Source organism: Kiloniellales bacterium, assembly GCA_030066685.1.
Lineage (GTDB): Bacteria > Pseudomonadota > Alphaproteobacteria > Kiloniellales > JAKSBE01 > JAKSBE01.
In genome coordinates this window covers 112,495-168,185 of record JASJBF010000051.1, presented here as the reverse complement: position 1 = coordinate 168,185, position 55,691 = coordinate 112,495, and the positions used below count along the sequence as shown (strand labels likewise).

The window sequence follows — 55,691 nt, the reverse complement described above, 5'->3', positions numbered from 1 at the left end:
GCGATTGCGACCACTGTCATTCCAGCTCCGGACCTGCGGTGACGGTCCGCCCCACGGCAAGGTGTGACCCAAAGGCGACAATCGGGCCCGATAGACTCACCCTTTGTTCCGCAAAGGTGTTCTTCCACTGGGGTGCGTCACGCCTCACTCAGTGGTCGACCACCGCCGCACCCGCAAATGGCATGTTGGTGCACGCCGCAACAGGGATCTAGGCCACTCGCGGCCTCCGCCCCAACGCCTTTTCTAGCGCCAGGATCGCACGGGTGGTCGGGACCACCGTATCGGGCGTCAGGCTGATGGAGTCGATTCCGGCACGGACCAGGAACTCGGCGATCTCGGGGTAGTCGGACGGCGCCTGACCACATATTCCTGAATGTCGTCCGTTGCGCCGCGCGCCCTCGACCGCCAGCTTGATCATCTCGAGCACACCAGGGTCGCGCTCGTCGTAGTCGAAGGCGACGACCTCCGAATCACGGTCTACGCCGAGCACGAGCTGGGTCAAGTCGTTGGAGCCGATCGAGAAACCGTCGAATATCTCCGAGAAGGCGTCGATCGAAACCACGTTGTTGGGAATCTCGCACATCACGTAGATCTCGAGCTCGTCCTCACCGCGCCTGAGACCATGCTCCGCCATGCGATCGAGCACGCGGCGGCCCTCGTCGACGCGGCGGCAGAAGGGGATCATCAGCTTGACGTTCTTGAGCCCCATCTCGGCACGCACGCGGCGCATCGCCGCGCATTCTAGTGCGAAGCCCGCCTCGTACTTGGGATGGGTGTACCGCGCGGCGCCCCTGAAGCCAATCATCGGGTTGGGTTCTTTCTCTTCGAAGGGCGCGCCTCCGAGCAGGCTCCGGTACTCGTTGGTCTTGAAGTCGGACATCCGCACAATCACCGGCTTCGGCCAGAACGCGGCGGCGATGGTCCCGACCCCCTCCGACAGCTTTTCGACGAAGTAATCGGCGCCGCTTGCATAGCCGCGGGTCAGGGTTTCGATCTCCTTGCGCACGGCGGCGTCCTCGATGCGTTCGGGCTGCAGAAGCGCCAACGGGTGGGCCCGAATCGACTCCGAGATAATGAACTCGAGCCGCGCGAGGCCGACTCCATCGTTGGGTATGAAGCGCGTCTGAAAGGCGATCTCCGGGTTGCCGAGGTTGATCATGACATGGGTTGCCGGGCGTTCCAGTGACTTGAGGTCGAGCTCTTCGACCGCGAAGGCGCATTCGCCGTCGAAGACCAGTCCCTCGTCGCCCTCGGCACAAGAGACGGTGACGCTGCGCCCATCGGGAAGCCGCTCAGTCGCGTCTTCGGCGCCAACCACCGCCGGAATGCCGAGCTCCCGGGCGACGATGGCGGCGTGGCAGGTGCGGCCGCCACGGTTGGTGACGATCGCCGTGGCCGTCTTCATGACCGGCTCCCAGTCGGGCGTCGTGTTGTCGGCGACCAGCACGTCGCCCGGCGCCACCGTCTCGAGTTCGGCGACACTTCGGACAATGCGCACAGCGCCAGCACCAATGCGTGCGCCAACCGCGCGGCCGCGCGCCAATACTGGGCCGCGCTCCTTCAGGACATAGGATTGGTAAACGTCGTGCCCGCGCTGCGATATCACGGTCTCGGGGCGGGCCTGGATGATATAGAGGGCGCCGGTCTGCCCGTCCTTGGCCCACTCGATGTCCATGGGCCTGTCCGCCGCAGCCACCTCGGAGTAGTGCCGCTCGATCTTGATCGCGGCATCGGTGAGCTCGAGAACCTCGTCGTCGCTGAGGCAGAAGCGCGCGGCCTCGGCGTCCGAGGTGGGTACGTTGCGTACCGCCTGGCGGCTCCTGCCCTCGGCATAGACCATCTTGAGCTGCTTCGCCCCAAGCACGCGCCGCAAGACGCAACGGTGGCCGGCCTCGAATGTCGGCTTGTGGACGTAGAACTCGTCGGGATCGATAGTGCCCTGGACGACGTTCTCGCCAAGACCATAGGCGGCCGTGAGGAAGACGACATCGCGGAACCCGGATTCGGTATCGAGCGTGAAGATCACGCCCGAGGACGCGAGGTCGGCGCGCACCATCTTCTGGATTCCGACCGACAGCGCGACCTTGAGATGGGGGAAGCCCTGATCGATCCGGTAGCTGATCGCGCGGTCGGTGAACAGCGAGGCGAAGCAGCGCTTGACCGCATCGAGCAGCTGGCCGGCCGAATGAATGTTGAGGAAGGTGTCGTGCTGGCCGGCGAAGGAGGCGCTCGGCAGGTCCTCGGCGGTCGCGGAGGAGCGCACAGCGACATCGGTATGCGCCCCGTATTCGTCCTCAAGCCTGGCGTAGGCCTCGCGGATTTCGGCTGCGAGGTCGTCCGGCAGCGGCGCGGCGTAGACGGTCTCGCGGAGCGCGCGACCGCGCCGAGCGAAGTCGTCGAGATCTCCCTTGTCGATGCCGGCCAGCAAGTTCTCGAGCTTTGGGCGCAGCCCAGCGCCGTCGATGAACGCCCGGAATCCGTCGGCCGTGATCGCGAAGCCGTCGGGCACGCGCACGCCGAGGGGCTCGAGTTCGCGCACCATCTCGCCGAGCGAGGCGTTCTTGCCGCCGACCAGCGCCACGTCGTTGATCCCGATTTCACCGAAGGTCTTGAGGTAGCGGAAGTCGTCGGTACTGTGCGCCATTAGCAATCAATCCGTAGCCGTTGCCTCGTGGGTCTCTGGCGGTCCGAGCTCGCTGAACTTGAACAGCGAAAACGCCCGCGCGCCGTTGTGGTCGAGCACGCGCAGATCGTCGGTCTCATCGAGGTCGTGTTCGACAACGAAGAAATGGCCTCCGTAGCGTTCGCGAGCGAGCTCCAGAGGGATCTGGTAGGCAACGAACTTGGTGATACCCTTGGCCTCGAACTTGCGCAGCAACTCCGGCGCAGCGACCGAGTCGTAGGACGTGATGATCACGAGCGGCCCGCTGGCCGTTAGCAGCATGAAGGTCTTCACCAGCTTCGCCCTCCAGAGCGCACCACCTCCGCTTTAAGTATCGGCCTGAACGATCGCGGCAATGATGCAAATCAAGCCCGGGCGAGACCAAGGCGCCGGCGAGTTAAGGCCCAAAAGCGGACGTCACGGCCGGTTTCGTCCGATACACACCTGCTTCCGGACATCGCTCGGGCTAGCGGCGGAAGGCCGGCTCTGACCCAAGGCTGAAAGGGTGACGCTCTTGTCCTGATGACCCTCGTCCCAGGAAACCTGGATTCAGGCTCACATTTGCCCTGGCGGCCACGACGTTCCAGTTCAAGAATAGGGAGAACCGACAAAGCAATCGGGACGAAACCATGCGCCCAGTAGGGACCATCGCCGTTACGATTGTGCTGTGCCTCACAGTCGGACTCGGCGTCGGACCGACCTCTCCTGCCAGGTCCGAGATCACGATTGCCATCTCCTGTTCCTCGCTTGGTCAGGAGCAGGAACTCTGCAGGAGCGGCGCCGAGACTTGGGCACGGCAGACCGGCAATCGGGTGAAGCTGGTCTCGACGCCCGCCGACGCCAACGAGCGGCTCGCGCTCTATCAGACCCTGCTCGCCGCCGGGTCGCCGGATATCGATGTCTTCCAGATCGATGTCGTCTGGCCGGGCAGCCTCGCCAGCCACTTTGTTGACTTGAGCGAATACATCCCCGTGGGGACGCTGGAGGATCATTTCGACCAGCTGCTCACCAACAACACGGTGGCGGATGAGTTGGTGGCGGTGCCATGGTTCGTCGACGCCGGCCTCCTCTACTACCGCAAGGACCTCCTGGAAAAGCACGGCCGGGCAGTGCCAAAGACCTGGAAGGAGTTGACCGAAACCGCCAAGGCTATCGTCGAGGCGGAACGGGCGGGCGGCAACCGCGAGCTCCAGGGCTTCGTCTGGCAGGGCCGGGCCTACGAGGGCCTCACCTGCAACGCGCTGGAATGGATCGCCAGCCAGGGCGGCGGCACGATTGTCGACGCCGATGGTAAGGTGACGGTCGACAATAGCCAGGCCATTGCCGCGCTCGAGTTGGCGCGGAGCTGGGTCGGCACAATCTCGCCGCGCGGCGTTCTCAACTACGCCGAGGAGGACGCGCGCGGTGCCTTTCAGTCTGGCCGCGCCCTCTTCATGCGCAACTGGCCCTATGCCTGGGCGCTCGCCAATACCGACGACAGCCCGGTCAAGGGTAAAGTCGGCGTGACGGCGCTGCCGGCGGGCGAAGCCGGCGAGGGCCGACGGGCCTCGACCTTGGGTGGCCAACAGCTCGCCGTCTCTCGCTACTCGGCGTACCCTGAGGAAGCGGCCGACATGGTGCGCTACCTCACCGGCTACGAGGAGCAGAAGCGGCGTGCGCTTGAGGGCTCCTTCAATCCGACGCGGCGCAGCCTCTACGAAGACGAGAAGCTCCTGGCGGCCAATCCCTTCTACGGCAGGTTTCTAGAGATCCTTGACAACGCTGTGGCCAGGCCGTCGACCGTCGTTGGTCGACGCTACAACCAGCTGTCGAGCGCGTTCGTGCGCGCCGTGCACGCGACCCTCAGCGGTAACGGCTCGGCCGCGGGGAACCTCGCGGAACTTGGCCCTGCGCTGGAGCGGCTGAGACGTGGCGGACGCTGGTAGCGCCGAAGCCGCGCCTTCATCGACGCCCCGGGCAAAGCAAACTTCCCTCGCTGCCCGACGCCGCCGGACCGCCTGGTTGTTCCTGGCGCCAATGCTGCTGGCGCTCACAGCCGTCGCGGCTTGGCCGCTGCTGCGGACCGTCGCCTTCAGTTTTACCGACGCCTATCTCTCCGACCTTGCGGGTTGGCAGTTCGTGGGGGTCGCCAACTACCTGGTCCTGGCACAGGACCCGCTGTGGTGGCGCGCGGTAGGCAACACGGTGGTCTTCACAGTCGTCTCGGTCGGCCTCGAAACTCTGATCGGCCTCGGTATCGCGCTAACGCTGAACGCTCACCTGCCGGGCCGCGGCCTGCTGCGCGCCGCGGTGCTGATCCCCTGGGCGATTCCGACGGTGGTTTCGGCGAAGATGTGGGCCTGGATGCTGAATGATCTCTACGGCGTGGTAAACGCCGTGCTGCTCACCCTGGGACTCATTGCAGAGCCCTGGGCTTGGCTGGGCGACCCCGTGCTATCGATGACGGCGATCATCGCCGTCGACGTGTGGAAGACGACGCCCTTCGTCGCCCTGCTGACGCTGGCGGCCCTTCAGATCCTGCCTCGGGAGCTTTACGAGGCCGCCCGCATCGACGGCGCCGGAGCGGTCAGAATCTTCTTCAGCATCACCCTGCCGTTGATCCGCCCGGCCATCCTCGTCGTCATCATCTTCCGCGGCTTGGACGCGCTGCGTGTCTTTGACGTCATCTACGTGCTCACCGGCAACAGCGCCGCCACCGCCTCCATGTCGATCTACGCCCGCCAGCAACTGGTCGAGTTCCAAGACGTCGGCTACGGCTCGGCTGCAGCGACCTGCCTCTTCCTCGTTGTCGCGTTGGCCACCGCTTTGCTGATTACCGCTGGTCGGGTGAACCTGGGGGAGCAGAGCGCGACACGATGAATGCAGGGCGGCATAGGATTAGACGGATCGCCGGCCGCTTCGCCTTCTACCTCCTTGTCGCGGCGATCCTCGTCTACACGGTCTTTCCCTTCTACTGGGCCATCGTCTCCTCCCTGAAAAGTGGCAGCGCTCTTTTCGAGGCCGAACTGCTCCCCTGGAACCCGACCTTCGAGAACTACGCTGCGGTCTTCCGCGACCAGCCCTTCGCCCGCATTATCGTAAACTCGCTTTTCGTGGCGACGCTGGCGACATCGATTTCGTTGATTTTGGCGGTCCTGGCCGCCTTCGCCTTGGGCCGCATCCGCTTCCGCGGCCGTTCCACGGTCTTGCTTGCTATCCTAAGCGTCTCCATGTTCCCGCAGATCGCCGTGCTCTCGGGCATGTTCGAGTTGGTGCGCGGGCTCGGCCTCTACGACAACCTCCTCGGATTGGTGATGTCCTACCTGATTTTGACGCTGCCCTTCACCACCTGGGTGTTGACCGCGTTTATGCGTGAGATGCCGAGGGAACTGGAGGAAGCGGCGATCGTGGACGGCGCACCACCCTGGCGTATCCTGGCCGATATCTTCCTGCCAATCATGGGGCCCGCGCTGGCCGCTACAGGTCTGCTCGCCTTCATTCTCGCTTGGAACGAGTTTCTCTTCGCTCTGACCTTCACCTTGTCGCCGGAGCAGCGCACCGTGCCCGTCGCCATCGCATTGATCAGTGGCGCGAGCGCGTACGAGCTGCCCTGGGGCCGGGTCATGGCGGCCTCGGTCATTGTGACGCTGCCCCTTATCGCCCTGGTTCTCCTATGCCAAAGGCGCATCGTTTCCGGCCTCACAGCCGGCGCATTCAGGGGCTAATACCAAGGAGCGTTGATAATGACTCATTTGACCGGGTTTGCTTGCCCGCCCGTCAGGCGCGCTTCGCGCAGCGGTGCGATGTACCGTAAGCGGAGCGCAACGCAGCGGGCGGTCAAGCAAACCCGGCCTGCGGTGGCGCACGGCAGCCCGCCGGGTGCGTTGCGACCCTTGCCCGTTGCGGGTGCATCGCGCCGCGGGCCGCGCCTGCCCGGCGGGCTGCCGTGCGCCATCAAATGGGTCATTATCAACGCCCCTTGGTGTGAGACCGCCACCGCAAGCAGATGGGAGACACAGCGATGTCCGACTGGAGCCCCGATCAGCCGATCATCTCGATCAAGGCGGTGCACAAGTCCTTCGGCCCGCTCGAGGTGCTGAAGGGCGTGACGCTCGACGTCATGAAGGGCGAGGTGATCTGCATCATCGGCCCCTCGGGATCGGGCAAATCGACGCTGATCCGCTGCATCAACGCGCTCAACGACATCCAGTCCGGCTCGATCCTGGTCGAGGGGCAGGAGGTCCACGCCCCAGACCTCGACAAGCTCGAGCTGCGCAAGAAGATCGGCATGGTGTTCCAGCAGTACAACCTCTTCCCGCACAAGACGGCACTGGAGAACATCATGATGGCGCCGCTCAAGGTCCTGAAGGAACCCAAGGCCGAGGTCGAGCAACGCGCCCGCGCGCTGATGGCCAAGGTCCGCCTCCAGGGCAAGGAGGACAGCTATCCGGGCGAGCTCTCCGGCGGCCAGCAGCAGCGGGTCGCGATCGCCAGGTCCCTCGCCATGCGGCCCGACGTGATGCTGTTCGACGAGGTGACCGCCGCGCTCGACCCCGAGACCGTCAAGGAGGTCCTGATCACCATCAAGGATCTGGCCCAAGAGGGCATGACCTGCATCCTGGTGACCCACGAAATGGGTTTCGCCCGCGAGGTGGCGGACCACATCTACTTCACCGACCGCGGCGTGATCGTCGAGCACGGTCCCCCGGAGACCTTCTTCAAGGAGGCCAAGGATCCGCGCACCAAGGAGTTCCTGAGCCAGATCCTCTAGCGATCGACGTCTGGCGCCTCCGAAGGCCGGCCGGTATAGGATGCCTGCATGGCAAGACGACCCGAAGGGCCGCTGAAGCGCGGCTGGACCACCGGGGCCTGCGCCACGGCGGCGACCCGAGCGGCCTACACGGCGCTGCTGACCGGCGCGTTTCCCGACCCGGTGACCATCCGCCTGCCGCGCGGCGAGGCGCCCGCCTTTCCGTTGGCCCGCGAGGAGCTGGGTTCCGACTTCGCGCGGGCCGGGATCGTCAAGGACGCCGGCGACGACCCGGACGTGACCCACGGCGCCCTGGTCCTGGCGACCCTGCACCGCGGCGCCGCGGGCAGCGGCGTGGCCTTCCGCGCCGGGCCGGGGATCGGGACCGTCACCAAGCCCGGGCTGCCGCTGCCGGTGGGCGAGCCGGCGATCAACCCCAAGCCGCGGGAGATGATGCGCAGGGTGGTCGCCGAGCTCGCCGCCGAACACCGCGAGGCCGGCGACGTCGAGATCGAGATCGCGATCCCCGGCGGCGCCGAGCTGGCGAAGAAGACCTGGAATCCGCGCCTGGGCATCGAGGGCGGCCTCTCGGTCCTGGGGACCACGGGCGTGGTGGTGCCCTTCTCCTGCGCGGCCTGGATCCACTCGATCCACCGGGGCATCGACGTCGCCCGGGCCAACGGCCTGGCGCACGTCGCCGCCTGCACCGGCTCGACCTCCGAGGCCGCGGTGCAGGCGCTCTACGGCCTGCCGGAGATCGCGCTGCTGGACATGGGCGACTTCGCCGGCGGCCTGCTGAAGTACCTGCGCCGGCATCCCCTGCCCCGGCTCAGCCTGGGCGGCGGCTTCGCCAAGCTCGCCAAGCTGGCCGCCGGGCACCTCGACCTGCACTCCGGTCGCAGCCAGGTGGACTTCGACTATCTGGCGGGGATGCTGGCCGAGCTGGGCGCCGACGCCGACCTCGTGGTTCGGGCGCGCGAAGCCAACACCGCAAGCGAGATCCTCGGCCTGGCCGAGTCCGCCGGGCTGCCACTGGCCGACGCCGTGGCGACGCGGGCCCGGGCGACGGCGCTGGAGGTGCTGGCGGGCGAGACGGCGGTCGAGGTCCTGGTCGTCGACCGCCGGGGCCGGCTGGTCGGGCGCGCCCATGGCTGAGGCCCGGCGCGTCCTGATCCTGGGCGGGACCGCCGAGGCGCGCGCGCTGGCGCGGCGCCTGGCGGACCGGCCGGGCCTGGAGGTCGTCACCTCTCTGGCCGGGGTTACCCGCAACCCGGAGCTGCCGCCGGGTAAGCTGCGCCGCGGCGGCTTCGGCGGCGCGGCGGGCCTGGCGGCCTATCTGCGGGACCAGGCCGTCGCCTGCCTGGTCGACGCCACCCATCCCTATGCCGAGCGGATCTCGGCCAACGCCGCCGCAGCCGCGTCGGCGGCCGGGGTGCCGCGCCTGCAGCTCTTGCGGCCGCCCTGGCCCGAAGAACCGGGCGACCGCTGGATCCGGGTCGCCGACAGCGAAGTGGCGGCGCGGCGGCTGCCGGAGCTGGGCCGGCGGGTCTTCATCAGCTCGGGCCGCCAGGGAATCGGCGCCTTCCGGGACCTGACCGGACACTGGTTCCTGATCCGCCTGATTGACCCGCCCGCGGCGCCGCTGCCCCTGCCCGCCTACGAGGTCACGCCGGGGCGCGCGCCCTTCACCGTCGAGGAGGAGGTCGAGTTGCTACGGCGCCACGGCATCGAGGTGCTGGTCAGCAAGAACAGCGGCGGGGCCATGACCTACGCCAAGATCGCCGCGGCCCGCCGGCTCGGGCTGCCGGTGGTGATGCTGGCCCGCCCCGCGCCGGCAGGCGGCCCGACGGTGCCGGAGCCGGCGGCGGCAGACGACTGGCTGCGCCGGCAGCTGACCGGGGCTGCGCGATAAATCCGGACCCACGGCCTTGCCCGAGCGGCCCCGGCGGATCAGATTGAGGCTTCAGACGAGCCGCGGCCCGCAGGCGCTCGCCGTGCCTGGCAAGCGGGCCTCGCGGGTTTCCGAGAGAACAGGAATCGAGGGAGCGGCCCCTGGACCGGGCCGGGTGAAGACAGAGATGGCAAAACAGCAGATGCTTCCGGCCTTCGCGACGCCGATCTGGTCGTGCCTTTGGGAAGACTCGGGCGAGCTCAACGCGGGCCTGAAGCGCATGATCCTGGAGCGCGCGCCCGAAGAGGCGCAGAGCCACCGCAGCAACATCGGCGGCTGGCATTCGGCGCAGGACCTGCTCAGGTGGCAGGAGCCCGAGGTTCCCGAGCTGGTGGAACGGATCAAGACTGGGATCAACGCCGTGACCCAGGCGACCAACGGCATGGAAGAGGCGGCGAGCGGCGGCTTCATGATGGTCGCCTGGGCCAACCTGCTGCACCAGGGCGGCTACAACCAGGTCCACGACCACAACAGATATGCCTGGTCCGGGGTCTACTACGTCGACATCGGCGAGGACGCGCCGGGGGACGATCTGAGCGGCCGCATCGAGTTCATCGATCCCAGGGTCGGCGTCGGCTGGCCGAAGGTGCCGGGCGACCCCTTCAAGCAGAAGGTCAGCTTCAAGCCCGAATCCGGCCGCATGTTCATGTTCCCCGGCTGGCTCCGGCACTATGTCCATCCCTACAAGGGCGAGACGCCGCGGATCTCGATCGCTTTCAACGTGGCCTTCAACGAGCCGGAGGAGATCGACGCCCGGACGGCCTGAGCGGCGAGCGGCCCCGCGCGCCGGGGCCGACCCGGATGGCTTGTACACCCGGCCGGAGGGGATCACACTGATTCGGCGGACCGCCGGAGTCCCGAGGTCCGGCCACGCTAGCCGTGAGACTCGTGGGAGACGGCAATGCAGCTAAGCAGCGCCCAGACAGGCGGAAGGCCGGGAGAGCCGAAGCCGCAGATGACCATGATCCAGGGGTTCGTCACCCCGGTCCTGAAATGCGCCTTCCCGGACTGCGAACAGCTCAACGACGGCTTGAGGGCTCTCATCCTGGGGATGGCGAATCCGGAACCCTCCAGCCATCGCAGCAACGTCGGCGGCTGGCACTCGCCGAACGACTTCCTGAAGTCCGGCGACCCCCATGTCCGGCGGCTCCTCGACTGGATCACCACCGCGGTCACCGGGATGACCCAGGCGACCGGCGGCGGCGAGATCGCCACCAGGGGCAACTTCACGGTCCTCGGCTGGGCCAACGTGCTCTATCCCGGCGGCTACAACAAGGCGCACACCCATAACGCCTTTGCCTGGTCGGGGGTCTACTACGTCGACATCGGCGACGACGACCCGGCCGACGACCTCTCGGGCCTGATCGAATTCATCGACCCGCGCGCCGGGGTCGGCTCGCCGCTGGTGCCCGGGGATCCCTTCGACCAGCCGCTGTTCTTCAGGCCCGAGGCCGGGCAGCTCTTCATGTTCCCCGGCTGGCTGCGGCACTACGTCCACCCCTACCGGGGCCGGCGGCCGCGCATCTCCGTCGCCTTCAACGTCCGCTGGGACTGGCGCGACGCCCAGCCGGACTGACGCGCAGCCCTTTCGGCCGCGTCACGCGCCGCGATCCTTCGAAGAAAGAACGGGGGCTGCCGAAGCAGCCCCCGCCGTCGCCCCCGGCGAGGCGGGGTCGCGAGTAACGCCTAATCGTCGTCGTCATCGTCGTCGTCGAAGAACTTGCCCAAACCGCGGCGGCCGAGCGGTCCCTGGTCCCAGGGTCCGGTGATCGCGAAGGTGACGCCCGGGGTCTGGATGTTGACGAAGAGCCATTCGCCGTCCCGGGTGAAGGTCGCCCCCGCCCATTCCCTGCGGCGCTGATCGCCGGTCTGCCCGCCCAAGGTCTGACCCTCGGGGATGACGATGTTGTTCTCGGCGAAGGGGAAGAGGTCGCCTTCGGTCGACAGGCCGACCAGCTGCTCGCCGCGGATGATGTTGCCGTCCTCGTCGCGGATGCCGCCGCCGTCCTCGCAGAGCAGAATGCCGCCGCCGCGGGCCACGGTGATGTTGTCCGGGTTGTTGAGGGCGAAGGCGTCGACCGACTCGAAGATCAGGGTCAGGCGCTTCCGCCTGATGTCGTATTCCCAGACCTGGCCCTGGCGCGCCTCGCCGCCGTCGGTGGAGGTGAAGAACACCGAGCCGCGGCTGTACCAGGCGCCCTCGCCGCGGGTGAAGAAGGCAGCCCCCTCGGCCAGCCCCTGAGCGACCACCGGCGCGTCTTCGGGCCCCGGGTCGGGAACGGGGATGTCGACCCAGTCGACCTCGAAGCTGGCGCCGACCTCGATCGGCCCGCCTTCCGGCAGACCGTTGTCCACCGCAAGCTCGTTGCGGCTGGGATTGCCGCCGTTCAGGTTGACCGGGCCGTCGGAGCCCTTGACGCGCAGCATCTGAAGGCGCCCGCCGCGCTCCAGGTCCCAGCGGCGGTGAGGGATAAAGCGGTAGAACCCGGAGATGCCGGAGTCCTCGGTCTCGTAGACCTGGCCGGTGAAGGGGTCGACGGCGACGGCCTCGTGGGAGAAGCGCCCGGCGTCGCGGATCGGCACGGCCGAGACACGGCCGCTGGCCGGGACTTCGAAGATGTAGCCGTGGCCCTCGGTCGTGGTCTCCTCGCAGGTGATCCAGGAGCGCGCGAGCGGATTGGGGCCGCCGGCGCAGTTGCGCACCGTGCCGGTCAGGCTGGCCCAGTCCTCGACCAGCTTCGTCCGGCGCCGGTCGAAGACCAGGTTGGTCGTGCCGCCCGCGGCGTCGGGCGCGAAGGTCGGAGTCTTTTCGGAGCCGAAGGGCGTCCCGCTGCCCAGCTCGTGGTTGCGCACCAGAACGACCCGGCGGCCGATCTCCCGCGCGACCGCCATGCCGTCGTGGCCGCCGGGGGTCAGGGAGCCGTCGGCCATGGTCTCGCCGGTGATGCCGAAGGAGACGTACTGGAATCCGGGGGGCAGCTTCAGCAGCGGCAGGCCGGTGTTGGGATCGACGACTTCGACCAGCGCGCCGTAGTCGGGGCTGATCCGCCGGCCGCGGGCCTGCGCCGGCTTGGCCAGGAAGGCTTGGAAGGCCGCCGCCGGCGCGGAGAGGCCGGCGACAGCGACCGCGCTGCCCTTGAGCAGGGAGCGCCTGGAGAGGCGGGCTTCGCTGGATGAGTCCACGGCCGCCGGCGCGCCGGCGGAGTCTTCGGGTAACGACATAGGTGATCCCTCCCGGGGATGAACAGGTTGCAGCCATTTCGGAGTTAAATCCCCCGTGCCGCCGGGGGCTTGAGCGCAACCTAGGGTGGGGCCGTGACGTTAACCTTTCCCGTCGATTAAGCTTTGGTTGATCTGCCGTGACAGGGCCGTGACCGGCCGGTTACGGCAGGCCTCCTTGCCGCGCGGGACCGGCGGCTTCACTTTTTCATGACACGGGCGCAACGCGCGGTTCAGGACCGGCGGACGTGGCGGCAGACGTGAACGTGCTCGGGATCGTAGAGCTTGGAGTCGGCGAAGCCGCTCTCGTCCAGAACCCGGCCGACCAGGATCAGCGCGGTGCGGGTGATCTTGGCGGCACGGACCTTGTCGCGGATCTCGTCCAGACGGCCCAGTATCACCTGCTGGTCGGGCCAGGAGGCGCGGTAGACCACCGCCACCGGGCAATCGGCGCCGTAGTGCGGGGTCAGGTCCGCGACCACCTGGCGCAGGTTGCGCACCGAGAGGTGGATGGCGAGGGTCGCGCCGCTGCGCCCGAGCTCCGCCAGGTCCTCGCCCTGCGGCATGGCCGAGGCCTTCATGGCCGTGCGGGTCAGGATCACGGTCTGGCTGATGCCCGGTAGGGTCAGCTCCTTGCCCAGGGCCGCGGCCGCGGCGGCGTAGGCCGGCACGCCGGGCGTGATGTCGTAAGGGATGCCGAGGGACTCCAGGCGCCGGATCTGCTCGGCGATGGCGCCGTAGAGCGAGGGGTCGCCGGAGTGCACACGGGCGACGTTCTGCCCGGCGGCCTGCGCGGCGCGGATCTCGGCGAGGATCTCGTCCAGGGTCAGCGGCGCCGTGTCGACGACCCGCGCGCCGGGCCTCGCGAAGCCGAGAATCTCGCGCGGCACCAGGGAGCCGGCGTAGAGCACGAGGTCGGCCTCTTCGATCAGACGCTTGCCGCGCAGTGTCAGCAGGTCAGGCGCGCCCGGACCGGCGCCGATGAAGTGCACGGTCATCTCGGCCGGCCCTCGCCTGCGGCGACCTCATGCTTCAGCGCGAAGCGCGGCGCGTACGCGCAGCTCAGCATGAGGAGGTTTCCTCGGCCTCGTCCTGAGCCGCGCGTACGCGCCGCGCTTCGCGCTGAAGGGCGAGGCCCGCACCGTAGCCGCGCGGGGTGTAGACCCAGAGCCCGCCGTCGCGGCGCGGCACGCGGCGGGTGGCCGAAGATCCGATCAGCACCAGGGTCAGCATGTCGACCTGCTCCGGGGTCAGCGCCGCGAGGTCGACGACCGTGACTTCCTCGCCCGCGCGGCCGAGACGTTGTGCCAACACCACCGGGGTGTCGGGCGGGCGGTGCTCCAGCAGGATGTCGCGCGCCCGTTCGAGCTGCTGCCGCCGGCGCCGGGAGACCGGGTTGTAGAGCGCGACCACGAAGTCGCCCTCGGCCGCCGCCCGCAAGCGCTTCTCGATGGCCGGCCAGGGGGTCATCAGGTCGGAGAGCGAAACCGTGCAGAAGTCGTGCCCGATGGGCGCGCCGATCCGCGCCGCCGCGGCCTGCAGCGCCGAGATGCCCGGCGCGACCTCGACCCGGACCCGCCGCCAGTCCGGCCGCTCGCAGGCCTCCAGCACCTCGAAGACCAGGCTCGCCATGGCGTAGATCCCGGGATCGCCGGAGGAGACCAGGGCCACCGTGCGGCCCTCGGCGGCCAGGGCCAGGGCGTGGCGGACCCGCGCCTCCTCCTCCCCCAGCTCGAAGTCGTGGCGCGCCTTGCCCGCCGCCGCGGGGCCGAGCAGGTCGAGGTAGAGCCGGTAGCCGACAAGGTCGCTCGCGGCGGCAACCGCGGCCTGGGTCTCGGGCGTGCGCCAGGCCTGGGCGCCCGGGCCGGTGCCGATGACGAGGAGCCGGCCCTGCGGGGCGCCGAGGGACTCCGCATCCAAGGGCGACGGCGCCCGGCCAAGGGCGCAGGTCGCGCGGGCGGACTTGGCCTTGGGCAGGATCAAGACCCCGGCTTCGCCCACGGCGGCCAGGGCCGCGCCCTCGGCGACGCCGTGCACGCCGACCTCGCGGAAGACCGCCTCGGAGGGCGTGGCCAGGCGCGGGGTCTCGGCCTGCAGGACCGCGGCGTCGAAGAAGCGGGCCGGCAGGTCCAGGTCTTCGGCCAGGGCGTGGACCGCGGGCTCGTCCGCCTTGAGGTCCAGGGAGAAGACGCCGGCCACTGCTCCAGCCGCGATCCCCGCCTCTTGAAGCCGGCTGCCGACGAGGTCGATCAATTCGCCGGCGGCGCAGCCGCGTTCGCAGCCGACACCGAGGGCGAGGGTGCGGGGGTGGTAGACGAGGCGCTCGGCGTTGCCGGCCTCGGCCCGTTCGGTGATCAGGATTTCGAGAGCGCCGTCCTCGTCGAAGGGGAGTTCCGACCCTACGAGCCAGTCTATCCCATACTTCGACAAGCTCAGCATGAGGCCGGGGTTCTCAGCCTTGTCCCGTCCATTCTCAGCCTCGTCCTGAGCCTGTCGAAGGGCGAGGCCCATCGGCTGCACCGGTGGATCCACAGTCAAGCGGACCCGCGCGCCGCCCAGCAGAGCCGCGACGAAGGCCTTGCAGTCGTCCGGGTTGGCCAGGGCCCAGCCGGGCGGCGGCGCGTCCAGGGCGATACCAAAGCGGCGGTCACCGGCGGTGGTGACCGCGGCCTCGATGCCGAGAGCCTCGGCGATCCGGCGAGCCAGGTCGTTGGCGCCGCGGTGGCCACCGAGCAGCGGCACGACCGCGCCGCCGTCCTCGGCCAAAGCGATCACCGGCGGCTCGCTCCGCTTGTCGGCGAGCTGGGGCGCCAGGGCGCGGATCAAGATCCCGGCGGCGCAGAGCCCGACGATGGGGCGACCCTCGGCGAAGCGAGCGCGCAGCGCGGCTGCGGTGTCGTCGAAGAGGCGGTCCGCGCCCTCGGCCCGGCCGCGGCGGCCGTGGATCTCGGCGCCCGGGAAAACGGGCTGCAGGCGGCGGGCCAACGCCAGGCCCTGCGCGGTCAGCGCGACGAAGACCGGGGGGCTCACGACCAGGCCTCCCTCCGACGGTGGACCAGGATCATCGAGAAGTAGGGCGCGGCGTCGTCCGGCAGGAAAGCCAGCGGCAGAACCCGCTGGCTCGCCATGGTCGCATGCTCGATGTAGCGGGCCCTCTCCAGCAGGCCCAGCGCATCCAGGACCCGGCGCACCTTGGGCAGGTGCCGGCCGACCTTGATGATCGCCGCCGCCTCGGCCTGCTCCAGCCGGGCGCGCAGCGCGGCTTCGTCCAGCGGCGCCGGGACCACGGTCAGCACGTCGTTGCGCGCCGCCAGGGGCGCACCGAGGGCCGCCGCGCAGGCGGTCAGGGAGGAGACGCCGGGCACGACCTCGAGTGGATAGCGCTCGGCCATGCGGCCGAAGAGGTACATGAAGGAGCCGTAGAAGAAGGGATCGCCCTCGCAGAGCACGGCGACGTCGCGGCCGGCCTCCAGATGCCGGCCCAGCGTCTCGGCCGCGCCGTCGTAGATGTCGTCCTTGGGGAAGGAGGCATCGTGGATCGGCATGCGGATGGCGATCTCTTCCTGGCGGCCGTCGAGGTGCGGCGCCGCGATCCGCCGGGCCAGGCTCTCGCCGACCTCCGGCGCCGGATAGGCGACGACGGCGGCCGCCTGCAGGACGCGCAGCGCCTTGAGGGTGATCAGCTCGGGATCGCCCGGGCCGATGCCGAGGCCATAGAGCCGCCCGGTCACGACTTCACCGCCGCGAACTGGGTGACCGGCATCAGCGGCCGCCAGCCGAGGAAACCGCCGACCGGTTCGGCCCGGGACACCGCGATGCGCGTCAGTTCGCCGCCGACCTCCTGGCGCCAGCGCAGCAATGCCGCCTCGCCCTCCAGGGTGACGACGTTGGCGACCAGCCGGCCGCCGGGGCGCAGCGCCGCCCAGCAAGCCTCGAAGACGCCCGGGGCGGTGGCCCCGCCGCCGAGGAAGACGGCGTCGGGCGGTTCGAGCTCGGCCAGGGCCGCCGGCGCCTCGCCCTCGACGACCGCGAGCCGGGGCACGCCCAGGGCCTGGGCGTTCTCGGCGATCAGGGCCAGGCGGTCCACGCGGCGCTCGACGGCGACCGCCGCGCTGCGCGGCGCGGCCCGCAGCCACTCGATGGCGACCGAGCCGCAGCCGGCGCCGACGTCCCAGAGCCGCTGGCCCGGGACCGGTGCCAGGGCGGCCAGGGTCGCGGCCCGGACCTCGCGCTTGGTGAGCTGGCCGTCGTGGCGGAAGGCCTCGTCCGGCAGTCCGGGGCTGCGCGGCCGCAGCGGCGTGCCCGGCGCGGCGCGGCAGTCGACGGCGATGGTGTTGAGCTCGGCGACCGAACTCTCCTTCCAGTCGTCGGCGGTGGCGCGCCGCAGGCTTTCCTCGGGGCCGCCAAGGTGCTCCAGCACCGTGACCTCGCTGCGGCCGTAGCCGCGTTCGCGCAGCAGGCTCGCGACCGCGGCCGGGCTCTCGGCGCCGGCGCTGAGGATCAGCAGGCGCGCGCCGGGCTGGACGAAGGGCTGCAGGGCCGCGACCGGGCGGCCGTGGACTGTGAGGGTCTCGACGTCCGGCAGGCTCCAGCCCAGGCGCGCGCAGGCCAGGCTGAAGGCCGAGGGCGCCGGCAGGACCGCGACCTCGGCGACCGGAAAGCGCTGCAGGAGCATGCGGCCGACGCCGAAGCAGAGCGGGTCGCCCGTCGCCAGGATACAGACCGGCCGGGGCTTGCAGGCCGCGATGTCGTCGAAGGCGGCGCGCAGCGGCTTCGGCCAGACGATGCGCCGGCGGCCGTCCTCCGGGATCATCGCCAGGTGACGTTCGCCGCCGACCAAGAGCTCGGCGCGCGCGACCAGGGCGAGGGCCGCGGCGGAGAGGCCGTCGAGCCCATCCTCGCCGATCCCGACGATGGACAGCCAGGGGCCCACGGGCGCGCCCTCACCCCGCGGCGAGGGCGTTGACCGCCGCCGCCGCCAGGGCCGAGCCGCCGCGCCGGCCGCGCAGGGTCAGGTAGGGCAGCTCGCCCGCCGTTTCGATCAGCGCCTCTTTGGATTCCGCAGCGCCGACGAAGCCGACCGGGAAGCCGAGGATCACCGCCGGCCGCGGCGCGCCGGCCTGGAGCAGCTCGAGCAGGCGGAAGAGCGCGGTGGGCGCGTTGCCGATCGCCACGACGGCGCCGGCCAGGTCGTCGCCCCAGAGCTCCAGCGCGGCCGCAGAGCGGGTCGTGCCGAGCTCCAGCGCGAGATCCGGCACCCGCGGATCGCCGAGGGTGCAGAGCACCGCGTTGTTCCGGGGCAGGCGCGCGCGGGTGACGCCCTCGGCGACCATGCGGCAGTCGGCCAGGACCGGCGCGCCGGCCTCCAACGCGAGACGGCCGGTCTCGGCGAGCGGGCCGCCCCAGGCCAGGTCGTCGATGATCTCCGGCATGCCGCAGGCGTGGACCAGGCGCCGCGCGACCGGCCGCAGGGGCTCGGGCAGGCGGGACAGCTCGGCCTCGGCCTCGACGATGGCGAAGGAGCGGCGGGTGATCTCCGCCGGGTCGCGCAGGTAGTCGAAGGGCTGAGGCTCAACGTTTGTGTTGCTCTTGTCGGACGCCTGTGTTCCACCCCCACCCGCGCGTAGCGCCGCGCATTCGCGCCCCTCCCCCATCGAGGGGGAGGGGGATTGTGCGGACCGCACCTTCGGGCCCCTCCCCCCTTGATGGGGGGAGGTTGGGAGGGGGGTGGCTCTCGGTGCATCCGACATCGGTAGGTCAGCCCGCCGCCTTCTTCATCGAGCGCGGGCCGTGCGGGTGGTCGGCGTGGGGATAGGGATGGTGGTGGTGGCCGTGGTCGTGGCCCTGCGCGTGGTCATGTCTGTGGCCATGATCATGATCGTGGTGATGGTGATGTCCGTGGCCGGCCGCCTCGTCGGCGTCGGTGCCGATGCCTTCAACGTGGTGGTGGTGGCTTTCCTGGGGCAGCCCGACCTCGGCCTCGAAGCCCAGGACCTGGGCCCGGTACTTGCAGAGCTTGCAGTTCATGGTGTTCTCGCCGGTCAGGATCTCCTCGACCCGCGCGGCGAAGGCGTCCAGGACGGCAGGGTGGTCGTTGAGGTAGGAAGCCTTGACGAAGTCGATCTCCGGATGCCGCGCCGCCACGGCGTCCGTGGCGTCGTAGATCCGCTTCACCAGGACCCCGGTGAAGAGGAAGTAGGGAAAGACCACGATGCGGCGGTAGCCCAGTTTGGCGGCATGCTCCAGGCCCGGCTCGACCAGCGGAAAGGTGACGCCGGAATAGGCGGTCTCGCCCCAGCCGAAGCCGAAGCCCTCCCAGAGCAGCCGCATGACCTTGGTCACGTTGGAGTTGGCGTCGGGGTCCGAGGCGCCGCGCCCGACCACGCAGAGCAGGGTCTCGTGCAGCGGCACCTCGCCGCCGGCCGACTCCAGGGCGGCGCGGACCCGGTCGCCGGCGGCGCGCAGCAGCAGCGGATCGATGGCCAACTCGCGGCCGTAGTCGATCTGCAGGCCGGGGTGCTGGGCCTGGTAGGTGTTGAGCACCGAGGGGATGTCGTTCTTGGCGTGACCGGCGGCGAAGAGCATGCCGGGCACCGCCAGGATCCGGCCGCAGCCGCGTGCACGCAGCGCGTCCAGGCCGTCGCGGATCACCGGTCGGGCGAACTCCAGGAAGCCGCTCTCGACGTCGTATTGCGGCAGGCGCGCCTCGATGCCGCGCGCGACGCTCTCGAACTCCCGGATCGCATCGGGATCGCGGCTGCCGTGGCCGCAAACCATCACGCCGATCTTGTCCATCTGCTTCGAGTCCCTCCCGTCAGACCGCCCCGCTCGCCGGCCACGTTACGGCGCCGCCCCTGCCCCCACAAGGCTGCAGAAGGGCCCGGGAAAGGTTACGGAGAGCGCCGTTGACCCGGCCCGCGGCGCCGCTCACTCTGCGCCCCATGCTGCTGGCCGACACACTGGGCCTGCCCTTCGGCGGCGACCTCGCGATGATTCTCCTCGTCGCCATCGCGCTCGACGCCATCCTGGGCGACCCGCCCTGGCTTTACCGCGCCGTCCCGCATCCCGTGGCGCTGCTCGGCCGCGCGATCGGCTGGGCCGAGGAGCGCTTCAACCGGGAGGGCGGCCGACGCTCGGAGCGCCTGCAGCGCGGCCTGCTGGTCGCCCTGGGGATCGCCGGCGGCGCCTTCGGGCTCGGCTGGGCCCTGTCGTGGATCCTGGGCGGGATCGGCGGCGGCTGGCTGCTCGAGGCGATCCTGGCCAGCACCCTGATCGCCTACCGCTCGCTCTTCGACCACGCCCGCGCGGTCGCCGTCGCGCTGGCCGGCAGCCTGGCCGAGGGCCGCGCCGCCGTGGCCCACATCGTCGGCCGCGATCCCGAGAGCCTGGACGAGGCTGGAGTCGCCCGGGCGGCGGTCGAGAGCCTGGCCGAGAACTTCTCCGACGGGGTGGTCGCGCCGGCTTTCTGGTATCTGCTGCTCGGCCTGCCGGGGCTCTGCGCCTACAAGGCGATCAACACCCTGGATTCCATGATCGGCCACCGGACCCCGCGCCACGATTCCTTCGGCAAGGCGTCGGCGCGCATCGACGACACCGCGAACTGGATCCCGGCGCGGCTGAGCGGGCTGATCCTGGTCCTGGCCGCGGTCTTCCAGAAGGACGCCGACGCCGGCCGGGCCTGGCGGACCCTGGTGCGCGACGCGCCGAAGCACCGTTCGCCCAACGCCGGCTGGCAGGAGGCAGCGGTCGCCGGCGCTCTCGGCTTCGCCCTGGCCGGGCCGCGGCGCTACGGCGGCCAGCGGGTCGAGGACGCCTGGATGGGCGACGGCCGCAGCAACCTGACCGCCCAAGACATCAACGCCGCCCTGGCCCTCTACCTGCGCGCCGGCGCGGTGCTGGCGGTCATGGTGCTGATGACCGCCGTCTGAGCGTCATTCCGGGATGCGGTGCACCGCGTAGAGCAGCTTCAAGGGATCGCTCGGCGCGGCGCTGCCGCCGAAGGCGTTCTTGAAGATCTGGACGATCTTGCCCGAGCGGTAGAGCCGGCTGATCGAGCGGTCGACCAGGAGCCGGAAGTCGTTGTCCCCGCGCTGCAGCGCCAGGGCGTAGGGCTCGTTGGTGAAGTGGCGGTTCGACAGCCGCAGCTTCTCCGGCGCGGCGCTGCCGGCGGCCAGATAGAGCAGGATCGCCTGGTCGGCGAAATAGGCCGAGATGTCGCCCTGCTCCAGCTTGGCCAGGCCGTCCGCATGGTCGGCCACCGGCACGACCTCCGCATCCAGCGAGAGCTCCTTCAAGGTGTTGTTGAGCGCGATCTCGGTGGTCGTGCCGCCGTGCACGCCGACCTTCTTGCCGGCAAGTTCCTCGAAGGTCTTCGGGCCGCCGGCCTGGTAGAGCACGCTCGCGCCGTCGGCGAAGGTGAAGATCGAGAAATCGACCAGCTCGCGGCGGGAGAAGGTGACCGAGGTCGGGCCGCAGAGGATGTCGACCTTGGCCTGCTGGACCGCTTCGAAGCGGTTCTTCGCCGTCACCGGCACGTAGGCGACCTCGATGCTGTCCAGCCCGAGTTCCGCCTTCAGGTCCGCGGCAACCTGGCGGCAGAGATCGACAGCGTAGCCCGAGGCCTCGCCCAGCGTGTTCTTGTAGGAAAACGGCGCCGCGTCCTCGCGAAAGCCGATCTTGAAGACGCCGGTGTCGCGCACCCGCTCCAGGGTCTGCGCCACGGCCTGCGTCGACAGGGCCGCCGCGGTCAGGAAAACCAGGATGAACAGACGTTTCATGTGATGCCTCCCTCGTGCAGGGCGACAGCCTAGCCGGAACGGAATCGGGAGTCCCACCGGAAAAGTCCTGCGCGGCCGTCGCAGCTGCAAAAGGCGCCAAAATGCCGCCCGCTCCGGCGGCACGCCGGGCGGCTGAGGGCCATGGAGTGCAAGGCCCGAGGGTGGCGATGGCGAAGAACCGCGACCCGCCACAAGCTTTCAGCGAAAATTAAGCCGGCCGCGGCACAACACGTCTCGGACGGCAGGGCGAAATCGCGGCGCGCAGAATGAGCTTCATCAAGTACTTCATCTACAGGATCGGGAGCACCTGCTTCTGGCTGGGCGTCATCTTTCCGCCGGCCACCCTGGCGATCACGATCTACGAGGCGACTTTCTTCCTTTCGGCAACCGAGGTCGAGGCGCGGGTCCTGGAGGTCGAGCGGCTCTGCACCCTGACCTGGAAGTCCGGCGGAAAGTCCTCCGAGACCAGCGACCCCATGGACTGCACCGCCGCCGCGGAGATCAAGGCGGCCAATCCCAAGCGGGCCTACCGCACCCGGGAGCATGTCCGCACGCATCTGCTGTTCACGGATCCGGAAGGAAAGGGGCGGCGAATCTGGACCGAGATCAGCCGGTATCAGGGCCGCAAGCTGCAGCCCGGCGACAGCCTGCCCCTGCTCATCGACCCCGAGGACCCCAGCGACTACCGGCGGACTCCGGAGCTCTCGGACCTGATCATTCCGGGCACCCTCTTCGGCGGCGGCATCGCCCTGGCCTTTGTCGGCTGGCTGCTGAAAGGCCTGGGCCGCGGCGGCCGCCTGCCGCCGCCGATCTGGACCTGGTTCCGGCGCCGGGCGACATAGCCTCTCAGTGCTTGCCGGGCGAGCGGAAGCGGGTCAGGTGCTTGTTCTCGGGCTGCTCGCGGATCTCGGTCCAGTACTCCTCGCGGACGTCCTCGTCGACCTCGACGACGCCCGGATAGAGCGTGTCGTTGCCGTCCTTGCGGCAACCGGAGACCCAATACCGCTCGCCGGTCTCTGAATCCGCATGGTTGGCCTTGTAGCCTTGGATCGGGTGCAGGGTCGTGCCCCTGTAGTAGAGCGAGCGTCCGGTCCTTGAGAAGCTCACGCGCCCGATCCGGGCCGGGCCGCTGATCCCATCACCCTTGTACTCGATGTACATGATCCGAGGTTTCATGACGCAGTGGCGATCCTGCTTCGCTTGGCCGAGGCCTTGGCCTCGTCGACGAAAGCGCGGCAAGCCTCCGCGGAGGCAAAGGCCCGTTTGGGAAGGATCACGGCTCTACCGCTCCTCAGGCGAAAAATGACGTAGCCGTCGTCCTCCTCGACGGTCGTCAGTTGCGTCCAGGGCAGGTCCCAGGCATCCGGTGCGGATTGGAGCGTCACGCCTTCCGCGGAGACATCGAGTCGCAGCCTCTGGCCCGGCGAGCCCGGGACCAACGGCACGGAGGCGTTGTCCCCATGCCAGAGCCAAAGGAGCGAAAGGACCGCGAGAAGGCCGCCGGCAAAAACCAGCAGGACATCCATCCTATCAAGGAGCGACACGGCTCCGCCGAAGACCTCGGGCGCGATCAGAGTCACGCCGCCGACCATCAGGAACAGGCCTCCGGCAAGACCGCCCTGGGCAAAGGCCCCCAGGCCTGGCCGCAACAGCCCGCCATCTCGAAGCCTGACGCGGCACTGTTTGATATCGTCCGCCGAGAGAGGAACCTCCACCTGCATCGCCCTGGATCTCCTTCGGAAGTGGCGCCGGGCTCAGAAAGCCGAGCCTGCAATCCGAGATATGCGATTCAGGTTAAGATTCGCTTCCAGGTGGTCGGCCAGCTCGTCGAGGATCCGTTCGATTTCGGCCTCGTAGGCGAGGCCGCTTTCGGCGCGGGCCTTGAGGCGGGCGAGGAAGGCGTGGCGGAAGCCGTCGGCGGCGAAGAGGCCGTGGAGGTAGCAGCCGGCGACCTTGCCGTCGGCCGAAACAGCGCCCTCGTCGCGGCCGCGGAGGCGCAGCAGCGGCTGCCCCAGGGCCGGGCCGCGGGTGATGCCGATGTGCATCTCGTAGCCGCGGACGGCTTCACCGCTGGCGACCTCCTCGCCAGCGGCCTCGGTCAGGGTCTTGTCGCCGGCGAGCTCGGTCTCGAGGTCGAGCAGGCCCAGGCCCTCGGCCGAGCCGGGCAGGCCCTCGATGCCCTCGGGGTCGCGCAGCTTGCGGCCGAGCATCTGGTAGCCGCCGCAGAGGCCCAGCACCTGGCCGCCGCGGCGCAGGTGCGCCCTCAGGTCGAGGTCCCAGCCCTCGCGGCGCAGGACCGACAGGTCGGCCAGGGTCGCCTTGGAGCCGGGCAGCACCACCAGGTCGGCGTCGCCCGGCAGGGCGCGGCCGGGCTCGACGAAGTCGACGGCGACGTCGGGCTCGGCGATCAGGGGATCGAGGTCGTCAAAGTTGGCGATGCGCGACAGCACCGGCACGGCGACTTTGATCGCGCCCTCTACGCTGGCGCCGCCGCGCTGGACGGCGACCGCGTCCTCGGCCGGCAACCGGGACGCCTCGGCGAACCAGGGCACGACGCCCAGGCTCTGAAGCCCGGTCTCGCGGGTGATGATCTCCAGGCCCGAGTCGAAGAGCGAGACGTCGCCGCGGAACTTGTTGACGATGTAGCCGGCCAGGCGCGCCCGCTCGGCCTCGGGCAGCAGGGTCCAGGTGCCGACCAGGCTGGCGATGACGCCGCCGCGGTCGATGTCGCCGACCAGGACCACCGGCAGGTCGGCGGCCGCGGCGAAGCCCATGTTGGCGATATCGCCCTTGCGCAGGTTGACCTCGGCCGGGCTGCCGGCGCCTTCGACCAGGACCAGCTCGGCCTCGGCCGAGATCCGGGCGAAGGACTCCAGGACCTTGGGCAGTAGCTCCGGCTTGAGCGCCTGGTAGTCCCGCGCCTTGGCCTTGCCCCAGACCCGGCCCTGGACCACGACCTGGGCGCCGACCTCGCTCTGGGGCTTGAGCAGCACCGGGTTCATGTCGATCGCCGGCGCCACGCCGCAGGCGCGCGCCTGCAAGGCCTGGGCGCGGCCGATCTCGCCGCCCTCCGCCGTCACCGCGGCGTTGTTGGACATGTTCTGCGGCTTGAAGGGCCGCACCGTCAGGCCGCGCCTCGTGAAGGCCCGGCAGAGCCCGGCGACCAGCAGCGACTTGCCGACGTCCGAGCCGGTGCCCTGCAGCATCACGGCCCGTTGAGCCGTCAAAACTCGATGCCCCTCTGGGCCCTGACGTTCTGCTCGCGGAAGGGGTGCTTGACCTGGGTCATCTCGGTCACCAGGTCGGCGGCCTCGATCAGCTCGGGCTTGGCGTTGCGGCCGGTGACCACGACGTGGAGCCCCGGCGGCCTGGCCTTCAGCACCGCGACCACCTCGTCCAGCGGCAGGTGGTCGTAGCGCAGCGGGATGTTGATCTCGTCGAAAAGGAGAAGATCGAATTTGGGCTCGGGCCCACGGCAGGCCTCGATCAGCTCCTGCGACTTGGCCCAGGCCGCCTGGGCAGCGCGGATGTCGCGGGCCCGGTCCTGGGTGTCCCAGGAGAAGCCTTCTCCCATGGTGTGGACCTCGACCTGGTCGGCGAAGCGCTCCAGGGCGTGGCGCTCGCCGGTCTCCCACTTGCCCTTGACGAACTGGACGATGCCGACCCGCATCCCATTGCCCAGGGCCCGGAAGACCAGGCCGAAGGCCGCCGTCGACTTGCCCTTGCCCTTGCCGGTGTGGACGATCAGCAGGCCCTTCTCGACGGTCTTGTCGGCCAGCATCCTGTCCCGCGCCGCCTTGCGCTTGCGCGCCTTCTCGTTGGCCCGGGCGTTGATCTCGTCTTCGGTCAGGTCGTCGGTCATGGGTCGCGTTCCGTTCTTCTCGGCCGGTGTGCCACCCCCACCCCACCCTCCCCCATCAAGGGGGAGGGAGTGGCGGCGCCGACGCCTGGCTCTGGTCCCCTCACCCCTGGTGGGGGAGGGTTAGGATGGGGGTGCACTCCATTGTCCGCCGCCAAAGTCTCCAAGTGTCCGCGCGCCGAGTTCGACTTCGGGCGCCAGAGGCCCCGCTCCTGGGCCTCGATGAGGCGCGCCGCAATGTCGCCGAGGGCCGCCGCGTTGTTCGCTTCCAGGAAATCCCGGACGTCGTCGTCTTCGAGATAGGCCTCATAGACCGCGTCGAAGTGGTGGTCGCCGACCGCCCGTGCCGTGGCCGCGAAGGCGAAGAGGTAGTCGACGGTCGCGGCCATCTCGAAGGCGCCCTTGTAGCCGTGGCGCATGACCCCGCGGATCCACTTCGGGTTGACCACGCGGGCGCGGACGACGCGGGCGATCTCCTCCTCCAGGCGGCGCACCTTCGGGCTTTCGGGGCGCGAGTGGTCGTTGTGATAGACCACGGGTGCGGCGCCGCTCAAATGCCGCACCGAGACCGCCAGGCCGCCCTCGAACTGGTAGTAGTCGTCGGAATCGAGCAGGTCGTGCTCGCGGTTGTCCTGATTGTGGACCACGGCCTCGACCCCGGCCAGGCGGCGCTCGAAGAGCGCGTGCTCGGCCCGTCCGGCCGCGCCGTCGCCGTAGGCGTAGCCGCCCCAGGCGACGTAGGCCCGGGCCAGGTCGGCCTCGTCGCGCCAGCCGCGCTCGTCGATCAGCGCCTGCAGGCCGGCGCCGTAGGCCCCGGGCTTGGCGCCGAAGACGCGGCAGGCGGCACGGCGCTCGGCCGTGTCTTGATCCTCGCCCTGACCGCGCAGCGCGGCGGCGTCGCGCCCCACCCGGGCGGCCAAGGGGTTCTCGGCTTCCGGTTCGTCCAGCGCAGCGACGGCGCGGATCGCCGAGTCGAGCAGGTCGACCTGGGCCGGGAAGGCGTCGCGGAAAAAGCCCGAGATACGGAAGGTCACGTCGACCCGCGGCCGCCCGAGGACTGACAAGGGCAGCACCTCGAAGCCGACGACCCGGCCTGAGGCCTGCTCCCACTGCGGCTTCACGCCGAGCAGGGCCAGGGCCTGGGCGATGTCGTCGCCGCCGGTGCGCATGTTGGCGGTGCCCCAGGCGGAGAGCGCCAGGGCGCGCGGCCATTCGCCCTGCTCCTGGCGGTGGCGCTCGAGCAGGCGAGCGGCCGAGGCCCAGCCGAGCTGCCAGGCCGCCGGGGTCGGCACGGTGCGGGTGTCGACCGAATAGAAGTTGCGCCCGGTCGGCAAGACGTCGGGCCGGCCGCGGGTCGGCGCGCCCGAGGGTCCGGGCGCGACGAAGCGGCCGTCGAGGCCGGCCAGCAGGCTCTCGATCTCGGCCGGGCCGCAGGCTTCGACGCGGGGGCGCAGGTCTTGCGCGATGGTCTCGAGCACGGCGGCCGTGCTTTGCCAGGTCGCGCCGGGCTTGGACCGCCCGGCGACCAGCGCCTGGGCGAGTGCTTCCAGGCGTTCGACGGTGTCGCCGTTGCTCCGCCAGGCGCCGTCGGCCTGCAAGGCGGTCGGCTTCCGTCCGGCCCAGGCCGCGCCGAGCTCGCAGTCGAGAGGATCGAAGTCGCCCAAACCGAGGTCCGCGGCCAGCGCGCGGATCAGGGAGGCACCGCCGCCTCGGCCGTCGCCGCGCGGCAGGCGGGTCAGGGCGACCAGCAGATCGGTGAGCTGTCCGTCGCGGGGCGAGACGCCGAAGACGTGGAGGCCGTCGCGGATCTGCAGCTCCTTCAGCTCGCAGAGGTGGTTGTCGAGCTTGCCGAGCGCTGCCGCCTCGTCGTCCTCCGGCGCGATGCCGCAGTCCAGGTCGAGACCGATGCGCTGGCTGAGCTCCAGGATCTCGCGGCTCAGCAGCTCGAGGCGCCGGGGATCGACGCCGGCGGCCTCGTAGTACTCGTCGACCAAACGCTCCAGCTCCGCCAGGGGGCCGTAGCTCTCGGCCCGGGTCAGGGGCGGCGTCAGGTGGTCGAGGATGACCGCCTGGGCGCGGCGCTTGGCCTGGCTGCCCTCCCCCGGATCGTTGACGATGAAGGGATAGAGGTGCGGCAGCGGCCCGAGCGCGGCCTCGGGATGGCAGCTTTCTGATAGCGCCAGGGCCTTGCCCGGCAGCCATTCCAGGTTGCCGTGCTTGCCCAGGTGGACGATGGCATGGACGCCGGCCGTCTCGCGCAGCCAGGCGTAGAAGGCGAAGTAGCCGTGCGGCGGCACAAGGTCCGGGTCGTGGTAGGTCGCGGCCGGATCGATGTTGTAGCCGCGCGCCGGCTGCAGGCCGACGACGACCCGGCCCAGGCGCAGGACCGGAATCGCGAATCCGCCGCAATCCAGCTCGCGCCGGAGGTAGAAGGGATCGCGCTCCGGCGGGCCCCAGCGCGCCACCACCGCTTCCTGGAGGTCGGGCGGCAGGCGGCCGAAGAAGAGCTCGTAGTCCGGACGCGACAGCTCCTCCCTCACGGTGCGACCGGCGATGCCGGCGTTGGTCGGGCCGGCCTGGAGCGCCGCGACCAGTGCATTGCCGTCGGGCGGGATGTCCTCCACCGCATAGCCGGCCCCGGCGAGCGCATGCAGCACCTCGATCGTGCCGGCGGGGCTGTCGAGGCCGACGCCGTTGCCGATGCGGCCGTCGCGGTTGGGGTAGTTCGCCAAGACCAGGGCGAGGCGGCGTTCGGCCGGCGGCGTTCCGCGCAGCTTCAGCCAGTTCGCCGCCAGCTCGGCGACGAAGGCGATCCGGTCGGGGACCTGGGCGTAGGTGACGACCGAGGTCTCGGTCAGGGGGTCGTAGCGCGCCTCGGCCTTGAAGGAGACGGCGCGCGAGAGGATGCGGCCGTCGACCTCGGGCAGGGCGACGTTCATGGCGATGTCGCGGGCCGAGAGACCCTGGCTGCCGGCGCGCCAGGCCTCCAAGTTGCCGCCGGAGAAGACCACCTGCAGCACCGGGCCGTCGACGCCGTCGAAGGGCGTTTCGCCCAGCTCCTTGCCCGGCCGGCCGACGGCGAAGCCGGTGGCGTTGAGTACCAGGCCGGCGCCGGCCTCGGCCAGGAGCCGGGCGACGATCTCGGCCGAGACCGGCTCCTTGAGGCTGGCGCAGTAGATCGGCAGGGGGCTGACCCCTTCAGCCAGCAGCGCCTCGGCCAAGGCGTCGACCGGTGCCGTGGTCCCGGCCTGCAGCAGGGCGCGATAGAAGACGATGGCGGCGACCGGTTGCGTGCCGGCCAGGGCCAGCGGATCGGCGGAGAGGGCCGGCGGGCGGTAGACCCCAGCGCGCGGCAGTGGCCGCGGTTCCTGCCAGTCGAGGTCGCGGCCGAGCAGGCTCGCGGCGTAGGCCAGGAAGTCACGGGCGTTGTCCGGGCCGCCCTGCACGCCGTACTGCCAGAGCCGGTGGCAGGCCTCGGCCGACAGGGTGGAGCGGCGGGCGAGCTCGGCGTCGGGCTGGTCGTCGCCGGGCAGCAGGGCCAGGGGGATCCCGGCCTCGCGGCAGGCCGCCTCGATCTGCTCGACCCCGTAGGGCCAGTAGCCGACCCCGCCGAGCAGGCGGACGACCACGAGCTTCGCCCCTGCGATCACCTTCTCGACGTAGAGGTCGACCGAGAAGTTGTGCGCGAGCTGCATGAGGTTGGCCAGGCGCAGGCTGGGGAAGCCGTCGCCGAAGCCGGCCCGGGCCGTCGAGAGGCCGGCCAGCTCGGTGTCGGCGGCGGAGAGCACGACGATCTCGCCGGGGCTCTGGCCCAGGTCGACCGGCTCGGAGCCGTCCGCGATGACGCCGGGCTGGGCCTGCAGGAGGTGCATCTTAGCCTCCAGGTCCTTTCACCGGCCTCGTCCTGAGCCTGTCGAAGGGCGAGCCCCCGGTCACGGGCCTTTCGACCCCCGGTCGAAGCTCATGCTTCAGCGCGCAGCGCGGCGCATACGCGCGGCTCAGCATGAGGGCGGGGGCAGGGTCCTCGTTCCAAGCCGCAGGCATCTGTCCTGTCGCGCAGCGAAGCACAGGCATCACGCCCCCAGCGCCGCGGCGATGCCGGCCCGGTCGAGGTCGGCGCGGCCGATGAAGACCAGGCGGGTGGCGCGGGGCTCGGCCGGCGCCCAGTCGCGGTCGTAGTAGCTCTGGAAGCGGCCGCCGACGCCCTGCACGACCAGGCGCATGCCCTTGCCGGCGACGGCCGCGAAGCCCTTGACCCGGAAGATGTCGTGCTCGGCGACCAGGTCCTCGAGGCGGGCCAGGAGGGCGGCGGGGTCGGCGAGCTCGCCCAGCTCCAGGGCGAAGCTGGCGAAGTCGTCGTGGTCGTGGTCCTCGCCGTCGTCGTGGTGCGAGGGCCGGGAGTCGAGGTCGTCCTCGGCCGCCGCGCCGAGGCCCAGCAGGACGCCGGCCTCGATGCCGCCGTGGCGGGCCGGCAGGAGCTTCACCTCCGGGCGCAGCTGCGCCGTCACCTCGCCCTCGACGGCACCCACGGCGCCTTCCGGCAGGAGGTCGGTCTTGTTCAGCACCACGAGGTCGGCCGAGCCGAGCTGCTCCTCGAAGAGCTCCTCCAGGGGGCTCTCGTGGTCCAGGGCCTCGTCCGCTTCGCGCTGGGCCTCCAGGGCTTCCGGATCGGCGGCGAAGCGGCCGGCGGCGACGGCCGGGGCGTCGACCACGGCGATCACCCCGTCGACCGTCACCCGGTTGCGCACGTCGGGCCAGTTGAAGGCCTTGATCAGGGGCTTGGGCAGGGCCAGGCCCGAGGTCTCGATGACGATGTGGTCGGGCGGCTCCGGCCGCGCCAGGATCTTCTCCATGGTCGGCAGGAAGTCCTCGGCCACGGTGCAGCAGATGCAGCCGTTGGCCAGCTCCATCACGTCCTCGTCCGCGCAGCCGGCGATCCCGCAGCCCTTGACGATCTCGCCGTCGACGCCGAGGTCGCCGAACTCGTTGATGATCAGGGCCAGGCGCTTGCCGCCTGCCGTCTGCAGCAGGTGGCGGATCATGCTGGTCTTGCCGGCGCCGAGGAAGCCGGTAATCACGGTCGCGGGGATCTTGCTGTGTCGGGGCATGAAGGTTCCTTAGCGCGGGGACTTGAGGGCCAGCGGCAGGCCCGCCGAGAGGAAGACGACCGACTGGGCGACGCCGGCCACGGCCTGGTTCAGGCGCCCGGCGTGGTCGACGAAGGCCCGGGCCAGGGCGTTGGCCGGCACGACGCCGAGGCCGACCTCGTTCGAGACCAAGACCACGGCGCCGTCGAGATGGGGCAGGACCTCGACCAGGCGCCGGGTCTCGGCGGCGACGTCGCGCTCGGCGCCTAGGAGGTTCGACAGCCAGAGCGTCAGGCAGTCGACCAGGACGGCGCCGTCGGAGGCCGAGCTGCGCTCCAGTGCGCCGACCAGGTCGAGCGGCGCCTCGATGGTCCGCCAGCGCACGCCGCGCCGGGCCCGGTGCTCTTCGATGCGCCGCTGCATCTCGGCGTCGCCCGGCTCGGCGGTGGCGATGTAGGTGCAGCGGCCGGACTGGCCTTCGACCAAGGCTTCGGCATGGCGGCTCTTGCCGGAGCGCGCGCCGCCCAGGACCAGGGTCAGGGGTGGGAGACCGCCCGTCATGATACGCCCTCGTCGCCGGCCCGGCCGGCGAGGAGCTCAGGCGACCAGGGCCGAGGTCAGGAAGTAGGCGCCCGCCGCCGCGATCGCCCCGCCGAAGGCCCGCAGGCCACCGACCGCAGCCGTGGCCTGCCTGGCCAGCAGGGCCTTGCCGAGGCCGAAGGCGGCCAGGGCGATGGCGGCCTGGATCACGGCGAAGCCGATCAGGTAGGCGGCCAGCGGCGTGGTCTCGGCGCCGACGATGGACTCACCGTAGGCGTAGCCGTGGAACAGCCCCGCGACGGCCATGAAGCCGGCGAAGACGCGAAAGTCGAGGGCGCGGTAGAAGGCGAGCAGCGCGCCGCCGAGAACCACCGTGCCGGAGACCACCGGCTCGACCACCGGCAGGTTCCATTCGGCGAGGTGGAGGACGCAGCCGGCCAGGGTCGCGGCCACGAAGGCGAGCGGCAGCAGGTATCCGCGCGCGAAGAGCGTGCCGATCAGGCCGATCGCAAGGATGAAGGCCAGGTGGTCCGGCCCGATGATCGGATGGCCAAACCCGGAAAGCAGACCCTGCAGAAAGGTCTGCGGCATCTGGTAGTCCATCGCGTGATGCGCGAAGGCGCTGCCGGAACTCGACAGGAGCGCAGCGAGGCCGAGGACGGCGGTGCGGGTGCGGCGTGACATGGGTTTCCCTTCCCTTTCTCGGTCCAAAGACCCATGCCCTTTGCGAAGAGCGCGGCGCCGTCTGGCGCCGGCCGTAGAGCCCGCCGGTTCCCCCGCCCGGCGGCATCGCAAGTGGCGGGCGCAACGGCAGGTCTCCTGGCTCGCGGGTCTAGACCGCGGGTCCCGCCTTCCCGGTTTCCCAGTGGCACCGATCGGACCCGCGTCACCCGCCTACAGTTGCGGGGGCAGCCGGGGCTTCGACACCCGACGGCGGGCGTCTCACCCCATTCCCTTTTGATCCCGGAACGGGAACCGTTGCAGGGGTGAGCCTATGCCAAGCGAAGTTCACAGGACAAGCGTCTTCACATCGGATCGAGGTCCAAAGACGTCGGCCGCCGCGATCTGTTAGGCTCGGGCGATGAAGGACGTGACCCTGCTCAAGATCGGCTCGGTCGGCACGGTGATCGCCGGGGTCTGCTGCTTTACCCCGGCGCTGGTCCTGCTGCTCGGCATGCTTGGGCTCTCGGCCTGGCTGGCCTGGCTCGACCGCGTTCTGCTGCCGGCCTTCACGCTGTTCCTCGGGCTGTCGGTCTACGCCATGCTCCTGATCCTGCGGCGGCGCAGCTTGAAGCAGGACCGGGCCGAATGACCGTCCTCGAATCGACCCTGACCTGCCCGCTCTGCGGCCATCGCCGGAGCGAGACCATGCCGACGGAGGCCTGCCAGTACTTCTACGACTGCCGGGGCTGCGGCGCGGTCCTCAAGCCCAAGCCCGGCGATTGCTGCGTCTTCTGCTCCTACGGGACGGTGCCCTGCCCGCCGGTGCAGGAAGGCGCCGGCTGCGAGACCGGCTAGCGCCGGGGCGCCCGGCGAGGTGTCTTGCCAGCCTGTTGCCCGGGCCCGGCGCCCTTGGCACCATGACGACTCCAGGGCGCACCCGGAGCAGGAGACGCGCGATCGAAGCCTTTCAGCAGAGCCGCCCGCAGGGCCCGCCGCCCGAGGCCGGCGACCGGGCGCCGGACGTCAAGCTGCGCGACCACCGCGGCGGCGGCGGCTTCCTGTCGCAGGCCCTGCGCGGCAAGGGCGCGGTGCTGATCTTCCTGCCGAGCGCCGCGGATCCGGCCGGCCAGGCCCTGCTGCGCGCCTTCGCCGGCGCCTTCCCGCGCCTCGCGCCCCACGTGAACGTCTTTGCCGTCACCGGGCAGCCGGCCGCCGAGAACGCCGCGGCGGTCGGCCAGCTGCAGCTGCCTTTCCCGCTCTACGGCGATCCCCAGGGCGCCGCCGCCCGGGCCTACGGCGTGGCCCACGACCCGGCGGCCCGGCAGCCGGTTTTCGGTCTGGCCAAGGTCTCCGCCTTCCTAGTCGACAAGGGCGGGCGCCTCCTGCTTGCCGCTCGCGACAGCGCCGACCCCAAGCTGGCCGAGACCGTCGCCGCGGAGCTGGAGGCGCAGGCCGCCGAGACGCCGCAGGCGCTGCGCGGCACGGCCCCGGCGCTGCTGGTCCCCCGGGCCTTCGAGCCCGCCTTCTGCCGCGAGTTGATCGCCGCCTACGAGGCCGGCGAGAAGCAGCGCACCGGCACCCTGCGCGACCTCGCCGACGGGCGCCGCGAGCACTACATCGACGACAAGGAGAAGATCCGCCTGGACCACCATCCCGACCCGGCCCTGCTGGCCGAGATGTGGCGGCGCCTGGAGCGCCGGGTCGTGCCCGAGATCGCCAAGTTCTTCCACTTCGCCGCGACCCGCTACGACAACCTCAAGATCGGCTGCTACGAGGGCGACCGGGGCGGGCACTTCAGAGTGCACCGGGACAACGACACTCCGGGGGTGGCGCACCGCCGCTTCGCCATGACGCTGAACCTCAACGAGGGCTACGAGGGCGGCCACCTGCGCTTCCCGGAGTTCGGCCCGCACCTCTACCGCCCCGCCGCCGGCGAGGCCATCGTCTTCTCCTGCTCGATGCTGCACGAGGCCCTGCCGGTGACCCGCGGCACCCGCTACATGGTGATCTGCTTCCTCTTCGGGGAAGAGGACCAGGCGCTGCGCGACCGCCGGGTCCAGGGCGTCGAGACCCGCCACGCGGGGCAGCCCTAGAGAGCGCTGCGGCCGAGGCTTGGTGCCCGCTGAGGGACTCGAACCCCCACGCCTTGCGGCCCGAGATTTTAAGTCTCGTGTGTCTACCAGTTCCACCAAGCGGGCCCGGGCGCAAGTTGTGCCGCAGGCCGGGGCCGGATGCAATGATCGGTGGTGCGGACCGGTGATGCCGTCAGTTGCGCGGGCGGCCGAGGCCCATGACCGCGGCGCCCATCGCCGCCGAGCCGAAGGTCACGATCAGGCCGAAGAAGAACAGCGCGAGCGGCAGCGGCCCGCCGCCCGGACCGAGCAGGAGGCCGCGCAGGCCGGCCAGATCCACGGCAAGGCAGAGCACCCCGAGCAGGATTCCGGCGCCGGCGCCGACCGCGAGGTGACGCAGCAGAAAGACGATCAGCTGCGGCAGCTGCCTGCGGGGCGGTGGCGCCATCGCTGCCCTCCCCTCAGCCGGTCTCGCGCGGCTCGGCGCCGAGGTCGCGGATCAAGGCGCCGACCTCCTCGGCCGCGGCGGCCAGCCGGGGCTCGTCGGTCGCGCGCAGGACCACCGCAACGCTGGGCCGGCCGTCGCGGAAGGAGGGATAGCTGCCGATGTCGACCTCGGGGTAGCGCGCCTGCAGCGCGCCGAGGCCGGCCGCCAGGGCGCCCTCGGGCAGCTTCGAGGTCAGGGTCCGGGAGCGCAGCGGCGGCCCGCCGGTCAGGCCCGGCGCCAGGCCCTCAAACATGGCACGCATGATCGCCGGCACCCCGGCCATGACGTGGACGTTTCCGATCCGGAAGCCGGGGGCGTGGCTGATCGGGTTTTCGATCAGGGTCGCCCCTTCGGGCGTGTTGGCCATGCGCAGGCGTGCCTCGTTGAGGTCGCCTGGCGCGTAGTGCGCCTGCAGCAGGGCCAGCGCCTCCGGGTTGCGGATCAAGGGCAGGCCGAAAGCGGCGGCGACGCACTCGGCAGTGATGTCGTCGTGGGTCGGGCCGATGCCGCCGGTCGTGAAGATATAGGTGTAGCGGTCCCGCAGGGCGTTGACGGCGGCAACGATCTCCGCCCGGAGGTCGGGCACGACCCGCGCCTCGGCCAGGCGGATACCGAGTTCGCCGAGACGCTCGCCGAGGTAGGGCAGATTGGCGTCCTTGGTGCGACCGGAGAGGATCTCGTTGCCGATGATCAGGACGGCGGCGGTGACTTGCCCCTCGGTCATGCCCTCCGCATCCGGCTCAGCCCTTGGAGTAGCCCTTGGCGCGCATGCAGCGGTTGAAGAGCGCCTCGCGCTGCTTGCCCAGCTCGAACTCGTCCATGCGGGTCATGAAGGAGGTCTCCTCGCCGCCCATCGCGGCCTGCCGGCCGGTGTCGACCCGATCGCCCTGGATCCGGGTGTCGCGGGCGGTCTGGGCCCGGGCGTAGGCGTAGCAGTCGGAGATGTCGGCCTGGCGCTGGGATTCGTTGTCCTCGCTGCCTTCCTTGATCCAGAACTTCTGGCCGTCCTCGGACACCTCGACGGCGCTGCCGGACGGCGGTGCGGGCCGGGACGTGGTCGTCGGTTCGTAGAAGGGCACACGGAAGCTTGAGCAGCCCGCAAGCAGCACGGCGGCCAAAAGCAAAGAGAGCGATGGCGACACTTTCATACCCGTTCCTTACGTTAGGCCTCCGGCGCCGGATCGACCGACCGCCGCCAGATCTGCGGCCCCCCGGCATCCGGAGATAGCCTGGGTCAGAGCGCCGCGTCTTGCAAGTACGGAAATCACGGCCCAAAAAGGGCCCCCGGATTTGCACAAGATCGTAATCCCCGACACGGCAGCAGACCCTTGCGCTTCGACACCTCGCTTCTGGAAGGTCGCTTGATCCGCCGCTACAAGCGCTTCCTGGCCGACGTGCGCCTTGCGGACGGCCGCGAAGTCACGGCGCACTGCCCCAACCCGGGCTCGATGCTCGGCCTGCACGCGCCCGGCTCGCGGGTTTGGCTCTCGCCGGCCGACAAGCCGGCCCGCAAGCTCAAGTTCACTTGGGAGCTGATCGAGGCCGAGGGCACCCTGGTCGGGATCAACACGGGGCACCCCAATGCTATCGTCGCCGAGGCGGTCGCGGCAGGGCGGATCCCGGAGCTGGCAGGCTACGACCGGCAGAGGCGCGAGGTGCCCTACGGCAGCAACAGCCGGATCGACCTTCTGCTCGAGCGTGAGGCGCAGCCGCCTTGCTACCTGGAGGTCAAGAACGTGCACCTCAAGCGCGGGCCGGAAGCCGCCGAGTTCCCCGACTCCGTCACCACGCGGGGCGCCAAACATCTGCATGAGCTGTCCGCCGTGGCGCAGGCGGGCGCCCGGGCCGTGATGTTCTTCCTGGTGCAGCGGCAGGATTGCAGCCGTTTCTCCCTGGCGGGCGACATCGATCCGGGCTACGAAATGGCCTTCCGCGACGCCGTGGGACTGGGGGTTGAAGCGCTGTGCTACGATTGCGACGTAACGCCGGAGGGAATCGACATCGGCCGCCGGCTGCCCCTGGCCGACTAGGCGCCGTAGCGTCGTCCATGTCTGCGTTCTGAAGGAGTTCATTTATGGTGCAGGGCGACGTCGCCTATGGGGCCTTCCCAGAGGAGCGCCGGATCACCATTCACGGCCCCGAGGACTTCGAGGGCATGCGCAAGGCCGGCCGGCTGGCGGCGGAGACGCTCGACTTCATCACGCCGCAGGTCCAGCCGGGCGTGACCACGGAGGAGCTCGACCGGCTGTGCCACGGCTTCATCCTGGACCACGGCGCGATCCCGGCCCCGCTCAACTACAAGGGCTTTCCCAAGTCGATCTGCACCTCGGTCAACCACGTCGTCTGCCACGGCATCCCCAGCGACCGTAAGCGCCTGGTCAAGGGCGACGCGATCAACGTCGACGTCACCGTGATCCTGGACGGCTGGCATGGCGACACCAGCCGCATGTTCCACGTCGGCGCGACCAGCGTGAAGGCGCGCAAGCTGGTCGAGGTGACCTACGAAGCGATGATGAGGGGGATCGCGGCGGTCCGTCCGGGCGCAACCCTCGGCGACATCGGCGCGGCGATCCAGGCCCACGCCGAGGGGCACCGTTTCTCGGTGGTCCGGGACTTCTGCGGGCACGGCCTGGGCCGGGTCTTCCACACCGCACCCTCGGTCCTGCACTACGGCCGGCCGGGCACCGGCGTGGTCCTGCGCGAGGGCATGTTCTTCACCATCGAGCCGATGATCAACGCCGGGCGCCCGGACGTGAAGATCCTGGACGACGGCTGGACCGCTGTGACCCGGGACAAGTCGCTGTCGGCGCAGTTCGAGCACTCCGTCGGAGTCACCGCCGAGGGCTGCGAGATCTTCACGACCTCGCCCAAGGGCTGGCACCAGCCGCCTTACGAAACCTGATCGCGGCCGGGTCGGGGCGGCCGTGGCGGAGGACCGCAGTCACTACCTTGGCCACAGGGCGCGCCTGCGGGCGCGGATCCTGGACAGCGGGGCGGAAAGCCTGGCCGACCACGAGGTCCTGGAGTTCCTGCTGTTCGGCGCCCAGCCGCGCCAGGACACCAAGCCCCTGGCCAAGGCCCTGATCCGGCGCTTCGGCAGCCTGGCCGCCGTCCTGGCGGCCGATCCCGCGGCCCTGCGCGGCGTCGACGGCGTGGGCGACGCCAAGATCGCCGCTCTGCAGGTCGCCCGCGAGGCCGCAATCCGCCTCGCCCGGGAGGACCTCAGGGACCGGCCGATCCTGTCCTCCTGGGAGCGCCTGGTCGACTATTGCCGGATCACCCTCGGGCACGAGACGGTCGAGCAGTTCCGGGTGCTCTTCCTGGACCGCAAGAACCGCCTGATCGCCGACGAGCGCCAGCAGAAGGGCACCGTGGACCACACCCCGGTCTACCCCCGGGAGGTCGTGAAACGGGCCCTGGAGCTGGGGGCCTGCGCCCTGATCCTGGTCCACAACCATCCTTCCGGGGACCCGACCCCCTCGCCCGCCGACATCGAGATGACCCGGGCCGTGGCCGCCGCCGCCGAGAGCCTGGGGATCGCCGTGCATGACCATCTGATCCTGGCCCGGTCGGGAGAAACCAGCCTCCGCGGCAAAGGCTTGATTTAAATACAAGGGCTATACACGTTTAAGTCTGTGTGAAATTCTTCACGAAGTAGTTGAAAAGTATATTGAAAGTGCGGAAGATAATCTGACCGGGGGCTTTCGGCCCGTGGGACTACGGGACTCGCCTTTGCAAGCGCTGGGCTGTATTCTTATGTTGTAGGGGTTTATCCTGATGTCGGTCCCATTGGCTAGCGGAACAGCGGCCTTCGGGAGCTTTGGAGCAGCGCAGGCGACCGCCCTGGAATCGAAGGCGGCCAGCTGCAGCTCGGTCGGCGCGAGAGGTGAAGTACCTCGATGGCTGTGAGCCAAAACTACGTCTCGCCATCCCGCACGCGTGGCCTCCTCGAGGGCGAGCGCAAGTTCGCGACCGTTCTTTTCGCCGACATCGTGAACTCCTCCGCCCTGGTGGCGGACGCCGATCCCGAGGAAGCGAACGAGAAGCTGCTACCTTGGCTGCAGGCAATGGTCGAAGCCATCGACGGCTATGGCGGGACGGTCACGCAGCTTCTGGGCGACGGGGTCATGGCATTGTTCGGCGCACCGGCGGCGCAGGAGCATCACGCGATCCGTGCCTGTCTGGCAGCGCAGGAGATTCAACTGCGCTGCGCCAGGACCGACGAAGCGGGCGGGGTACCCCTGCCCGTTCGCCTGCGGGTCGGGATCAGCTCGGGGATCATTGTCACCCAGCCGATCCGCAGCGGCATGCTGACCGAATATCGGGCCGTCGGGGACACGGTTCATCTCGCCGCACGCGCCGAGGAAGCGGCCCGGCCGGGCGAGGTCCTGCTGACCGAGGAGACCTACCGCCTCGTGGCCGGCCAGGTGCGGGTCGAGCCGGCGAGTTACATCAGGCTGAGCCAGGCCTCCCGCAGCGTTCGCACCTACGCCCTGCAGGGCGTGACCATAACCAAGCGGTCGATGCGTCCGCTCGAGAGCCCGGGCAAGCCATCCTTCGTCGGACGAACGCAGGATCTGACCGCCTTGAGCGAAAGCCTGTCTCGGGCCAGCGAGGGACATGGCGAAGTCTTCGTGGTCACCGGCGATCCCGGTGTCGGCAAATCCCGGCTGATGCTCGAGTTCCTGGGGACGATCGACACCGGCGTCGCCCGGGCCCTGAAGGTGGATCTGGAGCCGACCGGCGTGCCTCGCTTCGACGATCCCGTGGCGCGCCTGGTCCGTTCCCTGCTCGAACTCGAAGCCGCCTCCGAGCCAGAGGTACTCGCGGCAGCCATCGCTGAGCGGCTCAAGTCCCTGAACGTCGGCGGGACCCACGCCGTTTCCGCGATTCTCGAAGTGCTTGGACAGAGCGCGAACGACCCGGGCTGGGAGACCCTAGATCCGCCGGAACGCTTGCGTGTGACCCTCGTCACCATCGCCGACGCGACCCGTGCCCTCGGCCGCAAGTCGCCCCTGGTTATTGTTCTCGAGGATTTTCATTGGGCCAGCGCGGAGGTCCAGCAACTCGGCAAGGAGATCGCTGTCCGCCTGGATGGGACCCGGGTGCAACTGGTCCTGACCTCGCGGACGCATCACGAACGGCCCTGGACCAGCTGGCCGAAGTTCGCTGAACACAGGATCCGAGCCCTGCCCTCCGAGGATGCGGCTCGCTTCGTAGGATCGCTCCTGGGAAATTCGGAGGAGCTCGGCGCGCTGGTTCCAAAGCTGATCGAGAAGACCCAAGGCAACCCCTTCTTCATCGAAGAGTGCGTTCGCTCGCTGGTGGAGCGCGGGGCGCTGAACGGCACGCCCGGCGGCTACCGGCTGGTGGTGCCGCTCGACGACATCGAGATCCCGGTCACGGTCCATGGCGTCCTCGCGGAACGAATCGACAGCCTGCCGCGCGTCGACCGACAGACGCTTCTCTGTGCGGCTGTTATCGGGCGGAACTTCGACGTTGCCCTGCTAGAGCAGCTTCTGGCCCCCGACGACGGGCGTTTGGCCGATCGCCTGGCTCGACTCGAGCAGCAGGGCTTCCTGCAGCGCACGCGGATCGTGCCCAACCTGGAGTACGGGTTTCGCCATACCCTCACCCACGAGGTCGCCTACGGCACCTTGCTGAAGCGCGATCGGCTACGCTTGCACACGACGGTCATGAAGGTGCTTCGTCGCCGGCCGGGGCACGAATTGCCGATCAAGATCGAGTTGCTCGCGCACCACGCCTACCGGGCTCAGGCTTGGGCCTATGCCGCGGCCTACTCCCGCCGCGCGGCCAGCAAAGCACAATCGGCGTCGCGGAACGGCGCCGCGCAGGCGCTCTTCACGAAGGCGCTGGACGCGCAGTCGCAGATGCCGCAGACCGAGCGCAACGGCCGCAGAGGCATCGATATCCGGCTTGAGCTGGCGCAGTCGCTTTTTACACTCGGCCGATCCGAGGCGGTGCGCAGCGTCCTGAAAGCCGCCGAGACCGCCGCGAAGGCGTTGCATGACGAGCGCAGGCTCGGGCGGATCTGCTCCGCGCGCATGCTCTGCCACTGGGTCGATGGCGACCTCAGCAACGCGATCGAAATGGGCCGCCAGGGATTGGAAATCGCGCGCCGCCTCAACGACCCTCAGCTCGAGATCCAGGTCGCTTCACGGCTTGGCTGCATGCTCATCGATCGCGGCGACTATGCCGATGCGAGGAAGCTGCTTGAAGGGATCATCCCGCGAGTTTCGGAGGGCTCCTCGCACAAGCAGTTCGGCACCCTTGCGGCCGTCGCGGTCGGCTGCCGGGCCGACCTGGCGCGGTCGCTGGGCGAACTCGGACAATTCTCGGCGGCCCTCAAGATCGGCGACGAGGCGCTGCGCATTGCCGACGACAACGGACACAGCTTCAGCCAGATCTACGCTTGTCTTTCGGTCGGCACGGCTTTGCTGCGCAAAGGGGACTTCGCCCGCAGCATCCCGCTGCTCGAGCGGGCCCACAGATTCTGCATGGCAACCCAGATCAAGCTCCTGCTGCCCCTCAGCGAAGCATCGCTCGGCTACGCTCTGGTGCGCACCGGAAGCGTGGCCCAAGGCCTGGGCTACCTGAAGCATGCCGTCGAGCTTGCCAACAAGGACGTTGTGCTCGGTCAGCTGTCGCAGCAGACCGTCTGGCTGGCCGAGGCGCTGCTTCGCGCTGGCCAGCCGGAACAGGCCCTTGCCCATGCGACCACGGCCCTGGACATTGCGCGAAAGAACGGGGAGAAGGGCGACGAAGCCTGGGCGCAGTGGGCACTGGGCGAGGTCTACAGGTGTGACTCCTCCGCGAAGCCGCGCAAGGCGGCTGCCGCATTCAATCGGGCCCGCACCCTTGCGGAAGGGTGCAACATGATTCCCCTGGTCAGCCACTGCACCTTGGCACTCGGAAAGCTGCAGCTTGAGCGGACCGCGTGCGAAAAGGGGCGAGAGCGCGCCGAAGAAGCGCTCCAGCTCTACCAAAGCCTGGACATGGGTTTCTATGCTTTGGAGGCGAAAGAGGCGATGGTATCGGTCTCGACGCCGGTCGCCTAGACGTCCTCCAGCGCCCCAACTCGCGCTGAGACTCCTTTACCGCCGCCCCAAATTCATCACTGAATACGCTCAGGTCCCGAGGCATCCAGGGGGGCCAGATGACGGCCGCGTTGCGCCCTGTCTTCCGTCAGCTCTCCTGCCGAGGCCCTCAGATTATCGGTCATTTCGTCCGTCACCGCCTCGGCTGCGGCACCGATCAAGGTCGCCGCGATCAAGAAACCCTGCGACATCATCTTAGATTCCAGCCGCTTCAGGTCCGAAACGAGGGTTCCCAAGGCAAACAATTCGTCGGTCGCTTCTGGACTATCAGAAGTCGCCATCCCTTTGATTCCTCCTGGAAAAGATGCGCTCGACAACCTAAGCGCCAACGTATTTGCCCGCAGTTTAGGGACCGCCCATTCCGCGCGCTGTGAGCCACTTCACAGACGGCCTTCCGCAACGCCGAATAAAAATTCTTATATAAGATTTATCTTAAATTCTCTCAATATGGGGGCATACATGACTGCTATCACAAAGCGTTGCACCCTGATCCGGGGTGCGGACGGGTTTCTCTATTTGGTCGACGATACGGGAAGCCGTCCAGTAGCCGAGACCGCGTCTCCCGGCACAACCACCCAGACCGCAAAGCCGAGTCGGGTGTCGGCCGTTGCCGACCACGGCGCCAGCCGCGCCTACATCGAAGCCGGCGACCACGGCGCCAGCCGCGCCTACATCGAGGCCGGCGACCACGACGCCAGCCGTGCCTACATCGAGGCCGGCGACCACGGCGCCAGCCGCGCCTACATCGAGGCCGGCGACCACGGCGCCAGCCGCGCCTACATCGAGGCCGGCGACCACGGCGCCAGCCGTGCCTACATCGAAGCCGGCGACCACGGTGCCAGCCGCGCCTACATCGAGGCCGGCGACCACGGCGCCAGCCGTGCCTACATCGAGGCTGAAGGCATGGAACCAAGATCTCACGCCTAAACGGCGCGAAGTTGGAAAGGCGCCGCACAAGTCAGGATGCCCCGCTGCGGCGCCGTCCACTACTGCGAGCGGCCAGGTCTGCACGGAAGCTTTCACTTGATCTAGGCTTTGTCGGGCTGAAGCTTGGGTCTTCACGAGGCAAGAGACGATGGGGTTGGAAGTCGCAGAAGCAACCAAGGGCTATCGTGAGTCCACCCATCGTCTTGTCCCGCCCGAGAAGACCCTGGAGCGGGTCTTGCCGTTCGTCCCGGTCATGGGCATCACACGCATCGCAAACGTCACAGGTCTCGACACTATCGGAATCCCGGTGGTCATGGTGTGCCGGCCGAACTCGCGCTCCGTTTCCGTGGCCCAGGGCAAAGGTTTCGACCTGATCGCGGCCAAGGTCTCCGGCCTGATGGAATCGGTCGAATCCCTTCACGCCGAGCGGATCTCCCATCCGCTCAAGCTCTGCAGCCTTGAAGACCTGAGGTACACCCAAGCCGTGGTCGATGTGGATCGGCTCCCGCGGCTCTCCGACAGCCGGTTCACGCCCTTCGAGCGAATTCTCTGGGTCGAGGGCGACGACCTTATGGGCGATAGTCCGCGCTGGGTTCCCTACGAGACGGTTCACCTGGACTACACCTTGCCCCTGCCCAGCGGGCACGGCTGTTTCCAGGCCAGTTCCAACGGCCTGGCCTCTGGCAACCACTATCTGGAGGCGACCACCCACGCGATCTGCGAATTGATCGAGCGGGATGCCATGACGCTCTGGCACCGGCTTGAAGACAGCGAGCGCGAAGCGACAAGGGTCAACCTCCACACGGTCGATGACCCCCGTTGCCGCGAGTTGCTGGACCGCTTTGCGCAGGCCGGCGTCATGGTCGCGGTATGGGAAACCACAAGCGATATCGGCCTGCCGGTCTTCCTTTGCCGAATCCTCCAGGAGGATTCAGGTCTTTCGCAGACCGTCCGTCCCGCAGCCGGCATGGGCTGCCACCTGGTCCGCGAGGTCGCTTTGCTGCGTGCCCTGACGGAAGCGGCGCAGAGCCGGCTCACCTTCATCGCCGGCGCGCGCGACGACATGCCGAGGCAGGGCTACGAGGCGTTCCTCGACCGCCAGACCTACGACGCTTGGCGAAGGGTCATGGCACCCAGCACCGGCGGCCGCAGCTTCCATGATGCACCGTCCTATCACGGTCGCAGCTTCGAAGAGGATCTACGCCTGCTGCTCGACCGGCTCCGGGCCGTCGGGATAGAAGAAGTCATCGCCGTCGATCTGACCAGGCCGGAGTTCAAGATCCCCGTGGTGCGGGTCATCATTCCCGGCCTGGAGGGGATTGACAGCTCGGCACGCTACGTTCCCGGTGAGCGGCTTCGGCGCCTCAAGGGAGGCCAGACATGACGATCTACATCTTCACCGGGCCGACGCTGCCGGCCGAGGAGGCGAGGGAGGAGTTGCCGGCCGAGTACCTGCCGCCGGTCTCCGAAGGCGACGTGTACCGGGTCACGCTCAAGAAACCGGTGGCGATCGGGATCATCGACGGCTACTTCGAAAACGTGCCCTCGGTCTGGCACAAGGAGATCCTCTACGCCCTGAGCCGCGGGGTCCACGTCTTTGGCGCCTCGAGCATGGGTGCCCTGCGCGCCGCAGAGCTCGCGCCTTTCGGCATGGAAGGCGTGGGCGCGATCTTTCAGGCCTTTCGGGACGGCCACCTGGAGGACGACGACGAGGTTGCCGTCACCCATGGACCGGCGGAACTCGGGTATCCTTTGCTCTCCGAGGCCATGGTGTCGATCCGCCGAACCCTCTCCGATGCCTGCGCCGCCAACGTCCTGACGGAAGCCTCGCGACAGAGCCTCGAAAGCGCGGCCAAGGCCCGGCATTACCGGGAGCGGACCTACGGCACCATGATCTCGGATGCCGCCGCGTCGGGCGTGTCGAACGCCGAGCTCGAACGTTTCAGATCCTGGCTCCCCGGCGGCCGGGTCGACCAGAAGCGCGAGGATGCCTTGCTCATGCTGCGGACCATGCGCGACCGTTTCAAGGGCGAGCCGCCGGTCAAGCAGGTTCAGTTCCACTTCGAGCACACAGTCCACTGGGACCAGGCCACCCGGCTGTCCGGGCAGGGTCATCGGCCCGGAACGGCCTGAGTTTCGGCGCCGGGGCGCCGGCGACTCCCAATACCGAACCATGCCATTGGACGAAGGCGACAGTGCGGGAGTATTCTGTCGTCGTCATCCAAGCCGGGAACCTGTGGAATGTCATTCAACCGAGAGTCTGCGGAGCTCAAGAAGATCCTGTCCACAGGGCTGTTGAGCCAGCTTCAGGCGGCAGAGCTCGACGAGTTCCTGAACCTCTGCAAGACCGAGGTCTTCACCGATGGCCAGGTGATCTTCCACAAGGGCGCTCCCGGCGAGTGCCTCTACGCGATCCTGGCCGGACGGGTCGGAATCAACACGCTGTCGGATGAGGGACGGGAGATCTTCCTGAACATCATGGAACCGGGCCAGGTCTTGGGCGAGATCGCCCTGCTGGACGGACGGGAACGGACCGCCGGCGCGGTCGCCATGGCACCGACCAAGCTGCTGAGGGTCGACAGGAAGGACTTCGTCCCTTTTTTGGAGAAGCACCCCGCGCTTTGCATACGGATGATGGAGATGCTCTGCGAGCGCGTCCGCTGGATCAGCGACATCATCGAGGACACGATCTTCCTCAACATCCCGCGCCGGCTGGCCAAGCGGCTGCTGACCCTGACCCGGGGCCACGGCTCGCCAAGCCGCGAGGGGATCAAGCTGGACATCAAGCTTTCCCAGGAAGAGCTCGGCAACATGCTCGGTGCGACCCGGGAAAGCACCAACAAGTCGCTGCGGCTGCTCCAGGACCAGGGAGTCATCACCTACGACCGCGGCGGCTACATCGTCGTGACCGACGTGAAGACCCTGGAGCTGATGGTGCAGGGCGAGGACGCCGACTGAGCGCTCTTGCAAGGCCGGGCTCGGCGGGCGCGTCGCCCGGCGTTGACATTGCCTGGACGCTCCTCTTGGTTAGGCCACAGCCGCCCTTGCAGCCGAGACCCGCATGATCCCGCGTTACAGCCGACCCGAGATGGCCCGGATCTGGGAGCCCGAGAACCGCTTTCGGATCTGGTTCGAAATCGAGGCCCACGCCTGCGACGCCCAGGCCAATTTGGGCGTGATCCCGAAGGAGGCCGCCAAGGCGGTCTGGGAGCGGGGCCGCTTCGAGATCGCGCGGATCGACGAGATCGAGCGCGAGACCCGCCACGACGTGATCGCCTTCCTGACCAACCTGGCCGAGCACGTCGGCCCGGAGGCCCGCTTCCTGCACCAGGGCATGACCTCCTCGGACGTCCTGGACACCTGCCTGGCGGTGCAGCTGGCGCAGGCCAGCGACCTGCTGCTGGCCGATCTCGACCGGCTGCTGGAAGCGCTGAAGTCCCGGGCGCTGGAGCATAGGGACAGCCTCTGCCTGGGCCGCAGCCACGGCATCCACGCCGAGCCGACGACCTTCGGGCTGAAGCTGGCCGGCCACTACGCCGCCTTCGCCCGCGGACGCGCGCGCCTGGTCCGGGCGCGCGAGGAGATCGCGACCTGCGCGATTTCCGGTGCGGTCGGGACCTTCGCCAACGTTGACCCTCGGGTCGAGGCTCACGTCGCCGAGAAGCTCGGGCTGGCGCCGGAGCCGGTCTCGACTCAGGTGATCCCCCGGGATCGCCACGCCCTGTTCTTTGCGGTCCTCGGCGTGATCGCCAGCTCGATCGAGAACCTGGCGACCGAGATCCGGCACCTGCAGCGCAGCGAGGTCCGCGAGGCCGAGGAGTACTTCGCGCCGGGCCAGAAAGGCTCCTCGGCGATGCCCCACAAGCGCAACCCGATCCTGACCGAGAACCTGACCGGCCTGGCGCGGGTGGTCCGGGCGGCGGTAGTCCCGGCGCTGGAGAACGTCGCGCTGTGGCACGAGCGGGACATATCCCATTCCTCGGTCGAGCGGGTCTTCGGGCCAGACGCGACCATCGCGCTGGACTTCGCCCTGGCCCGCCTGGCCGGGGTGGTGGAGAGGCTGGTCGTCTACCCGGAAAACATGGTCCGGAACCTGGAGCTGCTGGGTGGCCTGGTGCATTCCCAGGCGGTGCTGCTGGCCCTGACCCAGGCCGGGATCAGCCGGGAGGAGGCCTACCGGATCGTGCAGGACGCGGCCATGCGGGTCTGGAAAGGCGAGGGCCACCTGAAGGACCTGCTCGGCGCCGATCCGGTGGTTGCGGAACGTCTTGATCCCGCCGAGCTGGAGGCCTGTTTCGACCTCTCGCGGCATCGCCGCCACGTGGACGCGATCTTCTCCAGGGTGTTCGCAGAGCACGCCGAAGCGGCCGCGGAACGGCGCGCCCGCTAGTGTGCTGGCCGCCGCGGCGGCCGGCCCTACTCGGACATCACCTGCTGCTTCGCCGAGAGGAGCAGCTCGTCCATCTTCTTGCGCAGCCGGTGCTCGGTCATCTCCTGGCCCTTGGCCTCGAGGTCGCCCAGGACCTTGCGCACGACATCGGCATCACCCGGCTCCTCGAAGTCGGAGGCGACCACTTCCTTGGCGTAGGCTTCGGCGTCAGCACCCTGCAGCCCAATGAGCTCCGCAACCCAGAGGCCGAGCATCTTGTTGCGCCGGACCTCGACCTTGAACTGCAGCTCCTGGTCGTGCTTGTACTTGTCCTCGAAAGCCTTCTCTCGATCGTTGAACGTTGTCATTTCCGCCGCTCTCCCTGGAGATTCCTCAAGCCAGGCCGAACTCGCCGCCTGACGCCGTCCTACCGGATATATAGCCGCTGTTTTCCCTTATTTAAGGTGAAGGTCAAGATCCAGGTCGAAAGCCTCGCAGGCGGCGATCCACCTCCGCCTTGATCTCGCGCAAGGTCTGGCGGCGCGGCCGAAAGACGGCTCTGTCCGGACCTAAAGCGGTTGAGAGCACGATTCAGACATGAGGTCGATTCGACCTCATATCATCGTGCTCTAGCCGGCGAGGGTGGCGACCATCACCGCCTTGATGGTATGGAGCCGGTTTTCGGCCTGCTCGAAAACGATCGAGGCCTCGGACTCGAGGACCGCTTCGGTGACCTCCAGGCCGTCGAGGCCGTAGTCGCGGAACACCCGCTCGCCCAGCTCGGTCTCCCGGTTGTGGATCGCCGGGAGGCAGTGCAGGAAGCGGGTCTCGGGATTGCCGGTCGCCGCCATGATCTCCGGGGTCACCCGATAGGGGCGCAGAGCCTCGATCCGGGTCTCCCAGACCGAGGCCGGCTCGCCCATCGAGACCCAGACGTCGGTGTAGACGAAGTCGGCGCCCGCGAGGGCCGGGGCGATTTCCTCGCTCAGCAGCAAGCGGCCGCCGGCCGCGGCGGCAACGGCCTGGCAGCTCTCGAAGAGGGCCCGTTCGGGCCAACAGGACTCCGGCGCCGCCAGGCGCAGCTCGAGGCCCATCTTGGCCGCGCCCATGGCCAGGGAGTTGCAGGTGTTGTTGCCGGCGTCCCCGAGATAGCAGCAGACGATCTCGTTGAAGGGCTTGTCGCAATGCTCCTGCATGGTCAGCAGGTCGGCCAGGCTCTGGGTCGGATGATACTCTTGAGTCAGGGCGTTCCAGACCGGCACGCCGGCATAGGCCGCCAGCTCCTCGACCACCTTCTGGCCGTGGCCGCGGTAGGCGATGCCGTCGTACATGCGGCCCAGGACCCGCGCCGTGTCCTTCATGGACTCCTTGCCGCCCAGGTGGGAGCCGGCGCTGTCGAAGTAGGTGACCTGCGCGCCCTGGTCAAAGGCCGCGACCTCGAAGGCCGAGCGGGTCCGGGTCGAGGACTTCTCGAAGATCAACGCGACGTTGCGTCCGGCCAGCCGGCGCTCCTCGCGCCGTGCCCGCTTCTCCGCCTTGAGCTTCGCGGCCAGGTCGAGCAGGCTCTGGATCTCGGCCGAGGAGAAGTCGTCAAGCTTCAAGAAGCTGCGATCCGTCAGCGAAGCTGTCATGCTCGCCTCCTCGCCCGCAACCACCGGATCGGCTGTCCCGTGCATCCCGCCCTCCCCTGCAACGAAGGCTCAGATCAGCAGACTCCGGGTCACCGGGTCAACCGCCGATCACGGCGCCCGGTGGCGCCCTGAGGGATCATGTGCACGCTCATCCTGTTGTTCCGCCCCGCCCATCCCTGGCCCCTGATCCTCGGCGCCAACCGGGACGAGATGCGCGACCGGCCCTGGCGGGCACCCGGCCGGCACTGGCCCGAGCGACCCGAGGTCATGGCCGGCCTCGACCTGCTGGGCGGGGGCTCCTGGCTTGGTCTGAACAGCGCGACCGGGCTGGTCGCGGCGATCCTCAACCGCCGCGGCAGCCTGGGCCCGCAGCCCGGCAAGCGCTCCCGCGGCGAGCTCGTGCTGCGGGCCCTGGACGCGGAGTCCGCCCGGGCCGCCGCTGCAGAGCTGGCGGCGATCTCGCCGGCCGACTACCGCAGTTTCAACCTGGTCGTCGCCGACCGCCGCGACGCGGTCTGGCTGCGCCACCTCGGGCCCGAGGCGACGCGGGGCCCGGAGGCCCATCCCCTGCCCCCCGGCCTGACCCTGCTGACCGCCGGCGACCGCAACGATCCCTCCAGCCCCCGGATCCGGCGCTATCTGCCGCGCCTGGAGGCGGCGGCGGCGCCGGATCCCGGCACCGGCGACTGGGCCGCCTGGCAGGCGATACTGGCGGATCGTGGCGATCCCGGCGGCGCCGACCCTATGGCCGCCATGAACCTGGGCCTGGCCAGCGGCTTCGGGACCGTGTCCAGCTCCCTGATCGCCCTAGGCCAGGATCTGGCGACCCAAGATATTGATTTGCAATGGCTCTTCGCGGCAGGGCGGCCGGACGAGGCGCCTTATCTGCCCGCGAATCTTCATGGTTGAGGCCGCTTCATGACGTTGTTTTGGGGGATCGCAACTGCTATATCTGGGCGTCGATCCGGCGCTGGCCGGGTCCATCGCAAGGCCTACTAAGCCTCTGAAAAAAGACGGTTTTGGCCGAAATCGGGTGACAAGAATGCGACGCAAGCGGATCTACGAGGGCAAGGCGAAGGTCCTCTTCGAAGGCCCCGAGCCCGGGACCCTCGTCCAGTACTTCAAGGACGACGCGACGGCTTACAACAACCAGAAGCAGGGCGTCATCACCGGCAAGGGCGTCCTGAACAACCGGATCTCGGAGTACTTCATGGTGCGGCTGTCGGAGGTGGGCATTCCGACTCACTTCATGCGCCGCCTGAACATGCGCGAGCAGCTGGTCCGCGAGGTCGAGATCATCCCGCTGGAGGTGGTGGTCCGCAACATCGCGGCCGGGTCCTTCGCCCAGCGCTTCAAGATGGAGGAAGGCGCGCCCCTGCCCCGCTCCATCGTCGAGTACTACCTGAAGTCCGACGACCTGGGCGATCCCCTGGTCACCGAGGAGCACATCACCGCCTTCGGCTGGGCCTCGACCCAGGACCTCGACGACATGCTGCAGCTCTCGCTGAGGGTCAACGACTTCCTCTCGGGCCTGCTGATGGGGGTCGGCCTGCGCCTGGTCGACTTCAAGCTGGAGTTCGGCCGGCTCTGGGAGAACGAGGAGATGCGGATCATCCTCGCCGACGAGATCAGCCCGGACTCCTGCCGGCTCTGGGACACCAAGACCAACGAGAAGCTGGACAAGGACCGCTTCCGCCGCGACCTGGGCCAGGTCGCCGAGGCCTACCAGGAGGTCGCCCGCCGCCTGGGCGTGCTGCCCGAAGCCGGCCCGATCGACATCAAGGGGCCCCGCGTGATGCAGTAGCCGGGGCCGGACCGAGGTTGCTTCAGGGCGGCACCCGAAAGGCGCCGCCCTTTGCAATTGGCCGGCACCCTTTGACCTCCCTAGACTGGTCCGCCTGGAGCCACCTGCCCCGACCCGGAGGGCGAGAGCCTCATGGCGCTGATGACCTGGCTACGACTCGCGGTCTCCGGCGGCATCCCGCGGCGGGCTGCGATCGTCGCTCTGGTCGTCGGCCCGGTCCTCACCGCCATAAACCAGTTCGAGGCTCTGACCGGCGCCCAAGCCCTGGTCTGGTGGAAGGTGATCTTGACTTTCGTGGTGCCCTACGTCTTCGCGACGATCGGCGCGCTGGGGGCAAAATCGGCGGCCCCGGACCGTGCGGCCGCTTGTCAGTCCCAGGGCCCAGGGCTAGTCTCCACGCGCGAATCCGGCGATGGAGAAAGCCCCGTGAAAGCCAGAGTTCACGTCACGCTGAAGGCCGGCGTTCTGGACCCTCAGGGCAAGGCCATCCACAACGCCCTCGGCACCCTGGGATTCGATTCGGTGACCGGCGTTCGCCAGGGCAAGTTCCTCGAGATCGAGCTGACCGAGAGTGATCCCGAGCGCGCCCGGCGCGAGGTCGAGGCCATGTGCGAGAAGCTGCTCGCCAACACGGTGATCGAGAACTACTCGGTCGAACTGGACGCTTAGGACTTGGTCCTCCCGGCGACACAAGATCTTCCCTGGCGAAGCGAAGGGTCGCCGGCGGTCGGGCTCGACGGCCCGATCGCCGAAGTCCCCGAAACCCTCAGGAGACAGTGGCCTCGATGAAAGCCGCGGTGATCGTCTTTCCGGGTTCGAACTGCGACCGCGACGTGAAGGTCGCGCTGGCGCAGTCCATGGGCGGCGAGCCCATCATGGTCTGGCACAAGGAGGCGAACTTCGAGGCCGTCGACCTGATGGTCCTGCCGGGCGGCTTCTCCTTCGGCGACTACCTGCGCTGCGGCGCCATGGCCGCGCACTCGCCGGTCATGACCGAGGTGGTGCGCCGGGCCCGCGACGGGGTGCCGACCCTGGGCATCTGCAACGGCTTCCAGGTCCTCACCGAGGCCGGTCTGCTGCCGGGCGTCCTGATGCGCAACGCCGAGCTCAGGTTCGTCTGCCGCGACGTGCTGATCCGGGTCGAGACCAGTCAGAGCCTCTTCGCCGCACGCTACGAGACCGGCCAGGTCCTGCGCATCCCGGTCGCCCACCACGACGGCAACTACGAGGCCGACGCGGACACCTTCAAGCGGCTTGAGGACCGCGAGCAGATCGCCTTCCGCTACTGCGAGCGCGACGGCACGCCGAGCCCGGCGGCCAATCCCAACGGCTCCATGGCCAACATCGCCGGGGTCTACAACGAGGCCAAGACCGTGCTCGGCCTGATGCCCCATCCGGAGCGGCTCGCCGATCCGCAGCTCGGCGGCAACGACGGCCGGGCGATGTTCGACGGCCTGGTGGAGGCGCTGTCGTGACCCGCGCGGAGGCCAGATCGGAGGGGCGCAACGAGCCGGCGATGACGCCCGAGATGGTCGCCGAGCACGGCCTCTCGCCGGCGGAGTACGACCGCCTGCTGACCATCCTGGGGCGCGAGCCGAACCTGCTGGAGCTTGGGATCTTTTCGGTCATGTGGTCCGAGCACTGCTCCTACAAGTCCTCCAAGAAGTGGCTCAAGACCCTGCCGACCGAGGGCCCGCAGGTGATCATCGGCCCGGGCGAGAACGCCGGGGTGGTCGACATCGGCGAGGGCCTGGCCGCGGTCTTCAAGATCGAGAGCCACAACCATCCGAGCTTCATCGAGCCCTACCAGGGCGCCGCGACCGGGGTCGGCGGGATCCTGCGCGACGTCTTCACCATGGGCGCGCGGCCGGTCGCCAACCTCAACGCCCTGCGCTTCGGCGATCCCGAGCATCCCAAGACCCGGCACCTGCTGGCCGGGGTGGTCGCGGGCATCGGCGGCTACGGCAATTGCGTCGGCGTGCCCACGGTCGGCGGCGAGGTCAACTTCCACCCGGCCTACAACGGCAACATCCTGGTCAACGCCATGACCGTCGGCATCGCCGAACGGGATAAGATCTTCACCTCGGCGGCCTCCGGGGTCGGCAACCCCATCGTCTACGTCGGCTCCAAGACCGGGCGCGACGGCATCCACGGCGCGACCATGGCCTCGGCCGAGTTCGGCGAGGACTCCGAGGAGAAGCGGCCCACCGTCCAGGTCGGCGATCCCTTCACCGAGAAGCTGCTGATCGAGGCCTGCCTGGAGCTGATGCAGACCGACGCCATCGAGGGCATCCAGGACATGGGCGCCGCCGGCCTCACCTGCTCCTCCTTCGAGATGGCCTCCAAGGGCGGCACCGGGGTCGAACTGGACCTCGACCAAGTGCCCTGCCGCGAGGACGGCATGAGCCCCTACGAGATCATGCTCTCGGAGAGCCAGGAGCGCATGCTGATGGTCCTCAAGCCGGGCCGCGAGGACCTGGCCCGCGAGATCTTCCGCAAGTGGGACCTGGACTTCGCGGTGGTCGGCAAGCTGACCGACAGCGGCCGCATGGTGATCCGCAAGGCCGGCGCCGTGGTCGGCGACCTGCCGATCGACCCCCTGGCCGAGGCTTCGCCGGAGTACGACCGGCCCTGGACAAAGGCCGAGCCCCGGGCGGAGATCGACCCGGCGGCCGTGGAGGCCCCGCTGGCGCCTCTGGAGGCCCTGGAGCGCTTGCTCGGCACTCCCGACCTGGCCAGCAAGCGCTGGGTCTGGGAGCAGTACGACCACATGGTCATGGCCGACACCCTGCGCCGCCCGGGCGGCGACGCCGCGGTGGTCCGGGTCCACGGCAGCCGACGCGGCCTGGCGGTGACCACCGACTGCACGCCGCGCTATTGCCTGGCCGATCCCGTCGAGGGCGGCAAGCAGGCGGTCGCCGAGGCCTACCGGAACCTGACCGCGGCCGGCGCCAAGCCCCTGGCGGCGACCAACAACCTCAACTTCGGCAACCCGGAGCGGCCCGAGATCATGGGCCAGTTGGTCGGCGCCGTCCAAGGCATGGGCGCGGCCTGCCGGGCCCTCGACATGCCCATCGTCTCGGGCAACGTCTCGCTCTACAACGAGACCCAGGGCCAGGCGATCCTGCCGACCCCGGTGATCGGCGGCCTGGGCGTCCTGGTGGACTGCGCCAGGGCGCCGAACATCGGCCTCCAGGCGCCCGGAGAGGCCATCGTCCTGATCGGCGAGACCCGAGGCCACCTGGGCGCCTCGGCCTACTTGCGCGAGATCCTGGGCCGCGAGGAGGGGGCGCCGCCGCCGGTCGACCTGCCGGCCGAGCGGCGCAACGGCGAATTCCTGCGCGGCCTGATTGCCGAGGGCCGGATCGGCGCCTGCCACGACCTCTCCGACGGCGGCCTGCTGGTCGCCCTGGCCGAGATGGCGCTGGCCGGGGACGGCCGGGTCGGCGCCCGGCTGGAGCTGCCGGCCGAGGGCGGCCTGCCGGCGCACGCCTGGCTGTTCGGCGAGGACCAGGCGCGCTATCTTGTCACGACGAAGGACGCTGAGGGCCTCCTCGATATGGCCAAGGCGGCATCCGTGCCGGCCGCGGTCGTCGGCCGGACCGAGGGCGGCGCCGCGTTGACACTCTCCGACGGCGCCACCATATCGCTGGGGGTCCTTGAAGGCGCCCACGCCGGCTGGCTTCCGGGCTACATGAGCGCAGGAGCCCGGGCGGCCGGCGGCTAGCATCGAACAAGCGGTGGGGACGCAATGACATGCCGATGAATCCGGCGGAAATCGAGAAGCTGATCAAGGACGCCCTGCCGGACGCGGAGGTGAAGATCGAGGATCTGCGCGGCGACGGTGACCACTACGCCGCCTACGTCGTCTCCTCCGCCTTTAAAGGCAAGAACCGGGTACAGCAACATCAGATGGTCTACCAGGCCCTTCAGGGACGCATGGGCAACGAGCTGCACGCCCTCGCGCTGCAGACCTCGGCGCCGCCGGAGGCCTAAGCCTGCAAGGCAGGGGTCCTGGACCGGACCGCAAGGAAGGACAGCATGGACAAAACGATCAACGAGCGCATTCAACAGGAGCTGGACGAGAACCAGGTGGTGCTCTTCATGAAGGGCACGCCGGTCTTCCCACAGTGCGGCTTTTCCGCCACCGTGGTCCAGGTCCTCAACCACCTGGGGGTCAAGTTCAAGGGCATCGACGTCCTGCAGGACCCGGGCCTGCGCCAGGGAGTCAAGGACTTCACCAACTGGCCGACGATCCCGCAGCTCTACGTCAAGGGCGAGTTCGTCGGCGGCTGCGACATCATCCGCGAGATGTTCCAGAGCGGCGAGCTCCAGGACCTGCTGGCCAAGAGCGGCGTCAAGACCGAAGCCGTCGCCTGAGCGGCCGGCCTGTCGGACGACCTGCGGGGCCGCCCGGGATCGGGCGGCCCTTGCGTTTTTCGGCGCCTCGGTCAGACTGGCCGAATCATGGCCCTGATCGATCTCGACCACGTCAACATCCGCACCGCCCGCAGCCCCGATCTCGTCCGCTTCTATCGGGAGGTCCTGGGCCTCAAAGTCGGGCCGCGGCCGCCCTTCAGCTTCGACGGCACCTGGCTCTATTGCGGCAGCAAGGCGGCCATTCATCTGGTCGAGATCGAGACGCCGGCAGCGGGCGGCGGGATCTCGGGCATCGAGCACTTCGCCTTCACGGCCAAGGGGCTGGAGGCCTTCCTCGAGCGTCTGCGCGCTGCCGAGATCGCCTACGAGCTTCGCACCGTGCCCGACTGGGGGATCCGCCAGATCCACCTGCGGGACCCCGACGGCAACCACGTCGAGGTCGCCTTCGCGCCCGACGAGGCGGCGGCGGCGACCTGAAGACCCCGGTGAAAAGAAAACGGGCCGCCAGCCAATAGGCCGGCGGCCCGGAGCTCTGCGATCTCGTGCCGATCGGTTACTGGTTTTCCTTGGCCCAGATCAGGAAGCGCTGGAACAGCTCGTCCTGCTGGCGCTGGTTCATCTTGTCGGCCAAGCCCGGCGCCTCCTTGGCCAGGAAGGCCTTGAAGGCGGCCTGAAGCTGGTCCTCCTGGCTGCTCCCGCCGGAACGGGCGACGGCGAGCCGCCTCTGCAGCCAGGCCTCGGAGGCCGGAAAACGGGTCCAGCCGGGCACAGAAGCCTGAAGGCTGACCTCGGTCCACTTCCGGTGCCGTGGCCTCTTCTGGAACTCGGAGATGTTGTCAAAAAGGGCGTTTACGAAGCGCTCGACGTTCCGATAGCGCTTGGTGTCCTGCTTCCAGGCAAAGACCGCCAGGACGGCGCCGACCGAGAGCGTCTCGATCTCGCTGCCGGCGGCGATCAGCTTCGGATAGTCTTCGGCCTTCAAGCGCCCGGGCAGATAGGTTTGCAGCAGCGCCGGGGTCCGCGGGATGCCCAAGAGATGCAGCCCGTCCTCGGCCTTGACCGTGCTCAGGAGGCCCGTCGGCTTGGCCGCCACCGAGACCATGGCGTCGATCTTGCCGCTCTTCAGCATCTCCAGGGCCAGGGCCTGATCGTAGTTGGTCGGCGTGATCTGGATCCCCAGGGTCTGGAACACGATCGAGGCCGTGACGGTCGATCCGCTGCCCGGCTCGCCGATGTTCACCCGCTTGCCGACAAGCTCCTTGAGGCTCCCGACCTGCTTGCGCGCCAGAAGATGGAATTCCTCGTTGTAGAGCTTGGTGATGTAGTTGAGGCGGCGGTCCAGGCCTTTGTGGATCTTGCGGTCGCGGACATAGGCCAGGACGTCGGACTGGATGATGCCGACATCCACGCCCTTGA

The 55,691-nt window shown here is 69.2% G+C and carries 55 protein-coding genes, 1 tRNA gene and 1 riboswitch (1 of these 57 running past the window's edge); of the genes, 30 read left to right on the top strand and 26 right to left on the bottom strand.

Annotation, left to right across the window (positions count from 1 at the left end; translation table 11 throughout):
* Positions 1-208: 208 nt before the first annotated feature.
* Complete coding sequence (gene ppsA / locus QNJ30_25095) at positions 209-2,644, bottom strand: phosphoenolpyruvate synthase (GenBank protein MDJ0946738.1); 2,436 nt, start codon at positions 2,642-2,644, stop codon at positions 209-211.
* A 6-nt stretch (positions 2,645-2,650) separates the two neighbouring features.
* Positions 2,651-2,956: a hypothetical protein gene (locus tag QNJ30_25090; protein ID MDJ0946737.1), complete on the bottom strand. Its 306-nt coding sequence runs from the start codon at positions 2,954-2,956 to the stop codon at positions 2,651-2,653.
* 335 nt (positions 2,957-3,291) lie between these two features.
* Between QNJ30_25090 and QNJ30_25085 the strand changes: the two genes are divergently transcribed.
* The 8 genes from QNJ30_25085 (at position 3,292) to QNJ30_25050 (ending at position 10,918) form a co-directional block, all read left to right on the top strand.
* On the top strand, positions 3,292-4,587 hold the full coding sequence (locus tag QNJ30_25085) for an ABC transporter substrate-binding protein (GenBank protein MDJ0946736.1): 1,296 nt from the start codon (positions 3,292-3,294) through the stop codon (positions 4,585-4,587).
* Positions 4,588-4,678: 91 nt separating this feature from the next.
* A complete protein-coding gene (locus tag QNJ30_25080) occupies positions 4,679-5,521 on the top strand; it encodes a sugar ABC transporter permease (GenBank protein ID MDJ0946735.1) in 843 nt (280 codons plus the stop codon).
* Entirely contained in the window at positions 5,518-6,366 is an 849-nt protein-coding gene (locus QNJ30_25075) for a carbohydrate ABC transporter permease (protein ID MDJ0946734.1), read from the top strand. The genes QNJ30_25080 and QNJ30_25075 overlap by 4 nt, the downstream gene beginning before the upstream one ends.
* A 296-nt stretch (positions 6,367-6,662) precedes the next feature.
* Positions 6,663-7,412 carry an amino acid ABC transporter ATP-binding protein gene (locus QNJ30_25070; GenBank protein MDJ0946733.1) on the top strand — a complete coding sequence of 250 codons (750 nt, stop codon included), beginning with the start codon at positions 6,663-6,665 and terminating at the stop codon, positions 7,410-7,412.
* A 48-nt stretch (positions 7,413-7,460) separates the two neighbouring features.
* Positions 7,461-8,546 carry a cobalt-precorrin-5B (C(1))-methyltransferase gene (locus QNJ30_25065; GenBank protein MDJ0946732.1) on the top strand — a complete coding sequence of 362 codons (1,086 nt, stop codon included), beginning with the start codon at positions 7,461-7,463 and terminating at the stop codon, positions 8,544-8,546.
* Positions 8,539-9,303 (top strand): cobalt-precorrin-6A reductase, encoded by a 765-nt coding sequence (locus QNJ30_25060; protein ID MDJ0946731.1) that lies wholly within the window; start codon positions 8,539-8,541, stop codon positions 9,301-9,303. Before QNJ30_25065 ends, QNJ30_25060 begins: the two co-directional genes overlap by 8 nt.
* Positions 9,304-9,469: 166 nt before the next feature.
* Positions 9,470-10,108: a TIGR02466 family protein gene (locus QNJ30_25055; GenBank protein MDJ0946730.1), complete on the top strand. Its 639-nt coding sequence runs from the start codon at positions 9,470-9,472 to the stop codon at positions 10,106-10,108.
* A gap of 189 nt (positions 10,109-10,297) precedes the next feature.
* Complete coding sequence (locus tag QNJ30_25050) at positions 10,298-10,918, top strand: TIGR02466 family protein (GenBank protein ID MDJ0946729.1); 621 nt, start codon at positions 10,298-10,300, stop codon at positions 10,916-10,918.
* Positions 10,919-11,028: 110 nt separating this feature from the next.
* Here QNJ30_25050 and QNJ30_25045 read toward each other — a convergent pair whose 3' ends face one another.
* From QNJ30_25045 to QNJ30_25015, 7 genes are all read right to left on the bottom strand, one after another.
* A complete protein-coding gene (locus tag QNJ30_25045; GenBank protein ID MDJ0946728.1) occupies positions 11,029-12,564 on the bottom strand; it encodes a DUF839 domain-containing protein in 1,536 nt (511 codons plus the stop codon).
* Positions 12,565-12,794: 230 nt separating this feature from the next.
* Positions 12,795-13,559: a precorrin-4 C(11)-methyltransferase gene (gene cobM / locus QNJ30_25040; protein MDJ0946727.1), complete on the bottom strand. Its 765-nt coding sequence runs from the start codon at positions 13,557-13,559 to the stop codon at positions 12,795-12,797.
* A 64-nt stretch (positions 13,560-13,623) separates the two neighbouring features.
* Positions 13,624-15,591: a precorrin-3B C(17)-methyltransferase gene (cobJ, locus tag QNJ30_25035; protein MDJ0946726.1), complete on the bottom strand. Its 1,968-nt coding sequence runs from the start codon at positions 15,589-15,591 to the stop codon at positions 13,624-13,626.
* Positions 15,588-16,292 carry a precorrin-2 C(20)-methyltransferase gene (locus QNJ30_25030; protein ID MDJ0946725.1) on the bottom strand — a complete coding sequence of 235 codons (705 nt, stop codon included), beginning with the start codon at positions 16,290-16,292 and terminating at the stop codon, positions 15,588-15,590. The genes cobJ and QNJ30_25030 overlap by 4 nt, the downstream gene beginning before the upstream one ends.
* A complete protein-coding gene (cbiE, locus tag QNJ30_25025; GenBank protein MDJ0946724.1) occupies positions 16,289-17,494 on the bottom strand; it encodes a precorrin-6y C5,15-methyltransferase (decarboxylating) subunit CbiE in 1,206 nt (401 codons plus the stop codon). The genes QNJ30_25030 and cbiE overlap by 4 nt, the downstream gene beginning before the upstream one ends.
* Before the next feature lie 10 nt (positions 17,495-17,504).
* A complete protein-coding gene (locus QNJ30_25020; protein MDJ0946723.1) occupies positions 17,505-18,245 on the bottom strand; it encodes a precorrin-8X methylmutase in 741 nt (246 codons plus the stop codon).
* 73 nt (positions 18,246-18,318) lie between these two features.
* Positions 18,319-19,356: a sirohydrochlorin chelatase gene (locus QNJ30_25015; GenBank protein MDJ0946722.1), complete on the bottom strand. Its 1,038-nt coding sequence runs from the start codon at positions 19,354-19,356 to the stop codon at positions 18,319-18,321.
* A gap of 110 nt (positions 19,357-19,466) precedes the next feature.
* On the opposite strand from QNJ30_25015, the gene cbiB reads away from it, so the two are divergent.
* Entirely contained in the window at positions 19,467-20,489 is a 1,023-nt protein-coding gene (gene cbiB, locus QNJ30_25010; GenBank protein ID MDJ0946721.1) for an adenosylcobinamide-phosphate synthase CbiB, read from the top strand.
* Between the two features lie 3 nt (positions 20,490-20,492).
* On the opposite strand, the gene QNJ30_25005 is transcribed toward cbiB, so the two are convergent.
* A complete protein-coding gene (locus QNJ30_25005) occupies positions 20,493-21,338 on the bottom strand; it encodes an amino acid ABC transporter substrate-binding protein (GenBank protein ID MDJ0946720.1) in 846 nt (281 codons plus the stop codon).
* 266 nt (positions 21,339-21,604) lie between these two features.
* Between QNJ30_25005 and QNJ30_25000 the strand changes: the two genes are divergently transcribed.
* A complete protein-coding gene (locus QNJ30_25000; protein MDJ0946719.1) occupies positions 21,605-22,180 on the top strand; it encodes a hypothetical protein in 576 nt (191 codons plus the stop codon).
* A gap of 4 nt (positions 22,181-22,184) precedes the next feature.
* On the opposite strand, the gene QNJ30_24995 is transcribed toward QNJ30_25000, so the two are convergent.
* The 8 genes from QNJ30_24995 to QNJ30_24960 all read right to left on the bottom strand — a co-directional run bounded on the left by QNJ30_24995 (position 22,185) and on the right by QNJ30_24960 (position 31,508).
* Positions 22,185-22,514, bottom strand: coding sequence for a hypothetical protein (locus QNJ30_24995; protein MDJ0946718.1), 330 nt, complete (start codon positions 22,512-22,514; stop codon positions 22,185-22,187).
* Positions 22,511-23,059, bottom strand: coding sequence for a YcxB family protein (locus QNJ30_24990; GenBank protein MDJ0946717.1), 549 nt, complete (start codon positions 23,057-23,059; stop codon positions 22,511-22,513). The genes QNJ30_24995 and QNJ30_24990 overlap by 4 nt, the downstream gene beginning before the upstream one ends.
* Before the next feature lie 33 nt (positions 23,060-23,092).
* Positions 23,093-24,544 (bottom strand): cobyric acid synthase, encoded by a 1,452-nt coding sequence (locus QNJ30_24985; GenBank protein ID MDJ0946716.1) that lies wholly within the window; start codon positions 24,542-24,544, stop codon positions 23,093-23,095.
* Between the two features lie 17 nt (positions 24,545-24,561).
* Entirely contained in the window at positions 24,562-25,200 is a 639-nt protein-coding gene (gene cobO, locus QNJ30_24980) for a cob(I)yrinic acid a,c-diamide adenosyltransferase (protein ID MDJ0946715.1), read from the bottom strand.
* Positions 25,197-29,069, bottom strand: coding sequence for a cobaltochelatase subunit CobN (gene cobN, locus QNJ30_24975; GenBank protein MDJ0946714.1), 3,873 nt, complete (start codon positions 29,067-29,069; stop codon positions 25,197-25,199). Before cobN ends, cobO begins: the two co-directional genes overlap by 4 nt.
* 201 nt (positions 29,070-29,270) lie before the next feature.
* Entirely contained in the window at positions 29,271-30,305 is a 1,035-nt protein-coding gene (cobW, locus tag QNJ30_24970) for a cobalamin biosynthesis protein CobW (GenBank protein MDJ0946713.1), read from the bottom strand.
* 9 nt (positions 30,306-30,314) lie between these two features.
* Positions 30,315-30,845 carry a bifunctional adenosylcobinamide kinase/adenosylcobinamide-phosphate guanylyltransferase gene (gene cobU, locus QNJ30_24965; GenBank protein ID MDJ0946712.1) on the bottom strand — a complete coding sequence of 177 codons (531 nt, stop codon included), beginning with the start codon at positions 30,843-30,845 and terminating at the stop codon, positions 30,315-30,317.
* 36 nt (positions 30,846-30,881) lie between these two features.
* Complete coding sequence (locus QNJ30_24960; GenBank protein ID MDJ0946711.1) at positions 30,882-31,508, bottom strand: HupE/UreJ family protein; 627 nt, start codon at positions 31,506-31,508, stop codon at positions 30,882-30,884.
* Between the two features lie 107 nt (positions 31,509-31,615).
* Positions 31,616-31,819, bottom strand: a riboswitch (cobalamin riboswitch).
* Positions 31,820-31,905: 86 nt separating this feature from the next.
* Between QNJ30_24960 and merF the strand changes: the two genes are divergently transcribed.
* The 3 genes from merF to QNJ30_24945 all read left to right on the top strand — a co-directional run bounded on the left by merF (position 31,906) and on the right by QNJ30_24945 (position 33,580).
* Positions 31,906-32,136 carry a mercury resistance system transport protein MerF gene (gene merF, locus QNJ30_24955; GenBank protein ID MDJ0946710.1) on the top strand — a complete coding sequence of 77 codons (231 nt, stop codon included), beginning with the start codon at positions 31,906-31,908 and terminating at the stop codon, positions 32,134-32,136.
* Positions 32,133-32,342 (top strand): GDCCVxC domain-containing (seleno)protein, encoded by a 210-nt coding sequence (locus QNJ30_24950; protein ID MDJ0946709.1) that lies wholly within the window; start codon positions 32,133-32,135, stop codon positions 32,340-32,342. Before merF ends, QNJ30_24950 begins: the two co-directional genes overlap by 4 nt.
* Positions 32,343-32,404: 62 nt before the next feature.
* Positions 32,405-33,580: a redoxin domain-containing protein gene (locus QNJ30_24945; protein ID MDJ0946708.1), complete on the top strand. Its 1,176-nt coding sequence runs from the start codon at positions 32,405-32,407 to the stop codon at positions 33,578-33,580.
* A gap of 20 nt (positions 33,581-33,600) precedes the next feature.
* Here the strand turns inward: QNJ30_24945 and QNJ30_24940 are convergent.
* From QNJ30_24940 to QNJ30_24925, 4 genes are all read right to left on the bottom strand, one after another.
* Positions 33,601-33,685 (bottom strand) — tRNA-Leu (locus tag QNJ30_24940).
* 67 nt (positions 33,686-33,752) lie between these two features.
* A complete protein-coding gene (locus tag QNJ30_24935) occupies positions 33,753-34,007 on the bottom strand; it encodes a hypothetical protein (GenBank protein ID MDJ0946707.1) in 255 nt (84 codons plus the stop codon).
* Between the two features lie 13 nt (positions 34,008-34,020).
* Positions 34,021-34,770, bottom strand: a complete 750-nt coding sequence (locus tag QNJ30_24930; GenBank protein MDJ0946706.1) for a molybdopterin-binding protein — start codon at positions 34,768-34,770, stop codon at positions 34,021-34,023.
* A 16-nt stretch (positions 34,771-34,786) separates the two neighbouring features.
* The gene (locus QNJ30_24925; protein MDJ0946705.1) at positions 34,787-35,194 is read right to left on the bottom strand and encodes a hypothetical protein; all 408 of its coding nucleotides are present in this window, start codon (positions 35,192-35,194) and stop codon (positions 34,787-34,789) included.
* Positions 35,195-35,374: 180 nt separating this feature from the next.
* Here QNJ30_24925 and sfsA point away from each other — a divergent pair, with 180 nt between their 5' ends.
* From sfsA to QNJ30_24905, 4 genes are all read left to right on the top strand, one after another.
* Positions 35,375-36,076 (top strand): DNA/RNA nuclease SfsA, encoded by a 702-nt coding sequence (gene sfsA, locus QNJ30_24920; GenBank protein MDJ0946704.1) that lies wholly within the window; start codon positions 35,375-35,377, stop codon positions 36,074-36,076.
* 44 nt (positions 36,077-36,120) lie between these two features.
* Entirely contained in the window at positions 36,121-36,948 is an 828-nt protein-coding gene (gene map / locus QNJ30_24915; GenBank protein ID MDJ0946703.1) for a type I methionyl aminopeptidase, read from the top strand.
* Between the two features lie 22 nt (positions 36,949-36,970).
* On the top strand, positions 36,971-37,654 hold the full coding sequence (radC, locus tag QNJ30_24910) for a DNA repair protein RadC (protein MDJ0946702.1): 684 nt from the start codon (positions 36,971-36,973) through the stop codon (positions 37,652-37,654).
* A 291-nt stretch (positions 37,655-37,945) separates the two neighbouring features.
* Positions 37,946-41,125 carry an adenylate/guanylate cyclase domain-containing protein gene (locus tag QNJ30_24905; GenBank protein MDJ0946701.1) on the top strand — a complete coding sequence of 1,060 codons (3,180 nt, stop codon included), beginning with the start codon at positions 37,946-37,948 and terminating at the stop codon, positions 41,123-41,125.
* Positions 41,126-41,181: 56 nt separating this feature from the next.
* On the opposite strand, the gene QNJ30_24900 is transcribed toward QNJ30_24905, so the two are convergent.
* The gene (locus tag QNJ30_24900) at positions 41,182-41,445 is read right to left on the bottom strand and encodes a hypothetical protein (protein ID MDJ0946700.1); all 264 of its coding nucleotides are present in this window, start codon (positions 41,443-41,445) and stop codon (positions 41,182-41,184) included.
* Positions 41,446-41,761: 316 nt separating this feature from the next.
* On the opposite strand from QNJ30_24900, the gene QNJ30_24895 reads away from it, so the two are divergent.
* From QNJ30_24895 to purB, 5 genes are all read left to right on the top strand, one after another.
* Positions 41,762-42,091: a hypothetical protein gene (locus tag QNJ30_24895; protein MDJ0946699.1), complete on the top strand. Its 330-nt coding sequence runs from the start codon at positions 41,762-41,764 to the stop codon at positions 42,089-42,091.
* Positions 42,092-42,245: 154 nt separating this feature from the next.
* Positions 42,246-43,475: a YcaO-like family protein gene (locus tag QNJ30_24890; GenBank protein MDJ0946698.1), complete on the top strand. Its 1,230-nt coding sequence runs from the start codon at positions 42,246-42,248 to the stop codon at positions 43,473-43,475.
* Positions 43,472-44,224: a TfuA-like protein gene (locus tag QNJ30_24885; GenBank protein ID MDJ0946697.1), complete on the top strand. Its 753-nt coding sequence runs from the start codon at positions 43,472-43,474 to the stop codon at positions 44,222-44,224. Before QNJ30_24890 ends, QNJ30_24885 begins: the two co-directional genes overlap by 4 nt.
* Before the next feature lie 108 nt (positions 44,225-44,332).
* Positions 44,333-45,049 (top strand): Crp/Fnr family transcriptional regulator, encoded by a 717-nt coding sequence (locus QNJ30_24880; GenBank protein MDJ0946696.1) that lies wholly within the window; start codon positions 44,333-44,335, stop codon positions 45,047-45,049.
* A 103-nt stretch (positions 45,050-45,152) separates the two neighbouring features.
* Complete coding sequence (purB, locus tag QNJ30_24875; GenBank protein ID MDJ0946695.1) at positions 45,153-46,481, top strand: adenylosuccinate lyase; 1,329 nt, start codon at positions 45,153-45,155, stop codon at positions 46,479-46,481.
* Positions 46,482-46,507: 26 nt separating this feature from the next.
* Here purB and QNJ30_24870 read toward each other — a convergent pair whose 3' ends face one another.
* Together QNJ30_24870 and argF are read right to left on the bottom strand one after the other, a co-directional pair.
* The gene (locus QNJ30_24870; GenBank protein ID MDJ0946694.1) at positions 46,508-46,828 is read right to left on the bottom strand and encodes a DUF1476 domain-containing protein; all 321 of its coding nucleotides are present in this window, start codon (positions 46,826-46,828) and stop codon (positions 46,508-46,510) included.
* Positions 46,829-47,089: 261 nt separating this feature from the next.
* The gene (argF, locus tag QNJ30_24865) at positions 47,090-48,091 is read right to left on the bottom strand and encodes an ornithine carbamoyltransferase (GenBank protein ID MDJ0946693.1); all 1,002 of its coding nucleotides are present in this window, start codon (positions 48,089-48,091) and stop codon (positions 47,090-47,092) included.
* Between the two features lie 138 nt (positions 48,092-48,229).
* On the opposite strand from argF, the gene QNJ30_24860 reads away from it, so the two are divergent.
* The 8 genes from QNJ30_24860 (at position 48,230) to QNJ30_24825 (ending at position 54,752) form a co-directional block, all read left to right on the top strand.
* Positions 48,230-49,000 carry an NRDE family protein gene (locus QNJ30_24860; GenBank protein MDJ0946692.1) on the top strand — a complete coding sequence of 257 codons (771 nt, stop codon included), beginning with the start codon at positions 48,230-48,232 and terminating at the stop codon, positions 48,998-49,000.
* A 133-nt stretch (positions 49,001-49,133) separates the two neighbouring features.
* Positions 49,134-49,895 (top strand): phosphoribosylaminoimidazolesuccinocarboxamide synthase, encoded by a 762-nt coding sequence (locus QNJ30_24855; protein ID MDJ0946691.1) that lies wholly within the window; start codon positions 49,134-49,136, stop codon positions 49,893-49,895.
* Between the two features lie 426 nt (positions 49,896-50,321).
* Positions 50,322-50,564, top strand: a complete 243-nt coding sequence (gene purS / locus QNJ30_24850; GenBank protein ID MDJ0946690.1) for a phosphoribosylformylglycinamidine synthase subunit PurS — start codon at positions 50,322-50,324, stop codon at positions 50,562-50,564.
* Between the two features lie 116 nt (positions 50,565-50,680).
* Positions 50,681-51,370, top strand: coding sequence for a phosphoribosylformylglycinamidine synthase subunit PurQ (gene purQ / locus QNJ30_24845; GenBank protein MDJ0946689.1), 690 nt, complete (start codon positions 50,681-50,683; stop codon positions 51,368-51,370).
* Positions 51,371-51,411: 41 nt separating this feature from the next.
* A complete protein-coding gene (gene purL / locus QNJ30_24840) occupies positions 51,412-53,622 on the top strand; it encodes a phosphoribosylformylglycinamidine synthase subunit PurL (protein ID MDJ0946688.1) in 2,211 nt (736 codons plus the stop codon).
* 29 nt (positions 53,623-53,651) lie between these two features.
* Positions 53,652-53,891 (top strand): BolA family transcriptional regulator, encoded by a 240-nt coding sequence (locus tag QNJ30_24835; GenBank protein ID MDJ0946687.1) that lies wholly within the window; start codon positions 53,652-53,654, stop codon positions 53,889-53,891.
* Positions 53,892-53,936: 45 nt separating this feature from the next.
* Entirely contained in the window at positions 53,937-54,275 is a 339-nt protein-coding gene (grxD, locus tag QNJ30_24830) for a Grx4 family monothiol glutaredoxin (GenBank protein MDJ0946686.1), read from the top strand.
* An 87-nt stretch (positions 54,276-54,362) separates the two neighbouring features.
* The gene (locus QNJ30_24825) at positions 54,363-54,752 is read left to right on the top strand and encodes a VOC family protein (GenBank protein ID MDJ0946685.1); all 390 of its coding nucleotides are present in this window, start codon (positions 54,363-54,365) and stop codon (positions 54,750-54,752) included.
* A 76-nt stretch (positions 54,753-54,828) separates the two neighbouring features.
* Here QNJ30_24825 and QNJ30_24820 read toward each other — a convergent pair whose 3' ends face one another.
* Positions 54,829-55,691 carry the 3' portion of a TAXI family TRAP transporter solute-binding subunit gene (locus QNJ30_24820; GenBank protein MDJ0946684.1) on the bottom strand. It continues 268 nt past the right edge of the window, so only the last 863 of its 1,131 coding nucleotides appear in the window; the start codon falls outside the window, past its right edge; the stop codon is at positions 54,829-54,831.

Coding starts and splice junctions, on each gene's coding strand:
- QNJ30_24935 (MDJ0946707.1), bottom strand. CDS start 34,007: ATGGCGCCACCGCCCCGCAGGCAGCTGCCGCAGCTGATCGTCTTTCTG.
- cobM (MDJ0946727.1), bottom strand. CDS start 13,559: ATGACCGTGCACTTCATCGGCGCCGGTCCGGGCGCGCCTGACCTGCTG.
- QNJ30_24995 (MDJ0946718.1), bottom strand. CDS start 22,514: ATGAAACCTCGGATCATGTACATCGAGTACAAGGGTGATGGGATCAGC.
- cobO (MDJ0946715.1), bottom strand. CDS start 25,200: ATGACCGACGACCTGACCGAAGACGAGATCAACGCCCGGGCCAACGAG.
- QNJ30_25065 (MDJ0946732.1), top strand. CDS start 7,461: ATGGCAAGACGACCCGAAGGGCCGCTGAAGCGCGGCTGGACCACCGGG.
- QNJ30_24870 (MDJ0946694.1), bottom strand. CDS start 46,828: ATGACAACGTTCAACGATCGAGAGAAGGCTTTCGAGGACAAGTACAAG.
- QNJ30_25055 (MDJ0946730.1), top strand. CDS start 9,470: ATGGCAAAACAGCAGATGCTTCCGGCCTTCGCGACGCCGATCTGGTCG.
- QNJ30_25080 (MDJ0946735.1), top strand. CDS start 4,679: ATGCTGCTGGCGCTCACAGCCGTCGCGGCTTGGCCGCTGCTGCGGACC.
- cobU (MDJ0946712.1), bottom strand. CDS start 30,845: ATGACGGGCGGTCTCCCACCCCTGACCCTGGTCCTGGGCGGCGCGCGC.
- grxD (MDJ0946686.1), top strand. CDS start 53,937: ATGGACAAAACGATCAACGAGCGCATTCAACAGGAGCTGGACGAGAAC.
- QNJ30_25070 (MDJ0946733.1), top strand. CDS start 6,663: ATGTCCGACTGGAGCCCCGATCAGCCGATCATCTCGATCAAGGCGGTG.
- QNJ30_24945 (MDJ0946708.1), top strand. CDS start 32,405: ATGACGACTCCAGGGCGCACCCGGAGCAGGAGACGCGCGATCGAAGCC.
- QNJ30_24985 (MDJ0946716.1), bottom strand. CDS start 24,544: ATGCTGCAGGGCACCGGCTCGGACGTCGGCAAGTCGCTGCTGGTCGCC.
- QNJ30_24825 (MDJ0946685.1), top strand. CDS start 54,363: ATGGCCCTGATCGATCTCGACCACGTCAACATCCGCACCGCCCGCAGC.
- QNJ30_24905 (MDJ0946701.1), top strand. CDS start 37,946: ATGGCTGTGAGCCAAAACTACGTCTCGCCATCCCGCACGCGTGGCCTC.
- purL (MDJ0946688.1), top strand. CDS start 51,412: ATGACGCCCGAGATGGTCGCCGAGCACGGCCTCTCGCCGGCGGAGTAC.
- QNJ30_24950 (MDJ0946709.1), top strand. CDS start 32,133: ATGACCGTCCTCGAATCGACCCTGACCTGCCCGCTCTGCGGCCATCGC.
- QNJ30_24885 (MDJ0946697.1), top strand. CDS start 43,472: ATGACGATCTACATCTTCACCGGGCCGACGCTGCCGGCCGAGGAGGCG.
- QNJ30_24860 (MDJ0946692.1), top strand. CDS start 48,230: ATGTGCACGCTCATCCTGTTGTTCCGCCCCGCCCATCCCTGGCCCCTG.
- argF (MDJ0946693.1), bottom strand. CDS start 48,091: ATGACAGCTTCGCTGACGGATCGCAGCTTCTTGAAGCTTGACGACTTC.
- ppsA (MDJ0946738.1), bottom strand. CDS start 2,644: ATGGCGCACAGTACCGACGACTTCCGCTACCTCAAGACCTTCGGTGAA.
- QNJ30_24990 (MDJ0946717.1), bottom strand. CDS start 23,059: ATGCAGGTGGAGGTTCCTCTCTCGGCGGACGATATCAAACAGTGCCGC.
- QNJ30_25000 (MDJ0946719.1), top strand. CDS start 21,605: ATGAGCTTCATCAAGTACTTCATCTACAGGATCGGGAGCACCTGCTTC.
- QNJ30_24960 (MDJ0946711.1), bottom strand. CDS start 31,508: ATGTCACGCCGCACCCGCACCGCCGTCCTCGGCCTCGCTGCGCTCCTG.
- QNJ30_24925 (MDJ0946705.1), bottom strand. CDS start 35,194: ATGAAAGTGTCGCCATCGCTCTCTTTGCTTTTGGCCGCCGTGCTGCTT.
- QNJ30_25085 (MDJ0946736.1), top strand. CDS start 3,292: ATGCGCCCAGTAGGGACCATCGCCGTTACGATTGTGCTGTGCCTCACA.
- purB (MDJ0946695.1), top strand. CDS start 45,153: ATGATCCCGCGTTACAGCCGACCCGAGATGGCCCGGATCTGGGAGCCC.
- QNJ30_24880 (MDJ0946696.1), top strand. CDS start 44,333: ATGTCATTCAACCGAGAGTCTGCGGAGCTCAAGAAGATCCTGTCCACA.
- QNJ30_25005 (MDJ0946720.1), bottom strand. CDS start 21,338: ATGAAACGTCTGTTCATCCTGGTTTTCCTGACCGCGGCGGCCCTGTCG.
- QNJ30_24900 (MDJ0946700.1), bottom strand. CDS start 41,445: ATGGCGACTTCTGATAGTCCAGAAGCGACCGACGAATTGTTTGCCTTG.
- QNJ30_25015 (MDJ0946722.1), bottom strand. CDS start 19,356: ATGGACAAGATCGGCGTGATGGTTTGCGGCCACGGCAGCCGCGATCCC.
- map (MDJ0946703.1), top strand. CDS start 36,121: ATGGTGCAGGGCGACGTCGCCTATGGGGCCTTCCCAGAGGAGCGCCGG.
- purQ (MDJ0946689.1), top strand. CDS start 50,681: ATGAAAGCCGCGGTGATCGTCTTTCCGGGTTCGAACTGCGACCGCGAC.
- QNJ30_25050 (MDJ0946729.1), top strand. CDS start 10,298: ATGACCATGATCCAGGGGTTCGTCACCCCGGTCCTGAAATGCGCCTTC.
- QNJ30_24930 (MDJ0946706.1), bottom strand. CDS start 34,770: ATGACCGAGGGGCAAGTCACCGCCGCCGTCCTGATCATCGGCAACGAG.
- cobW (MDJ0946713.1), bottom strand. CDS start 30,305: ATGCCCCGACACAGCAAGATCCCCGCGACCGTGATTACCGGCTTCCTC.
- QNJ30_24855 (MDJ0946691.1), top strand. CDS start 49,134: ATGCGACGCAAGCGGATCTACGAGGGCAAGGCGAAGGTCCTCTTCGAA.
- cobN (MDJ0946714.1), bottom strand. CDS start 29,069: ATGCACCTCCTGCAGGCCCAGCCCGGCGTCATCGCGGACGGCTCCGAG.
- QNJ30_24835 (MDJ0946687.1), top strand. CDS start 53,652: ATGCCGATGAATCCGGCGGAAATCGAGAAGCTGATCAAGGACGCCCTG.
- QNJ30_25075 (MDJ0946734.1), top strand. CDS start 5,518: ATGAATGCAGGGCGGCATAGGATTAGACGGATCGCCGGCCGCTTCGCC.
- merF (MDJ0946710.1), top strand. CDS start 31,906: ATGAAGGACGTGACCCTGCTCAAGATCGGCTCGGTCGGCACGGTGATC.
- QNJ30_25060 (MDJ0946731.1), top strand. CDS start 8,539: ATGGCTGAGGCCCGGCGCGTCCTGATCCTGGGCGGGACCGCCGAGGCG.
- QNJ30_25045 (MDJ0946728.1), bottom strand. CDS start 12,564: ATGTCGTTACCCGAAGACTCCGCCGGCGCGCCGGCGGCCGTGGACTCA.